This window comes from Gordonia malaquae NBRC 108250 (assembly GCF_000344135.1).
GTDB classification, from domain to species: domain Bacteria; phylum Actinomycetota; class Actinomycetes; order Mycobacteriales; family Mycobacteriaceae; genus Gordonia; species Gordonia malaquae.
The window spans coordinates 115,344-156,770 of record NZ_BAOP01000012.1 but is presented as its reverse complement, the minus strand read 5'-3'; the positions used below and the strand labels follow the sequence as shown (position 1 = coordinate 156,770).

Annotated in this window: 41 protein-coding genes and 1 pseudogene (1 of these 42 cut by a window edge); 12 read left to right on the top strand and 30 right to left on the bottom strand. The window is 66.6% G+C overall.

Going from position 1 to position 41,427, the window contains the following annotated elements; genetic code table 11:
* Window positions 1–190 precede the first annotated feature (190 nt).
* Entirely contained in the window at window positions 191–2,092 is a 1,902-nt protein-coding gene (locus GM1_RS10045) for a VWA domain-containing protein (RefSeq protein ID WP_008378469.1), read from the bottom strand.
* A gap of 3 nt (window positions 2,093–2,095) precedes the next feature.
* Window positions 2,096–3,580 carry a malate dehydrogenase (quinone) gene (gene mqo / locus GM1_RS10040; protein ID WP_008378467.1) on the bottom strand — a complete coding sequence of 495 codons (1,485 nt, stop codon included), beginning with the start codon at window positions 3,578–3,580 and terminating at the stop codon, window positions 2,096–2,098.
* Between the two features lie 151 nt (window positions 3,581–3,731).
* Between mqo and GM1_RS10035 the strand changes: the two genes are divergently transcribed.
* From GM1_RS10035 to GM1_RS10020, 4 genes are read left to right on the top strand one after another with little or no spacing between them, the layout of a single operon-like run.
* A complete protein-coding gene (locus GM1_RS10035) occupies window positions 3,732–4,739 on the top strand; it encodes an alpha/beta hydrolase (RefSeq protein WP_008378465.1) in 1,008 nt (335 codons plus the stop codon).
* On the top strand, window positions 4,736–6,130 hold the full coding sequence (mtr, locus tag GM1_RS10030) for a mycothione reductase (RefSeq protein ID WP_008378463.1): 1,395 nt from the start codon (window positions 4,736–4,738) through the stop codon (window positions 6,128–6,130). The genes GM1_RS10035 and mtr overlap by 4 nt, the downstream gene beginning before the upstream one ends.
* On the top strand, window positions 6,127–6,780 hold the full coding sequence (locus GM1_RS10025) for a DinB family protein (RefSeq protein WP_008378461.1): 654 nt from the start codon (window positions 6,127–6,129) through the stop codon (window positions 6,778–6,780). Before mtr ends, GM1_RS10025 begins: the two co-directional genes overlap by 4 nt.
* 26 nt (window positions 6,781–6,806) lie before the next feature.
* Complete coding sequence (locus GM1_RS10020; protein ID WP_008378459.1) at window positions 6,807–7,109, top strand: hypothetical protein; 303 nt, start codon at window positions 6,807–6,809, stop codon at window positions 7,107–7,109.
* Here GM1_RS10020 and GM1_RS10015 read toward each other — a convergent pair.
* A complete protein-coding gene (locus GM1_RS10015) occupies window positions 7,095–7,922 on the bottom strand; it encodes an alpha/beta fold hydrolase (RefSeq protein ID WP_008378458.1) in 828 nt (275 codons plus the stop codon). The two genes, GM1_RS10020 and GM1_RS10015, sit on opposite strands and share 15 nt — an antisense overlap.
* Window positions 7,891–9,447, bottom strand: coding sequence for a cobyric acid synthase (locus GM1_RS10010; RefSeq protein ID WP_008378456.1), 1,557 nt, complete (start codon window positions 9,445–9,447; stop codon window positions 7,891–7,893). The genes GM1_RS10015 and GM1_RS10010 overlap by 32 nt, the downstream gene beginning before the upstream one ends.
* Window positions 9,448–9,572: 125 nt before the next feature.
* Here GM1_RS10010 and GM1_RS10005 point away from each other — a divergent pair, with 125 nt between their 5' ends.
* Window positions 9,573–10,523: a sulfite exporter TauE/SafE family protein gene (locus GM1_RS10005; protein ID WP_008378455.1), complete on the top strand. Its 951-nt coding sequence runs from the start codon at window positions 9,573–9,575 to the stop codon at window positions 10,521–10,523.
* A 70-nt stretch (window positions 10,524–10,593) separates the two neighbouring features.
* Here GM1_RS10005 and map read toward each other — a convergent pair whose 3' ends face one another.
* On the bottom strand, window positions 10,594–11,457 hold the full coding sequence (gene map / locus GM1_RS10000; RefSeq protein WP_008378453.1) for a type I methionyl aminopeptidase: 864 nt from the start codon (window positions 11,455–11,457) through the stop codon (window positions 10,594–10,596).
* Window positions 11,458–11,567: 110 nt separating this feature from the next.
* On the opposite strand from map, the gene GM1_RS09995 reads away from it, so the two are divergent.
* Genes GM1_RS09995 through GM1_RS09985 form a run of 3 tightly spaced genes read left to right on the top strand, consistent with a single transcriptional unit; the run spans window position 11,568 to window position 14,351 of the window.
* A complete protein-coding gene (locus GM1_RS09995; RefSeq protein ID WP_008378451.1) occupies window positions 11,568–12,554 on the top strand; it encodes a heme/hemin ABC transporter substrate-binding protein in 987 nt (328 codons plus the stop codon).
* A complete protein-coding gene (locus GM1_RS09990; protein WP_008378449.1) occupies window positions 12,547–13,587 on the top strand; it encodes a FecCD family ABC transporter permease in 1,041 nt (346 codons plus the stop codon). The genes GM1_RS09995 and GM1_RS09990 overlap by 8 nt, the downstream gene beginning before the upstream one ends.
* Window positions 13,584–14,351: a heme ABC transporter ATP-binding protein gene (locus GM1_RS09985; RefSeq protein ID WP_008378447.1), complete on the top strand. Its 768-nt coding sequence runs from the start codon at window positions 13,584–13,586 to the stop codon at window positions 14,349–14,351. The genes GM1_RS09990 and GM1_RS09985 overlap by 4 nt, the downstream gene beginning before the upstream one ends.
* A gap of 51 nt (window positions 14,352–14,402) precedes the next feature.
* On the opposite strand, the gene GM1_RS22680 is transcribed toward GM1_RS09985, so the two are convergent.
* From GM1_RS22680 to dxr, 6 genes are all read right to left on the bottom strand, one after another.
* Window positions 14,403–15,233: a hypothetical protein gene (locus GM1_RS22680; protein WP_008378445.1), complete on the bottom strand. Its 831-nt coding sequence runs from the start codon at window positions 15,231–15,233 to the stop codon at window positions 14,403–14,405.
* A 190-nt stretch (window positions 15,234–15,423) separates the two neighbouring features.
* Entirely contained in the window at window positions 15,424–17,229 is a 1,806-nt protein-coding gene (locus tag GM1_RS09970; RefSeq protein WP_008378443.1) for a penicillin-binding transpeptidase domain-containing protein, read from the bottom strand.
* A 22-nt stretch (window positions 17,230–17,251) separates the two neighbouring features.
* On the bottom strand, window positions 17,252–18,088 hold the full coding sequence (locus GM1_RS09965) for a GNAT family N-acetyltransferase (protein ID WP_008378442.1): 837 nt from the start codon (window positions 18,086–18,088) through the stop codon (window positions 17,252–17,254).
* 58 nt (window positions 18,089–18,146) lie between these two features.
* Window positions 18,147–19,301: a flavodoxin-dependent (E)-4-hydroxy-3-methylbut-2-enyl-diphosphate synthase gene (ispG, locus tag GM1_RS09960; RefSeq protein ID WP_008378440.1), complete on the bottom strand. Its 1,155-nt coding sequence runs from the start codon at window positions 19,299–19,301 to the stop codon at window positions 18,147–18,149.
* Window positions 19,302–19,337: 36 nt separating this feature from the next.
* Window positions 19,338–20,546 carry a M50 family metallopeptidase gene (locus GM1_RS09955; RefSeq protein WP_008378439.1) on the bottom strand — a complete coding sequence of 403 codons (1,209 nt, stop codon included), beginning with the start codon at window positions 20,544–20,546 and terminating at the stop codon, window positions 19,338–19,340.
* 26 nt (window positions 20,547–20,572) lie between these two features.
* Window positions 20,573–21,742 (bottom strand): 1-deoxy-D-xylulose-5-phosphate reductoisomerase, encoded by a 1,170-nt coding sequence (dxr, locus tag GM1_RS09950; RefSeq protein WP_040519799.1) that lies wholly within the window; start codon window positions 21,740–21,742, stop codon window positions 20,573–20,575.
* An 82-nt stretch (window positions 21,743–21,824) separates the two neighbouring features.
* On the opposite strand from dxr, the gene GM1_RS09945 reads away from it, so the two are divergent.
* Complete coding sequence (locus tag GM1_RS09945) at window positions 21,825–22,088, top strand: DUF2631 domain-containing protein (RefSeq protein WP_008378436.1); 264 nt, start codon at window positions 21,825–21,827, stop codon at window positions 22,086–22,088.
* A gap of 79 nt (window positions 22,089–22,167) precedes the next feature.
* Here GM1_RS09945 and rlmN read toward each other — a convergent pair whose 3' ends face one another.
* From rlmN to rpsB, 8 genes and pseudogenes are all read right to left on the bottom strand, one after another.
* Window positions 22,168–23,274, bottom strand: coding sequence for a dual-specificity RNA methyltransferase RlmN (gene rlmN / locus GM1_RS09940; protein WP_040519816.1), 1,107 nt, complete (start codon window positions 23,272–23,274; stop codon window positions 22,168–22,170).
* Window positions 23,275–23,310: 36 nt separating this feature from the next.
* Window positions 23,311–24,560, bottom strand: a pseudogene (locus tag GM1_RS09935) (arginine deiminase).
* A gap of 16 nt (window positions 24,561–24,576) precedes the next feature.
* A complete protein-coding gene (locus GM1_RS09930) occupies window positions 24,577–26,076 on the bottom strand; it encodes a basic amino acid/polyamine antiporter (RefSeq protein ID WP_008378431.1) in 1,500 nt (499 codons plus the stop codon).
* Between the two features lie 68 nt (window positions 26,077–26,144).
* Window positions 26,145–26,978, bottom strand: a complete 834-nt coding sequence (locus tag GM1_RS09925) for a phosphatidate cytidylyltransferase (protein WP_008378430.1) — start codon at window positions 26,976–26,978, stop codon at window positions 26,145–26,147.
* Window positions 26,975–27,532: a ribosome recycling factor gene (gene frr, locus GM1_RS09920; RefSeq protein WP_008378429.1), complete on the bottom strand. Its 558-nt coding sequence runs from the start codon at window positions 27,530–27,532 to the stop codon at window positions 26,975–26,977. Before frr ends, GM1_RS09925 begins: the two co-directional genes overlap by 4 nt.
* Before the next feature lie 51 nt (window positions 27,533–27,583).
* Window positions 27,584–28,324 carry a UMP kinase gene (gene pyrH, locus GM1_RS09915; RefSeq protein ID WP_008378428.1) on the bottom strand — a complete coding sequence of 247 codons (741 nt, stop codon included), beginning with the start codon at window positions 28,322–28,324 and terminating at the stop codon, window positions 27,584–27,586.
* 121 nt (window positions 28,325–28,445) lie between these two features.
* A complete protein-coding gene (gene tsf / locus GM1_RS09910; RefSeq protein ID WP_008378427.1) occupies window positions 28,446–29,270 on the bottom strand; it encodes a translation elongation factor Ts in 825 nt (274 codons plus the stop codon).
* A gap of 93 nt (window positions 29,271–29,363) precedes the next feature.
* Window positions 29,364–30,203, bottom strand: a complete 840-nt coding sequence (rpsB, locus tag GM1_RS09905; RefSeq protein ID WP_008378425.1) for a 30S ribosomal protein S2 — start codon at window positions 30,201–30,203, stop codon at window positions 29,364–29,366.
* 287 nt (window positions 30,204–30,490) lie between these two features.
* Between rpsB and GM1_RS09900 the strand changes: the two genes are divergently transcribed.
* Complete coding sequence (locus tag GM1_RS09900) at window positions 30,491–31,045, top strand: M23 family metallopeptidase (RefSeq protein WP_052005367.1); 555 nt, start codon at window positions 30,491–30,493, stop codon at window positions 31,043–31,045.
* Here GM1_RS09900 and GM1_RS09895 read toward each other — a convergent pair.
* The 4 genes from GM1_RS09895 to GM1_RS09880 all read right to left on the bottom strand — a co-directional run bounded on the left by GM1_RS09895 (window position 30,993) and on the right by GM1_RS09880 (window position 34,537).
* The gene (locus tag GM1_RS09895; protein WP_008378421.1) at window positions 30,993–31,877 is read right to left on the bottom strand and encodes a tyrosine recombinase XerC; all 885 of its coding nucleotides are present in this window, start codon (window positions 31,875–31,877) and stop codon (window positions 30,993–30,995) included. The genes GM1_RS09900 and GM1_RS09895 overlap by 53 nt on opposite strands.
* A gap of 5 nt (window positions 31,878–31,882) precedes the next feature.
* On the bottom strand, window positions 31,883–32,443 hold the full coding sequence (locus GM1_RS09890) for a TetR/AcrR family transcriptional regulator (protein ID WP_008378418.1): 561 nt from the start codon (window positions 32,441–32,443) through the stop codon (window positions 31,883–31,885).
* Between the two features lie 28 nt (window positions 32,444–32,471).
* Complete coding sequence (locus GM1_RS09885) at window positions 32,472–33,674, bottom strand: MFS transporter (protein WP_008378416.1); 1,203 nt, start codon at window positions 33,672–33,674, stop codon at window positions 32,472–32,474.
* 77 nt (window positions 33,675–33,751) lie between these two features.
* A complete protein-coding gene (locus GM1_RS09880; protein WP_008378415.1) occupies window positions 33,752–34,537 on the bottom strand; it encodes a siderophore-interacting protein in 786 nt (261 codons plus the stop codon).
* Window positions 34,538–34,639: 102 nt separating this feature from the next.
* On the opposite strand from GM1_RS09880, the gene GM1_RS09875 reads away from it, so the two are divergent.
* Together GM1_RS09875 and GM1_RS09870 are read left to right on the top strand one after the other, a co-directional pair.
* The gene (locus tag GM1_RS09875) at window positions 34,640–35,317 is read left to right on the top strand and encodes a DUF6891 domain-containing protein (protein ID WP_008378412.1); all 678 of its coding nucleotides are present in this window, start codon (window positions 34,640–34,642) and stop codon (window positions 35,315–35,317) included.
* Between the two features lie 6 nt (window positions 35,318–35,323).
* The gene (locus GM1_RS09870) at window positions 35,324–35,884 is read left to right on the top strand and encodes a hypothetical protein (protein ID WP_008378410.1); all 561 of its coding nucleotides are present in this window, start codon (window positions 35,324–35,326) and stop codon (window positions 35,882–35,884) included.
* Window positions 35,885–35,899: 15 nt separating this feature from the next.
* Here the strand turns inward: GM1_RS09870 and dprA are convergent, their stop codons facing one another.
* From dprA to GM1_RS21565, 7 genes are all read right to left on the bottom strand, one after another.
* Window positions 35,900–37,033, bottom strand: coding sequence for a DNA-processing protein DprA (gene dprA / locus GM1_RS09865; protein ID WP_008378407.1), 1,134 nt, complete (start codon window positions 37,031–37,033; stop codon window positions 35,900–35,902).
* On the bottom strand, window positions 37,030–38,559 hold the full coding sequence (locus GM1_RS09860; RefSeq protein ID WP_008378406.1) for a YifB family Mg chelatase-like AAA ATPase: 1,530 nt from the start codon (window positions 38,557–38,559) through the stop codon (window positions 37,030–37,032). The genes dprA and GM1_RS09860 overlap by 4 nt, the downstream gene beginning before the upstream one ends.
* Window positions 38,556–38,951, bottom strand: a complete 396-nt coding sequence (locus tag GM1_RS09855) for a YraN family protein (protein ID WP_008378405.1) — start codon at window positions 38,949–38,951, stop codon at window positions 38,556–38,558. Before GM1_RS09855 ends, GM1_RS09860 begins: the two co-directional genes overlap by 4 nt.
* Window positions 38,952–39,066: 115 nt before the next feature.
* Window positions 39,067–39,378, bottom strand: a complete 312-nt coding sequence (locus tag GM1_RS09850; RefSeq protein WP_040519813.1) for a DUF2469 domain-containing protein — start codon at window positions 39,376–39,378, stop codon at window positions 39,067–39,069.
* The gene (locus GM1_RS09845; RefSeq protein WP_008378403.1) at window positions 39,378–40,037 is read right to left on the bottom strand and encodes a ribonuclease HII; all 660 of its coding nucleotides are present in this window, start codon (window positions 40,035–40,037) and stop codon (window positions 39,378–39,380) included. Before GM1_RS09845 ends, GM1_RS09850 begins: the two co-directional genes overlap by 1 nt.
* Window positions 40,037–40,861, bottom strand: coding sequence for a signal peptidase I (gene lepB / locus GM1_RS09840; RefSeq protein WP_008378402.1), 825 nt, complete (start codon window positions 40,859–40,861; stop codon window positions 40,037–40,039). Before lepB ends, GM1_RS09845 begins: the two co-directional genes overlap by 1 nt.
* 152 nt (window positions 40,862–41,013) lie before the next feature.
* Window positions 41,014–41,427, bottom strand: partial view of a hypothetical protein gene (locus tag GM1_RS21565; RefSeq protein WP_052005366.1) — the 3' portion only. The gene runs 174 nt beyond the window's last position; the window shows 414 of its 588 coding nt (coding positions 175–588); its start codon lies off the right edge, out of view; it ends in the stop codon at window positions 41,014–41,016.

Genomic DNA, 41,427 nt, shown 5'->3' with positions numbered 1-41,427 from the left:
GCCCCAGGTCGACCACCCCAAATACTCACAGCGCAGCGAGTCGAAGCGCCGCAACGGGCCCAGCTCAATGTGCAGACGCTTCGACTCGCTTCGCTCGCTCAACGAGCAGGAAGGGCGTCACTGACCGGGGACGAACCTCGCTCAACGAGCAGTGGGACGAGGAAGGTCGCCGTACAGGAGCGGGAGGGACCTAAGCTACGCCGCGGATGCCCGCGGCGAGGCCGGTGTCGGCGAGGTCGTCGAGAGGCACGTACTCGGCTCGGAGCCGCTGGGCCAGTGCCACCGCGGAACCGAGACGGACAAAACCCTGCTCGCAGTCGACGACGACAGAACTGATGCCGCGGCGTGCGACATCGTCGGCCGCTTCGTCTGCCCGACGCCCCGCGTCGCGCCCACCTGTCGCCCGGCCGTCGGTGAGCAGCACAAGCAACGGCCGACGATGAGGATCCACGCGGGCCGACCGGTCGATCACCTCGACACTGCGCTGCAATCCCTCGGCGAGGGGCGTCCGACCTCCGGTGCGGACCTGAGCCAGACGACCGACGGCGATGTCGACGGAGCGAGTCGGCGGGACAGCGACATAGGCGTCCGCGCCTGCGGCGACGACCACCGCGACCCGATCGCGGCGGGTGTACGAATCACGCAGCATCTCGACGCATGCGTCCCGGACCGCGGTCAGACGCGAGCGTGCAGTCATCGACCCGGACAGGTCGACGAGGAACACCACGAGGTTCGACTCGGTGCCGATCCGCTCCGCTCCACGCAGGTCGCCGGGCTGCAGACTCGGCATCCCGTCGCCGGAGGCCCGTCGGGCCGCCGCGAGCACAGTGCCGAACAGGTGGACGCCGGTTCCGGAGCCGAAGTCGACGTCACGAACCGTCGAACCGCGTGTGCTGCGGGCACGAGACCGCCGACCGGGGTCGCCGTCCCCCACTCCGTCGGCGCGGAAGGTACGCACACGTGGAGACCCACCTGTCGGTCGCGTGCCGAACTGCGGTCCTCGAGAGCCGCCGCCGCTCGGTGGCGGGTCGTCGTCGGGGTCCTCTGACGTCTCGACTGCGCTCGACGAGCCAGAAGAATCGCTCGACGAGTTGGAAGGACTGTCGTCAGGCGAATCGGGAGGAGTGCCGTCGGGCGAACCGGGAGGAGCGCCGTCCGGGTCACGCGACGCGGCGTCGTCACCTGCGCCGAGAGCGTCGTCGAGCTGTTCCTCCGACATCGACGATTCGTCGAACGGATTGCGTCGACGACGGTGTGGGAGTGCCAGTTCGGCGGCCACGCGGACATCGTCCTCGGTCACCTCTGACGCGCCGCGCCACGCGGCATGAGCGGTCGCGGTGCGGGCCATCACGATGTCGCCGCGGAGGCCGTCCACGTCGAGGTGCGCACAGATGCCCGCGATGCGACGCAGTTCCGAGACAGGCAGCACCACGTCGGGCAGCGCCGTGCGCGCGTGCGAGATCCGTGCCGCGAGTTCGGACTCGGCGGCATCGTGCCGACCGGAGAAGCCGGCCGGATCGGCGTCGAACGCCATGCGGGCGGTCACGATCGCCACTCGTTCGTCGACGTCGCGCGGGCCCGCCACGTCGACGACCAGACCGAAACGGTCGAGGAGCTGCGGCCGCAACTCCCCTTCCTCCGGGTTCATCGTGCCGACGAGAACGAACCGGGCGGACTGGGTGTGGGACACACCGTCGCGTTCGACGGTCACCCGACCACTCGCCGCGGCGTCCAACAGGACGTCGACGAGATGGTCGGACAGCAGGTTCACTTCGTCGATGTACAGGACACCGTCGTCCGCCTTGGCGAGCAGGCCGGGCGTGAAGTGTGCCTGGCCGTCACGGAGCACGCGGGTCAGATCGAGCGACCCGACAACCCTGTCCTCGGTCGCGCCGATCGGCAGTTCGACCACCCGCGACTGCGATCCGAGCAGCGGTCCGAGGCCACGCACGACGGTCGACTTCGCGGTGCCCTTCTCGCCCCGGATCAGCACCCCGCCGATCCCCGGCGACACCGCCGACAGGATCAGTGCGAGTTTGAGCCGCTCCTGACCGACAACCGCGCTGAACGGGTACCGAACCGCGTCGGACATCGGTCAGTCGTTGTCGCCGGTGAGCTGCAGGCTGCGGTTGGTCCAGTCCCAGACCTGGTTGTACAGGGCGGGATTGTCGTTGAGCTTCTGGCCGAACGACGGGATCATCTCGGTCAGCTTGTCGCGCCACCCGTCGAAGTGGGCGGTGAAGCACTTCTCCAGGACCGAGATCATGGCGGGGACGGCAGTCGACGCGCCCGGCGACGCACCGAGCAGTCCGGCCATCGAACCGTCTTCCGAGGTGACGACGGCGGTGCCGAATTCGAGGCTTCCGCCCATGCCGTTCTTGCGGATCACCTGGACGCGCTGACCTGCGGTGATCAGCTCCCAGTCCTCGCCGACGGCGAGCGGTGCGAAGTCCTGCAGGGTGGTGACACGATCGTTCCGGCTCGCCGCGAGCTCGGAGATCAGGTACTTGAGGAGACCGAACTCCTTGGGGGCGATCGACATCATCGGCACCAGGTTGCCCGGCTTCACCGACTTCGGCAGGTCGAGGACGCCGCCGGTCTTCAGGAACTTGGGCGACCAACCCGCGTACGGGCCGAAGAGCAGACCCTTTTCGTGGTTGATGACGCGGGTGTCGAGATGCGGCACCGACATCGGCGGCGCACCGACAGCGGCCTGACCGTAGACCTTCGCCGAGTGCTCGGCGATGATGTCGGGGTTGGTGCAGCGGAAGAACTCACCGCTGACCGGGAAACCGCCGAAGCCCTTGGCTTCCTTGATGCCCGACTTCTGCAGCAGGCCGAGGGCGCCGCCGCCTGCACCGACGAACACGAACCGGGCCTCGACGCGGAGCTTCTCGCCGCTGCGCGTATTGCGGAGCTTGATCACCCAGCTGCCGTCCGACTGCTTGCTCAGGTTGCGGACCTCGTGCCCGAAGTACAGGTCGGCGTCGCGGCCGACGTAGTTCAGGAGCTGCTGCGTGAGCGCGCCGAAGTCGACGTCCGTGCCTTCAGTGAACCAGTTCAGACCGACCGGGTCGGAATAGTCGCGGCCTGCGCCCATCAGCGGGAGACGCTCGGCGAAGGTGTCGGCGTCGTCGATGAACTCCATGCCCTCGAACAGCGTCTGGCTCGACAGCGCCGCGTGGCGCTTGCGGAGGAACTCGACGCCGTCGGCGCCGTGGCAGTAGGCCACGTGCGGGATCGGGTTGATGAACTCGTCCGGGGCACCGAGCACCCCGTTGTCGACGCCGTGGGCCCAGAACTGACGCGACATCTGGAACTGCTCATTGATGGTGAGTGCCTTGGTGATGTCGATCTCGCCGTCGGCGCCCGCAGGCGTGTAGTTCAGTTCGCACAGCGCCGAGTGTCCGGTGCCTGCGTTGTTCCAGGGATCCGAGCTCTCGGCCGCTGCCGCGTCGAGACGTTCGAACAAGCTGATCGACCAGCTCGGCTCCAGCTGACGAATGAGGGCGCCGAGCGTCGCGCTCATGATGCCTGCGCCGATCAACGCCACGTCCGTCTTGATGACCTTCTGCGACACGATGCTGCTCTCCTCCGAGGTCGGGGTGAATCCTTGCCGACCCACTCCAGGGGCCGCTCTAGGAGACTCATTGTTCACCATCGAACGTTGACAGGTAGCACCGGTGCTTCCAAATGTGTCGCGTCCGACACGCGGATGAAGCAGCACTAGAGTGGTCGGCGTGACCACCGACTGGCGCCCTGACGAGTTTCTCGACGGCTATGAAGTCCGAACCATCCCCCTCGCAACGGATCCCGACGGCGAGGATCCGATCTTCGCGAGTCTCGTTCGCCGCCCGCTCGACGGCATCACGCCGCGTGGCGCGGTGTTGTACGTGCACGGCTTCACCGACTACTTCTTCCAGACCGAACTCGCCGACTTCTTCCACGAGCGTGGATACGCGTTCTACGCGCTCGACCTCCGTAAGTGCGGTCGGTCCCTGAAGGCTCACCATCAGCCGCACTACACCAGCGATCTCGCGTTCTACGACGAGGAGTTGAACGCCTCACTGGACATCGTCACCGATGAGGTGAGCGCCGCGGGCGGGACACCGCAGGTGATCGTCGCGGGCCATTCGACGGGCGGCCTGGTGACGCCACTGTGGTTGAACCGACTGCGGACCGGCGATCCCGAACGCCACGGGCACGTCGTCGGCCTTCTGCTCAACAGCCCCTGGCTCGATCTGCAAGGCGAGGCCGTGTTGCGGTCGACGCCTGCGTCCAAGCTGATCTCCGCCGTCGGGTCGGTCCGCGGCATGCAGTCGCTCCCCCGCGAACTGTCGTCGGCGTACGGCGACAGCTTGCACGCCGACGTCCACGGCGAATGGACGTACGACCTCGTCCGCAAGCCCCTCTCCGGATTCCCGGTGACGTTCGGTTGGTTGTCCGCCGTCCGCGCCGGACACCGACAGGTGCATGCCGGCCTCGACGTAGGTGTCCCGGCGTTGGTCCTGCGGTCCGACAAGTCGTCGTTCCGCGGGAAGTACGACGCGTCGGTCGACACGGCGGACTGCGTGCTGGACGTGAAGCAGATCGCGCAATGGTCCGGATGCATCGGCGGCCGAGTCCTGGCCGTCGCCGTGACCGACGCGCGGCACGACGTGTTCTTGTCGATCGAGAGTGTGCGCAAACGGGCGTACGCCGAGGTCGACGCCTGGATGGAGAGCGAGTTCGACAAGTGAGCACACCACAGATCGTCGACCTGGCGGTCATCGGCACCGGCAGCGGCAATTCGATCTCTGACGAGCGGTTCGACGACATTTCGATCGCGATCTTCGAGGAGAACCTGTTCGGTGGGACATGCCTCAACGTCGGCTGCATCCCGACGAAGATGTTCGTGTACGCGGCCGACGTGGCGGAGGCCGCTCGGAGCGCCGGTCGGTACGGCGTCCACGCGAGTGTCGACAGCGTCGACTGGCCGTCGATCGTCGATCGAGTCTTCGGCCGCATCGACCCGATCACCGCCGGCGGCCGCGAGTACCGCGTGGATCGCTGCCCCAACATCACCGTGTACGAGAGTCACGTCCGATTCGACGGCGTCGACGACGACCGGTACCGCCTGGTCACGGCGGCCGGCGATGTGGTTCTCGCATCACAGGTCGTCATCGCCGCGGGCGCCCGGTCCGCGGTCCCGGACGCCATCGCCGAGTCCGGTGTCCGCTACTACACGAACAACGACGTGATGAGGCTCCCGGAACTGCCCAAGCGACTGGTCATCGTCGGCAGCGGTTACATCGCCTCCGAGTTCGCCCATGTGTTCTCGGGCCTCGGCGTCGAGGTGTCGGTGATCGCCCGCGGTCCCCGACTGCTGCGTCCCATGGACGACGACATCAGCGCCCGATTCACCGAGGTCGCCGCGGAGCAGTGGGACGTCCACTTGAACACCCAGGTCAAGGGCGCGACGATGCTCGACGGTGGCGGCGTTCGACTGACGTTCGACTCGGGCGACACCCTCGACGCCGACGCACTGCTCGTCGCCACCGGCCGCATCCCGAACGGCGACCTGCTGTCGTTGGACACGATCGGTGTGGAACTCACCGACGACGGCCGGGTCCCGGTCGACTCCCACGGCCGCACGCCGGCTCGCGGCGTGTGGGCGCTTGGCGATGTGAGTTCGCCGTACCAGCTCAAGCATGTCGCGAACCACGAGCAGCGTGTGGTGCAGGGCAATCTCCTGCGCGGCTGGGATTCGGCCGAGCTCGCTTCCTTCGACCACCGGTTCGTGCCCGCTGCGGTGTTCACGCACCCGCAGATCGCGAGTGTCGGGCTCACTGAGGAGCAGGCCCGCGAACGTGGCCTCGACATCACCGTCAAGGTCCAGAAGTACGGCGACGTCGCATACGGCTGGGCGATGGAGGACACGGTCGGAATCTGCAAGGTGATCGCCGAACGCGGGTCCGGCACACTCCTCGGCGCCCACCTTCTCGGTGCACAGGCGTCGTCGATCATCCAGCCCGTCATCCAGGCGATGAGCTTCGGGCTGTCGGCGCACGAGATGGCACGCGGCCAGTACTGGATCCACCCTGCGCTGCCGGAGGTTCTCGAGAACGCACTGCTGGGGTTGGAGTTGTGAGCCTGCACGATCCGGTGTCGGTGCGAGAGTGGTACGCCGACTCGTCCGCCGCGTTCGTGGACGTCGTCGACCGGGTCCCCGCATCGACACTGGATCGTCCCGCGCTCGGCGAGTGGACCATGCGTTCGCTGGTGGGCCACACGTGCAGATCTGGCTTCACCACGATCGAGGTCTACGTCGCGGCGGCCCGCGATCGAATCGATGCCGTAGAGGGCCTCGGTGACCTTCTCGACGGCCCGGCGGCGTACTTTCACGCCGCCCTGGACTGGGTGACCGACCAGGCGGTGATCACCGAGGCGGGCGTGCGCGCCGGTGTCGGGCTAGGCGACGATCCGTTCGATCACGCCCACGACCTCGCCGCACGCGGTGTGGCTCTCGTCGACACACTCGCCGACGACGACCTGCTGCTCACTCCGGTCGGCGCGATCTCCGCAGTGGACTACCTCGCCACCCGAGCTTTCGAGTTGAGTGTGCACACGCTCGACATCGTTGACGCCGCCGGAATCGAACCGCCTGTGCAACTGCCCGGGTGCGCACGCCGGGCGGCGGCACTGGCCGCGTCGTTGACCCGCGACTACGACGTCTACACGCTTCTTCGCGGCATCCTCGGACGAGGCGAGATGCCGGATGGCTTCACCTGCCTGCGCTAGGAGGTGCGTGGGTTTATGCTGCTTCGATGACAACCCCCTCCCAGGCCGGTCTCGAGGTTCTCGGCGCGAACGGAGAGTCGTTGGTGTTCGACGGCGTCACCGTGGCGAAGTTCAAGCATCACGGCAAGGAGGAGACGGCTCGCAACCCGGTCTCCACATACCGCGAGGTGTCGATCAAGGAGAGGACTTCCCTGTTCGGCAAGCCCAAGAACCCGCGTCAGTTCGACGTGCTGCTCGCAATGTCGTCGTTCATGGCATTGACCGTCGACGAGCACGGCCGAGCTCAGGTCGACGAGCTCGTCGCGCGCCTCGAGTCAGTACAGCGCTGACCGCAGCGAGATCTCGCTCGCGACGGCCTTCGCCGCCTTCTGCGGCACCCAGTGATCGATGCCTTCGATGACGGAGAACCGGTAGTCGCCGTACACGTGGCGACCGCTGAACTCGGCCTGTTCGCGACCCAGTGCGGTGTCACCGTCGCTCCACACCATGGTTGTCGGGATCTCGACCGGCGGGCACGCCAGAGTGGCGGCGATGTCGCCGGTGAAGTTGGCGCGATACCAGTTCAGCGGGCCGGTGAGAGCGCCCGGTTCCAGCAGCGGCGCGACTTCTTCGGGTGTGACCCCGTGACGGGTCAGTCGCACACCGTTGTCTTCGGTGAGCAGCTGCTCCGCCTTGGGTTTGACGAAGGTCGAGATGTACGACGAGCGTTCCCGCTGGTCGGAACCCGCCTCCAGCGCCTCCTTCATGGCAGACGGATGGCCGGTGCTGACGGCGACGAGACCGGTGAAGCGTTCCGGGTGCTTCGCGGCGAGATGCCACGCGACGATGCCGCCCCAATCGTGTCCGACGATCATCGAGTACGCGATGTTCAGGTGACCGAGCACCCCGAGGACGTCGCCGACCAACTTCTCCAATCGGTAGTCCTCGACGTGCTCCGGTCGCGCACCTGGGCTGTATCCGCGCTGGTCGAACGTGACGGTGCGCAGGCCCGCTTCGTGCAGCCGCGGGACCACATCGTCCCAGCAGCGGGAGTCGACGGGGAAGCCGTGCAACAGCACCACCCATGGCCCGCGGGCCGGTCCGCTGAGCTTCACATCGAAGGTCAGACCGTCATGCTCGACTTTCAGGTGCTCGGTTTCCACTCAGCCAGGATAGGACGGACGGCAGCGGCCCGGTGCCCGCCTCGAGCAATCTGTGCACAGCTCTCATGTCGAGGTGTTCTGTGACCAGATCGGCAATGGTGTCCAGCTGGTCTTCGCGGACCTTCGCCACGGACAGTCCCGCCGCAGGTGTGAACCCTGCACGTCCGGCCTGGACGGCGACCGTCCGCAGAAACGATCGCCGCATGTCGTCGCCGTCGAGCAGTCCGTGACAGTGGGTGCCGACGACCGGACCGCGGCGTGCGCCTTCGGGGCCGGTCTCGGAATCCACCAGCCATGTCTCTTCAGCACTTCGCGTCACGACGCCGTGATGGATCTCGTATCCGGCGACTGGTGCACCTGCACCGTCGTGTCCGGAGAACGTTCGGAGGGTCTTGTCGGATCGGAACTCGATGTCGACGTCGAGCAGGCCGAGTCCGTCGACGGTTCCGGCGGTCGACTCCACTCGATCGGTGATCCGCCGCGCGAGCATCTGGAATCCCCCGCACACGCCGAGCACCGGACGCCCCGCGCGCGCTCGGTCAACCACGGCGTCGGCGAGGCCGGTGGATCGCAGCCAGGCGAGATCGGAGACTGTGGCACGGCTGCCCGGAAGGACGACGAGATCGGCTGCCCGAACGGCGGCGGGGTCGTCCACCCAGGTCACGTCTACGTCGGGTTCGCACGCGAGTGCCTCGACGTCGGTCGTGTTGGAGGTCCGCGGCAGTCGGATGGCGGCGACTGTGAGACGCTGTCCGCCGGTGTGGGCGACCGGCCCTCCGACTCGCCGGCCGACGGGCGACGCAAGCGAGTCTTCGGCGTCGATCCACAGGTTGTCGGCGAACGGCAGGACGCCGAGTGTGCGTCTGCCTGTGCGTTCACGGAGAGTGACGAGACCGGGATCGAGCAGAGACGGGTCACCGCGGAACTTGTTGATGACAAAACCTGCAACGAGTGCTTGGTCGTCGGGTTCGAGGAGCGCGAGCGTCCCGAACAGATGCGCGAGCGAACCGCCGCGGTCGATGTCGGTGACGAGCAGTACGGGCAGGTCGGCGGCCCTCGCCAGACCCATGTTCGCGATGTCCGTCGCGCGGAGGTTCACCTCCGCGATCGACCCGGCTCCCTCGCAGATCACGGCGTCGAAGTCGCGACGCAATGACGCGAGCTCGTCCGCGACCACGTGGGACAACTCGCTGCGGCGAACGTGATAGTCGGCCGCACCGACGTCACCGTACGGCCGACCGCGCACGACGACGTGCGAGCGCCGATCACTTCCGGGTTTGAGCAGGACCGGATTGAAGCGCGTGTCCGGTTGAAGCCCACACGCCACAGCCTGAAACGCCTGCGCTCGACCGATCTCTCCACCGTCCAGCGTCACCGCGGAGTTGTTCGACATGTTCTGCGCCTTGAACGGCGCCACTCGCACACCGTCCCGTGCAAGCGCACGGCACAGTCCCGCGACGATGAGGCTCTTGCCCGCGTCACTGGTCGTGCCACCGACCAGCAGTGCGCCATGGTTGTCAGACACACAGATGACCCTACCGACCGCCCTTTCGCTCACCACGATCGAAACCCTGTGCGTCGTCGGCGAAACAGAGCACTGTCAGAGGCCACGCACCACTCGAAGTCCCGGTGCACGCCCTAGGAGTTCCCATGCCCACCCTGCTCATCATCGGTTTTGTCGGCCTGCTCGGCCAATTGGTCGACGGAAGCCTCGGAATGGCGTTCGGTGTCACGGCGACGACATTCCTCATCGCGCTGACGACGTTGTCGCCCGCAGCGATCAGCGCCACCGTCCACCTCGCCGAGATCGGTACGAGTCTCGTGTCCGGGGTCTCGCACTGGAAGTTCGGCAACGTCGATTGGCGGGTCGTGGCCCGGATCGGCATCCCCGGCGGCATCGGTGCATTCGTCGGCGCGACGGTTCTGTCGAATCTGTCCACCGAGGACGCGAAACCCGTCATGGCCACGATCCTGCTGGTCCTCGGCCTCTACGTGCTGCTGCGGTTCACCTTCAGAGGCATCAGCACCAAGAACCTCGGCAAACCCCTGAAGTCGCGTTTCCTCACCCCGCTAGGTCTGTTTGGCGGCTTCATCGACGCCACCGGCGGTGGCGGCTGGGGCCCGGTCGGCACACCCGCCCTCCTCGCATCGGGCCGTCTTGAACCCCGCAAAGTGGTGGGCACAATCGACACCAGCGAGTTCATCGTCGCCGTCGCCGCATCTCTCGGCTTCCTGGCGAATCTCGGCGGTGAAGGCGTCGACTTCGGCGCGGCCGGCGCTATCCTGATCGGCGGCGTGATCGCCGCACCGATCGCAGCGTTTGTGGTCCGCCACTTCCCTCCGCGCCTGCTCGGAGCGACCGTCGGCGGCTTGATCATCCTCACCAACGCTCGCACCCTCGTGGGCAAGAGCGGCTTCGGACTCGACCCGCTGCAGCAACGGTTCGTGTACATCGCGATCGTCGCGCTGTGGGCGGCGGCGTTCGTGTACTCGTTCGTCCAGTACCGACGTGACAAGGCCCTCGAGTCGGTCGATGCGCTCTCGGAGATCGTGGAGCTCCGGTCGGCAGAATCGGGTCAAGAGCTCGCCACTTCGAAGTGACGTCATACGCGTGAGGTGAGACCGCACCGGGACGAGGTCGTGATACGGCCTAGCCCCGGTCCGGTCTCGCTCACGCGTCGGGAAGAGTCAGGATCTCGGCGCCGGTTTCGGTGACGACGAGCGTGTGCTCGAACTGGGCCGTCCATTTCCGGTCCGCGGTGACGACGGTCCAGTCGTCGTCCCACATCTCCCAGTCTTTGCCGCCGAGGTTGATCATCGGCTCGATCGTGAAGACCATGCCCGGCTCCAGGACGGTGCTCACACTCGGCTCGTCGTAGTGGAGGACGACGAGCCCGTTGTGGAAGGTCTCACCGATGCCGTGCCCGGTGAAGTCACGGACCACCGAGTAGCCGAAGCGGCTCGCGTACGCCTCGATGACACGTCCCACGACATTCAGCGCGCGGCCCGGCTTCACCGCTTTGATCGCTCGGTCGGTTGCGATCCGGGTACGTTCCACGAGGTCACGCACTTCCTGCGAGACGTCGCCCGCAAGGAACGTGGCATTCGTGTCGCCGTGGACACCGTCTTTGAACGCCGTCACGTCGATGTTGACGATGTCGCCGTCCTGGATCACGGTCGAGTCCGGAATGCCGTGGCAGATCACTTCGTTCAGCGACGTGCAGCACGACTTCGGGAAGCCCTTGTAGCCGAGGGTGGACGGGTACGCGCCGTGATCGAGCATGTACTCGTGGGCGATCCGGTCGAGTTCGGCCGTGGTGACTCCCGGCGCGACGGCACGTCCCGCCTCGGCGAGAGCGTTTGCGGCGATCTTCGACGCCACGCGCATCTTCGCGATGGTCTCCGGAGTCTGCACCCACGGCTCACTCCCCTCCGCGACAGTGTCCTTCCACACGTACTCGGGGCGCTCGATGGCGTCTGGCACGGACAGGACCGGCGCGACGACGCCGGGAGTGAGCGGGGCACGAACAGTCATGCCGTCGATTGTTTCATGCCAACCGAACTCCCGAGGCTGTCGCCTGCTCCAGGACAGGTAAGGTATTCCTAATAGTCTACTTTCACTCATTTCGAGACAGGCAGGTTCTGGTGATCGGTCGCCCACGTGTGCTGGTCGTCGCTGTGGCGGTCCTCGTTGCACTGACGTCGGCGTGCACCACCGAACCGATCGAGACCGATGCAGCACGGTCGGCGAAGCTCTCGGCATCCCTCCGACCGGGGCCGACCACGGCGGTGCTCCCCACGCCGGACATCGTCCCGGTGTCGACCACCGTGACTGTGCCTGCGAGAGCCGAGCGCATCGTGGCCATCGACCGCAACGGAACGCTCGGCGCAATCGTCTACTCCCTCGGCCTCGGGTCGCACGTTGTGGGCCGTGACAAGTCCACGACGTTCCCGTCGGCGCGCGCAGTTCCCGTCATTACCGATACCGGGCACGCCATCAACACCGAGCGTGTCCTCAACGTGTCTCCGACCATCGTGCTGACCGGTACCGACAGCAACCCTGCGGGCGCCGTCGACGCGCTCCGGCGGGCGGGCCTGCACGTGGTTCAGTTCCCGGCCGAACGATCAGTGGCGTCCACCCCGGAACTGATCCGGGCTGTTGCGACAGCACTCGGTGTGCCTGCAGAAGGCGAGAAGCTCGTCGCCCGGACGCAGTCTCAGATCAACGACGCCGGGCGATCGATCCCCGACCTGCCGACCAAGCCGTCGATCGCGTTCCTCTACGTCCGCGGCGAGTACCTGCTCCTCCTGGCGGGACCGAAGTCCGGCGCCGACGACCTGATCGAGCACCTCGGCGGAGTGGACGCGGGCACCGCATCCGGTCTGACGGCGCCGTTCACCACCGTCAGCGCCGAGAATCTGATGGCCGCCGACCCCGACGTGATTCTGGTGATGACGCAGGGTGCGGATTCAGTAGGCGGAATGGACCGATTGCTCGAACTGCCGGCCATCGCGCAGACGAAGGCGGGGCGGTCCAGGCGGATCGTGGAGATGGACGAGACGCAGATTCTGATGTTCGGGCCCGACACCGGTCTGGTGATGGGTGCTTTGGCGAAGGCGATTTATGCGTGAACTGATCCGCGGCCGCACCCTCGTGGTGTTCGTCGCCCTGCTCATCGTGCTCGCGGTGATCGTCGTCCTCTCGGCGGGCACCGGCGCGGTACACGTCTCTCCGGCTGAAGTCCTCGGTTCGATCGCGCACCATTGGCACCTCGACATCGGGCCGCTTCCGAGTCACCCGAACGGTGAGACCGCATTGTGGGTGACACGATTCCCCCGCATCGTCCTCGGGCTGCTGGTCGGCATCGCGCTCGGCGCGGCAGGCTGTCTCCTCCAGGGAATGCTCGCCAATCCGTTGGCCGAACCCGGAATCGTCGGCATCTCCTCCGGCGCGGCGATCGGAGCCTGCCTGATGATCGTGATCGGCGGCACCGGAACCAACGGGTGGGCCGTCGCGGGCGCCGCGGCCGTGTTCGGTCTCGCGACCACGTTCGCTGTGTACACCCTCTCCATGCGCGACGGGGCATCGTCGACCATCATGCTGGTTCTCACCGGCATCGCTGTGAACGCGTTCGCCCTCGGCGTCATCGCGTACCTGACCTACGTCGCCAGCACCGCGGCCCGGGAGCAGATCGTCTTCTGGCAACTCGGCTCACTCGCGGGCAATGCTTCGTGGGCACAGATCCGTGTGGTCGCACCCCTGGTGATCGCGGGCGTCGCGGGCGGCATGGTGCTCGTCCGCAAACTCGATCTGCTCGCGCTCGGTGAGGTCCAGGCCGCATCCCTCGGCGTCAATGTCGAGGTCGTTCGACGCCAGGTGATCGTGTTGGTCGCGATCCTGACTGCCGCGGCCGTCGCCTTCACCGGGATCCTGATGTTCGTCGGCCTGATCGTGCCGCACGTGATGCGCTTGGTCGTGGGACCCCGACATGCGGTGCTCCTGCCTGCCAGCGCGTTGGGCGGTGCACTCGTGGTGGCCGCCGCCGATCTCGCGGCACGGACGCTCACCGCGGGGGAACTGCCGCTGGGTATGTTGACCTCGTTGATCGGCGGCCCGGTGTTCTTCCTCCTTTTGCGCCGTAAGAGTGCAGGAGCGGCCCTGTGACCGGCATCGATGCGCGCGGCGTCACCGTGACTCTCGGCGGACGGACAGTCGTGTCCGACGTGGATCTCGTTGTGAAGCCAGGTGAACTCGTCGCTCTCGTCGGTCCGAACGGCTGTGGCAAGTCGACATTGCTGTCTGCAGTGTCCGGGCTCCGATCCCCCGACTCCGGGCGGGTCCTCATCGGCGAGGCGGACATCGCGACACTCGATTCCCGAGCGCTCGCTCGTCGACGTGCCCTCGTCACCCAGACGAACCGGACCGACACGCCTTTCACCGTTCGCGAAGTGGTCGAGATGGGCCGCTACCCGTGGACTCGCACTCCGGAGGCCGCGCAGTCGGAGGCGTTGATCACCGCTGCAGTCGAGGCTTGTGAACTCGGCGACCTGCTGGAACGCCATTTCTCTCAACTGTCTGGTGGGCAGCAGGCCCGCGTGAGCCTGGCCCGCGCCCTCGCACAGGACACGCCGGTCCTGCTGCTCGACGAACCGACCGCCGCTCTCGACATCGGCCACAGTGAACAGGTGCTTCAGATCCTCGCCGAACGCGCGAAGGGCGGTGCCACAGTTCTCCTCGTGGTGCACGACCTGTCGCTCGCCGCTGCGTATGCCGACCGGGTAGCGGTGATGAAGGACGGCCGCATTCAGGCCTGCGGCCCCGTCCGCGACGTGATGACCGCCGATCTGCTCTCGACGACCTACGATCATCCGGTGCTAGTCGTCGACCATCCCGACACCGGCGAGTTGCTCATCGTCCCGCGCCGCTGACGACAAACGCGCCGCCCCTCGACGGGACGGCGCGTTCGGCATTCGAACTCGTCAGGCGTTCTTCTTCCGCAGGATGATCACTGCGACACCGGTCGCAACGAGCGCGAGTGCTGCCACCAAGGTCAGCCAGAGACCGAAGCCGACATGAGCCTCGATGTCGAACGACGTTCCGAACGGACTCGTCGAACCTGAATTGATGTCGTTCGCGGCGTCACTGACGTCGGCGATGTCGACGATCGCGACGAGCACCGAGATGACGCCTGCCAACACTGCGGTGACACCTGCGGCGAGCGGCAGCGCCGCTTGCTTCGCCGTCAAGAACACCGCGGCTCCGGCAACTCCTGCCGCAATCAGACCGAGGATCAGGGTGATCACCCCGTCCTTGCCGTCTCCGACGCCCGACGCAGAGTCGTTGACGAAGCCGCTGATGGTCACCCACGGCAGGAATGCCGCGATGATGACCACAACGGCCGCCCCGACGACACCCCACAACGCGGTGACCACCTTCTGGCTCAGCCCGACGCCCATCCCTGCGTTCTGGGGCGCGTACTGCTGTCCATACTGGGCCGCACCGTAAGGCTGTTGCGCGTAGGGCTGCTGCCCGTACTGCGCCTGCTGGTCATACTGAGGCTGTCCGTACTGCCCCGCTTGAGCCTGACCGGATTGCCCCTGTCCGTACTGAGGATCGCCGTACTGCTGCTGCCCGTACTGTTGTGGCTGCTGGGGAGCGCCGTACTGAGGCTGTTGGGGAGCGCCGTACTGGGGCTGCTGGCCCTGCTGGGGAGCGCCGTATTGGGGAGCACCGTACTGGGGCGCGCCGTATTGGGGAGCGCCACCGTGCTCGGGATTCTGCCCGGGGTATCCGGGTGTGGGACCAGTCATGGTTCGCCTCGACTTTCACTACAGGGTCTCCCGTGAGACTTCCATAACCTATGCCCTCATTAGACCGAATGCACGACGGGGGTTCATCCGAATGGTGCACACGCCTGGCACGGAATTGACGAAACACCCAGATCCGGCGTCGGCGTCCGCCGATTCCTGAACTGAATCGGCGGCGGAGCGACAGGGCCGGTCAGGGGCGGTAGTCGGTGGGCAGGGCCGCGAGAAAGTCTCGGGTGACGGCCACTGCGGCTTCCGATCCCCCGCCCATCACGATGAGAGTGGCGAAAGCGATGTCGCCGCGAAAACCCGCGAACCACGCGTGCGATCCGCCCGCGACCTCGGCCTCACCTGTCTTGCCGTACACCTCGCCTTGATCAGCGATCGCCGACGCCGTCCCCGACGTCACGACGGCGCGCATCATCGTCCGCAAGCGCGCGTAGACGTCGCCGTCGAAGTCGACGGTCGGCCCGACGACTTTGGTCGGGCGGTCGTTGATGAGTTGCGGGACGGGCCGACGACCGGTGGCCGCTGTCGCCGACACCAACGCCATTCCGAGCGGGCTCGCGAGTACAGTGCCCTGCCCGAAGCCGTCCTCGCTGCGTCGCACGAGTTCGGGTTCGATACGCACCGATCCGGCTTCGGACTCGATTCCCGCGATCGTGTAGTCCGAGCCGAGGCCCATGGCGGCGCTCGCGTGGGCGAGGTCGGACGGCCCCATCTCGCTGGCGAGTTTTGCGAACGTGGTGTTGCACGACGCCGCGAAGGCCTGTCGCAGCGTGACCTGGCCGAGCGAGAATCCGTCGTAGTTGGGAATGGTGCGTTCACCGATGGTGATCTCGCCGGGGCACTGCACCTGCGCGTCCGGCTCGCTCAGACGCCCGTACATGGCTGCTGCCGAGGTGACCATCTTGAAGGTCGAACCCGGTGGGAACTGGCCCGCGGCGGCCGGGAATCCCGCGCGGTCGGCGTCACCGTTCTGCGCGATCGCGAGGATCTTGCCGGTGGACGCCTGGATCGCGACGGTCATCGCCTGTTTGCCTGCGACGGCGTTCACCGCCCGCTGTGCCGCGTCCTGGACGGTCCGGGACAGCGTCAGGGACACGGCGGGCGCCGGGACACTGGGATGGTCGAAGACGACATCTGCGACCAGCCCGTTGGCGTTCACCACCGACACCCGCCATCCAGGAGTGCCGATGATGTCGGCGCCGACGGCGTTCTTGACACGTGCGACGACGGCGGAGGCGAAGCCGGGATTCCGCGGCTGGAGCACCGACTCGTCTCGCAGCACGATGCCCGGCAGTGCCAATTGATCACGCTGTCTGGCCGCATCCGCTTCCGACAGGGTCCCGATCGGCATCGGGTCGCTGGACGCGGTGGCCTGCTCGGCGATCCGCTGCGCAGACAGGCCGGGCACGAAGGGGCCCATGACCTGCACGAGTCGAGTCGCGGGTCCGATCACGTCCCCGGCCTGCGCCGCAGCGCGGCCGTCGAACAACACCCCAGTGACCACGCCGTTCACCATCACCTCGGTGCCGTCGGACTCGTTGACACTCGCTCTCGGCGGGCTGAGGTCGCCGACGGCGAGATGCTGGTCGGTGCCGAGCTTCGGGTGAATGGCGGTGGACGTCCATCGCACCGACCATCCGGTGTCGCTGCGGCCCATCGACAGCGTGGCCTGGTACTGCCACGTTCGCCCACCCGGCAGCGACCACGTGTACGTCACGTCGACGTCGGCGACATCGTGATCCACGCGCACGCGTCCGGTGCGCGCAGACATCGACTCCGCGCCGAGGCCTTCCCACGTCTCGGACATCGCGCGAGACGCGCCGTCCGGGTTCGTCGTGACGGCGGCCGCGGACTGCACGTCGCGGGCGGCGAACGCGGATATGAAACGGTCCGCCGCATCGCGGGGTTCATCGTCGTCCGACGAGCACGCCGCGGCCGTCACCGCCAACACGAAGACACAGAACAGTGCTATGGCGCGACGCAGGATCATCGTGTGCGGAGGACTTTCTTTGTCAGTCGACGAGAACGGTCGCGAACGTGCCGACCTGGGTGAAGCCGACACGCTGGTAGGTGGCACGGGCAGGCGCGTTGAAGCTGTTGACGTACAGACTCGCGATACGTCCCTGCCGTGCGATGGCTGCGGCGACCGCTGCCGTTCCGGACGCACCGAGTCCGTGGCCGCGCGACTCCTGATCCACCCACACGCCCTGGATCTGTCCGACCCGACGCGACATCGATCCGATCTCCGCCTTGTAGACCACCCGATCACCGTCGAACCGGGCGAACACGCGGCGTGCCGAGATCAACGCGGCCAACCGACGCCGGTACGACGCACCACCGTCGACTTCGCACGGGTCCACACCCACTTCGGTGCGGAACATCGCGACGGCTGCCGGGAAGTAGTTGTCGAGGTCGGCAGGAGTCACGAGCCGGACCAGCGGGTCGGGTATCACGGCGGGCATTCCGCTCAACGCCAGCAGCGGTTGATCGGGACGAATCTCTCGCGGGTCGCCCCACATGGGCGCCAACCGCTCCCACAGGCCGAGGGCGAGCGGCGCGTATCCGACGACCGACGTGCAACCGCGCGGCGATGCCAGAGCGCGTCCCGCGAAATCGTCGAGATCGGCGTCGCCACCGAGGAGCGGCATCAGATTGGCGCCCGAGAAGCACAACGACTGGGCGGGCGTGGAGGCACTCCACATCTCGCCACCGAGAAAGCGCGGCGACATGCCGTACGCCTCGACGCGTGCGGCGACCATGCACGACCCGACGGGGTCTTGATCGAGGGCGCGGCTCACCGCTTCGGTGTCACGGGCTCCCAACGGGCGTCCGCCCAACAATCGCAGCACGTCCCACCTCCGTGTTCGAAGTCCTAGTCGTCAATGCTCCGCGGTCGGCCGAGGGGTCTCAGCTCACCGAGACGACTGGTGATCCGCTCTCAGTGTCCCCCGACTCCTCGGCGATACGCAGCGCTTCGGCGATCAACGTCTCAACGATCTGAGCCTCGGGAACGGTCTTGACCACCTCACCCTTGATGAAGATCTGGCCCTTGCCGTTGCCGGACGCGACACCGAGGTCCGCCTCGCGCGCCTCACCGGGTCCGTTGACCACACATCCCATGACCGCGACGCGCAACGGCACTTCCAGACCCTCCAGCCCGGCGGACACCTCATTCGCGAGCTTGTACACGTCGACCTGCGCGCGGCCGCACGACGGGCACGACACGATCTCCAACTTGCGGGGACGCAGGTTGAGCGACTGCAGGATCGCGTCGCCCACCTTGATCTCTTCGGCAGGCGGTGCCGAGAGGGAAACACGAATCGTGTCACCGATTCCCTCCGACAGCAGCGACCCGAACGCGACGGCCGACTTGATCGTGCCCTGGAACGCCGGACCGGCCTCGGTGACGCCGAGGTGCAGGGGGTAGTCGGACTGCGCCGCGAGTTGGCGGTACGCCTCCACCATGATCACCGGGTCGTTGTGCTTCACCGAGATCTTGATGTCGCCGAAGCCGTGCTCCTCGAACAGGCTCGCCTCCCACAGCGCCGACTCGACGAGTGCTTCAGGTGTCGCCTTGCCGTACTTCTTCAGCAGTCGCGGATCGAGCGATCCGGCGTTGACGCCGATGCGGATCGGGATGCCCGCGTCGCCCGCCGCTTTTGCGACCTCTTTGACGCGGCCGTCGAACTCCTTGATGTTGCCCGGGTTGACGCGCACTGCGGCACAGCCTGCGTCGATCGCGGCGAAGATGTACTTCGGCTGGAAGTGGATGTCGGCGATCACCGGGATCTTCGACTTCTTGGCGATCGTGGCGAGTGCGTCCGCGTCCTCCTGGCGGGGGCAGGCCACGCGCACGATGTCGCAGCCCGAAGCGGTGAGCTCGGCGATCTGCTGCAGTGTCGCGTTCACATCGTGCGTCTTCGTGGTGCACATCGACTGCACGGAGATCTGGTGGTCGCTTCCGACTCCGACGGACCCGACCTGGATCTGGCGGGTCTTTCGGCGAGGTGCAAGAACAGGCGGAGGTCCAGCAGGCATTCCCAGCCCGATCAGATCAGTCATGCCCCGAGTCTACCGACTCACGCCGTACCGCGAACGTCAGCCGAGTCGGATCGGATTGATGATGTCCGCCGTCACAGTCAGCACCATGAAGGCACCCATCACCGCCACGACCGCATAGGTCAGCGGGAGCAGTTTCACGTAGTCGACGGGCGGCCCGGCCGTCATGCCCATGGCACGGCGAATGAGGTTGCGGAACTTCTCGTACAGAGCGATCAGCATGTGCCCGCCGTCCAACGGCAACAGCGGCACCAGGTTGAACGCGCCGAGGAAGAAGTTGATGCTCAGCAGCAGCCCGATGAACAGGTCCCAGTAGCCGCGTTCGACGGCCTCGCCGCCCAGGCGTGACGCTCCGACCACACTGACCGGCGAGTCGACGGCGCGTTCACCGCCGGTCACCGCCGTCCAGAGGTCACCGATCTTCGTCGGCAGCGACGCCAACGACTTCGCGGTCTCGACGAATATGTCGCCGGTGAACGACACCGCCCCACCCCAGACCGAGCCCCAGTCGTACTGCTGGACCAACGTGTTCGACAGTGTCACGCCGATCGCACCGACGGTCACCGGCGTCAACGTGCCGTCCGGGTTCTGCGCCATCCGCTGGACCTGCGACACCGGGATCGTCACGTCGGTGCGTTCACCGTCGCGTTCGACGGTCAGCACCGTCGAGCCCTGCACGTCGCGGACCTTCTCGATCATGTCCGTGGAGTCGGAGATCGACGAGCCGTCGACGGCGACGATCAGGTCACCGGTCCGCAGTCCCGCGTCGACCGCGGGTGCGGCTCCGGTGCACGGGACGGGCTTGCCTTCCGCGTCGGTCGTCGGAGCGACGCACGAGATCTCGGCGACGTGCACCGGCTTGTCACCGAGGACGGGCAGTCCCCACCCGAGCGCGAGCACGATGATCAGAATGAAGCCGAGGATGAAGTTCTGGACCGGTCCTGCGATGAGGACGACAAGACGCTTCCACGTGGCCTGCTTGTACATGGCCCGAGGCTGATCGATGATCGACATCTCGTCGTGCGGCGTCATGCCTGCGATGTCGCAGAAGCCGCCGAGCGGGATCGCTTTCAGGCCGTACTCGGTCTCCCCTACACGCGTCGACCACACAGTGGGACCGAAGCCGACGAAGAAGCGGCGGACCTTCATGCCGGTGGCCTTGGCCGCGAGGTGGTGTCCCAACTCGTGCCAACCGATCGAGATCAGCAGCGCGAGCGCGAACGCCACCACGCCGAGCACGTAACTCACCCGTAAGACTCCAGTCGTCGACGAACCTAGGTGGCAGCAGCGACCAGCACGGCAGCGCGTTCGCGTGCCCACCGGTCCGCTGCCAGGACCTCGTCCAGAGTACCCGGCCTGCCGGTCCACTGATCAGCGTCGGCGAGCACGTCGGCGATGACGCCCACGATCCGCGGGAAGGTGATCCGCCCGGCGAAGAAGCCGTCGGCGGCGACTTCGTTGGCCGCGTTGAAGATCGCGGTGAGGCTTCCGCCCGTGGTCCCGGCTTCGCGGGCGAGGTTGATCGCCGGGAACACGACGTTGTCGACCGGCTCGAACGTCCAGGTCGACGCTTGACTCCAGTCGCAGGCGGCCGAACTGCCCGGCACCCGGTCCGGCCAGCCGAGCGCCAGAGCGATCGGGAGTTTCATGCTCGGCGGCGACGCCTTCGCGATGGTCGCGCCGTCGACGAACGTCACCATCGAGTGCACGATCGACTGCGGATGCACTGTGACGTCGATCCGGTCGTACGGCACATCGAACAGCAGATGCGCCTCGATCACCTCGAGCGCTTTGTTGACCAGGGTCGCCGAATTCAACGTGATCATCGGCCCCATAGACCACGTCGGGTGCTTGCCCGCCTGCTCGGGAGTCACATTCGCCACCTGCTCCGCGGTCCAACCGCGGAACGGACCACCCGAGGCGGTGAGCACCAGCCGGTCGACCTCCGATGCCGATCCACCACGCAGGCACTGGGCGATCGCCGAGTGCTCGGAGTCCACGGGCACGATCTGGCCGGGGGCCGCGGCATCGAGGACGAGCGCGCCTCCCGCGACCAACGATTCCTTGTTCGCCAGCGCCAACCGCGCCCCGGACTCGAGCGCCGCAAGACTCGGGCGCAGCCCGATCGCTCCGACGACGCCGTTCAGCACCACGTCGGCCTCGACCGACTCGATGAGACGGACCATCGCGTCGTCTCCGGCGAGGACGCCCGCACCGATCCGATCGGCGAGTACACCGGCCGCGGCCGGGTCGGCGACCGCGATGCGGGAAGCGGTGAGCCCGGTCGCCGCCACCTGGCGTTCCAGAAGGTCCAGATTGCCGCCGCCCGCACCGAGTCCGACGACCTCGAACAGTTCTGGATGCTCGTCGATCACCTCCAGCGCCTGGGTACCGATGGAGCCTGTCGATCCGAGGATCAGCACACGTGTCGTCACATCTGACATTGTCGCGCACCGGGTGCCGGTTCCGTCACTGGCACGGGTTATGCTTACCCCGAACTACTACCGGCTGTCATAAGGAGTGGACGTGGCAAGTACTGAGGTCCAGGCGATCGATACCGGCTGGGTCCGTGAGCCCGCCGATGCACCGTCGGCCCGCTTCGGCTGGCACGGCACCGCACCGCGCACGTACGCGATCGCCGCGTTCGTCTCGGGACTGATCTGCCTCGCGATGCTGAAGGGCAACCACATCGGCCACGTCGAGGACATCTTCCTCATCGGATTCGCCGTAGTCCTGATCGGCTATGCAGGCTTCAAGATGATCCCGAAGAAGGGCGCCTGGCGACGCTAGCGCGTCCTGCACACGACCAACGGTCGTCCGCCTCATCGAGGTGGACGACCGTTTTTCGTTCGTCCCCGCCGGTCTGCTGTCAGCGTTCGTCGGCGGCGAGCTGGCCGCAGGCGGCGGCGATCTCCTGGCCGCGGGTGTCGCGGACGGTGCAGGAGATCCCCTGTTCGCGAACCCGACGGACGAACTCGTCCTGGACGTGCCGCGGACTCGCATCCCACTCCGACCCCGGAGTCGGATTGAGCGGGATCAAGTTGACGTGCGCCAGAGAGCCTAGCGTGCGACGAAGCTTCTCCCCCAGCATGTCCGCGCGCCACGGCTGATCGTTCACGTCGCGGATCAACGCGTACTCGATCGACACACGGCGGCCCGTCTTGTCGGCGTAGTAGCGCGCCGCCGACAGCACTTCGGCAACCGACCAGCGGGTGTTCACCGGGACGAGCGTGTCGCGGAGCTCGTCGTCCGGCGTGTGCAGTGAGACTGCGAGAGTCACCGACAGCCCCTCGTCCGCCAGGCGACGGATCGCGGGTGCCAGTCCGACAGTCGAGACGGTGACGTGCCGCTGGGAGATGCCGAAGCCCTCCGGCGAGGGCGACGTGATCTTGCGGACCGCGTCGACAACGCGCTTGTAGTTGGCGAGCGGCTCGCCCATGCCCATGAAGACGATGTTCGACAGTCGCCCCGGGTCCCCGAGGTCGCCGTCGCGGGTGGCCCGTGCCGCGGCACGGACCTGGTCGACGATCTCCGCCGTCGACAGGTTCCGGTCCAGACCACCCTGACCCGTGGCACAGAATGGGCAGGCCATACCGCAGCCGGCCTGTGAGGAGATGCACAGCGTGGTGCGGTCGCTGTAGCGCATCAGGACCGATTCGAGAAGCGTGCCGTCGTGCAGTCGCCACAGGGTCTTTCGGGTCGACTCGTCGTCGCACGCCACGTGTCGGACAGGCGTCATCAGCGTCGGGAAGAGGGCTTCGCCGACCGCGTCACGCTTGTCTGCGGGCAGATCCGTCATCTCCGTGACGTCGCCCGTCAGCCGGCCGTAATACTGCTTGGCCAGCTGATTCGCGCGGAACTTCGGCAGCCCGAGCTCGGCGACCGCTGCGATGCGTCCGGCCTCGTCGAGGTCGGCGAAGTGCGTGGGCGGAAGCCCACGCTTGGGCGCGTCGAACACGAGCGGCAGAGACGTCATGCCGTCCATTCTCGCACGATCCGAGCTGCCGTCCGCCTACGCGGGAAGCGGGTCACGGATGATCGGGCAAGTCATGCAATGGCCGCCCCCACGCCCGCGGCCCAGTTCGGCGCCGACGATCGTGATCACCTCGATGCCCTCCTTCCGCAGGAGTGCGTTCGTGTAGGTGTTGCGGTCGTACGCGAACACGACTCCCGGTTCGACGGCGACGAGGTTGTTCCCGCTGTCCCACTGCTGCCGCTCGGACGCGTACTCGCTGCCACCGGCTTCCACACGCGCAGCACCTCGAGGCCGAGCGCCTTGCGGACCACGTCGACGAAGTGCTCGGACTCCTCGATCACGTCGAGACCGACCTCGTTGTCCGCCGGCACGATCGTGAAGGGGACGATCGCGTCGACGATCTTCGGGTAGACGGTGACCAGATCGCGGTCGGCGAACGTGAACACCGTGTCCAGATGCATCGCCGACCTCAATTTCGGCATACCGGCGACGATCACCTTCGTCACGTCCCCGGCCGCGAACAACTGTTGCGCCACCTGAGTAATCGCCTGTCGAGAGGTCCGTTCGCTCATGCCGATCAGCACCACACCGTCGCCCGGCACGAGGACGTCACCTCCCTCGATTGTCGCGCCGCCCCAGTGCTTCTCCGGATCGCCCCAGCGGACAGGCGAACCGATGAAGTCGGGGTGGAACTCGTACACGGCCTTCATCAGCAACGTCTCGTCGTGACGCGCAGGCCAGTACAGAGGGTTCAACGTGACACCGCCGTAGATCCAGCACGTGGTGTCGCGGGTGTACAGCGTGTTCGGCAGCGGCGGCATCAAGTACTCGTTGACGCCGCCGGACTCACGGGCCAGAGACAGGTAACCCGTCCGCAGCTCGGCAGGGAGATCCCGCGTCGACATGCCGCCGATCAACTGCTCCGTGAGTTCGCGCGCGTCGAGTCCGTCCAGGTACGACCGGGTCTCGGCGACGAGTCCGACACCGACTTCGTTCGGCACGATCTTCCGGTCGAGCAGCCACGCGCGCGCGGCCGGATCGGCGACGGTCTCGGCAAGAACGTTGTGCAGTTCCACCACGTCGACTCCACGATCACGCATCTTCGTCATGAAGTCGAAGTGGTCGCGCTTCGCGTTCTGCACCCAGAGGACGTCGTCGAACAGCAGATCGTCGGAGTTCGTCGGTGTGAGGCGTTCGTGCGCGAGCCCCGGCGCGCAGACCAGTACCTTGCGCAGCGTCCCGACCTCGGAGTGCACACCGTACGCGCTGGACGGACTGTCATTCATGTGGGAAGCCTCTCGTTCAGTCGGATTCGTGGACGACCGAGTAGCGGTCTGGTTCTGGATGATTGTCGATCTCTTCGACACCGGTCGCGAGCAGCACCACACCCACGACGCCGCCGACCACGATCGCGCCGAACAATGCGGCCTCGAAGGGCCGGAACACTGTCAGACCTCGCTCCCGCCTGGCGATCACGAACAGGATCGTGCCGATCGCGTAAAGGCTGAAGGCGAGGAGGAGTTTGTCGAGTCCGGCCGCGACCACGAGAAACCCGGTGTACACGACTGCGAGTGACGCGATGACCAGATCCTTTGTCCGATCGCGCCCGTCGGAATAGGTCTCCCGCCTGACCACCAGACGCAGACCGTAAAGCGCGACGAGCAGGTATGGCACGAGTGCAAGAGCCGCCGTCAGGTCGAGCATGAAGTCGAGCGCGTCATCGACGAACAGGAGCCAGATCAGGAGCAGCTGAACGAAGCCGGTCGCCATCATCAGCGCGGCGATCGGCGCGCCCTTCGAGTTGGTCCGCTTCAAGAAGGCAGGCATGTCGTCGGCCTGCGCCGGGATGTAGAGGATCTCCGCCGCCATCAGCGTCCACGCGAGGTAAGCGCCGAGGACCGACACGATGACGCCGATCCGGATGAACACCGATCCCCAGTCGCCGACGAGGTGGGCGAGCACCGAAGCCACGGACGGCTGATCGACGGCGGCGAGGTCGCCCTGGCTCATCGAGCCGTACGACACCAGCGTGACAAGAGCGAAGACACCGAGGACGCCGACGAAACCGAGCACCGTGGCGCGCCCGACGTCCTCCCGCCGACGTGCATAGCGCGAGTACATGCTCGCGCCCTCGATGCCCATGAAGACGAACACGGTGATCAGCATCGTGCCGGTCACCTGATCCCACAGGCTCCCGACCTCGATGCCGTTGCCGCCCAAGAAGTTGTCGGCGAAGTAGCCCGCGTCGAACATCACGATCGCGAGGATGATGAAGACGATCAGCGGGACCACTTTGGCTACAGTCGCGATCCGGTTGATGATCGCCGCCTGCTGGACTCCGCGGCTGATCAGCAGGAAGAAGAGCCACACCCCGACCGACGAGAGTCCTACCGACAGCACCGTCGCGCCGTCACCCAATTCTGGGAACAACGCACTGGTGGTCGCCATGATCAGCACCCAGTACGACGTGTTGCCCGCGCACGCCGACGCCCAGAAGCCGAACGCCGAGTTGAAGCCGATGTAGTCGCCGAATCCGTCCTTCGCATAGGCGTAGACGCCGGCGTCAAGCTCAGGCTTTCGCGTCGCCAACCGTTGGAAGACCAGCGCCAGCATCAACATTCCGCCGCCGGCGATCGTCCACGCGATGATCGCGCCCAGCACCCCGGTCTCGGCGCCGAAGCGACGCGGGAGCAGGAAGACGCCGGACCCGATCATGGATCCGACGACCATCGCCGTCAGAGTGGGAAGACTGACCTTGGCCGGACCCGCGTCCGTGTTTGTTGACGGTTCCGCCTGTGCCACTTGCCAATCCCCGATCGTCAGGTCTGCTATGGCTAGGGCGAGTTACGAGACACGTCCTGATTCTGACGCTACATCAGCAGTGTGAGCACCGCCCACGTAACGAACGCGGAGGACAGAAGTGAATCGAGTCGATCCATGATGCCGCCGTGACCGGGCAGCAGGGTGCCCATGTCCTTGATGCCGAGGTCTCGCTTGACCTGGGATTCGACGAGGTCACCGGTGGTCGCGACGATCACCATCAACGGACCGAGTGCGAGGCCGACCCACCAGTGCGTGTCGAGCAGCCACAGTGCGCAACAGACTGCACCTGCGGTGGCGAACACCATCGAACCGCCGAGTCCCTCCCACGACTTCTTCGGGCTGATCGCGGGCGCCATCGGATGCTTGCCGAGAAGCACTCCGGCGGCGTAACCGCCAACGTCAGAGCAGACCACGACGATGATCAGTGTGAACACCCGGTTCGCGCCGTGATCCTGCTGGATCATCGCCGTCGCGAACGTCGCGAGCATCGGCAGCCAGGCGAGGACGAGCACCGACAGCGACAGGTCGCGCAGATAGTTCTGCGGTGCGGCCGTGAGCCCTTGAGCGAAGAGCTTCCAGACCATCATCACCAACACGGTGATGACAAAGGCGACGAACGCGCCCTCGATGCCCCACGGCCACGTCGCCCAGATCACGCCCTGCCCGCCGACGAGCAGCGGGATCAGGGCGATGTCATAACCGCCGTCTCGGAGGCGTTTGCCCACCTCCCAGGTGGCGATCGCCAAGGCGACGCCGACGACGCCGTAGAAGGCCAGCGGGACGAGCGCCAGGACCGCGATCAGCATCGCGCCGAGACCGACGCCGACTCCGATTGCGGCTGGCAGGTTGCGTCCGGCCTTGGACGTCGTCGGTGTTGTCATACTTCGAGCAGCTCGGCTTCCTTGTTCTTGACGAGGACGTCGACCGAATCGGTGTACGTGTGCGTCGTCTTGTCGAGCTCCTTCTCGGCACGGACCACTTCGTCCTCGCCGGCTTCGCCGTCCTTCTGGATGCGCTTGAGCTCGTCCGCGGCCTTACGGCGCACGTTGCGGATGGCGACCTTGGCGTCCTCGCCCTTGTTGCGAGCCTGCTTCACGAGATCCTTGCGGCGTTCCTCGGTGAGCTGCGGGATCGCGACGCGGATGACGTTGCCGTCGTTGGTCGGGTTCACGCCGAGATCCGAGTTGCGGATCGCGGTCTCGATGTCGTTCATCGTCGACGCCTCGTACGGCTTGATGACGACGAGCCGGGGCTCCGGCGTGTTGATGCTCGCCACCTGCGTGATCGGTGTGCGGGCGCCGTAGTACTCGATGGCGACCTTGTTGAACATCGCGGGGTTGGCGCGGCCGGTGCGGATGGAGGCCATGTCGTCACGCACGTGGGCGACGGCCTTCTCCATCTTCTCTTCGGCGTCGAGCAGAGCTTCGTCGATCATTGTCGAATCGTTCCTTCGTTGTGTCTTGCGACAGTGGTGGTCTGTGGTCGGCTAGCTGCTGACCAGCGTGCCGATCTTCTCGCCCGCGACCGCACGTGCGATATTGCCTCGTTCGAGCAGGTTGAACACGAGAATCGGCATGTTGTTGTCCATGCAGAGGCTGAAAGCGGTCGCGTCGGCCACCTTGAGCTCTTTCTCGATGGCCTCACGATGGGTGATGTGGTCGTACATCGTCGCGTCGGGATTGGTGCGAGGATCATCCGAGTAGACGCCGTCCACCGCTTTCGCCATCAGGACCGCTTCGGCCTTGATCTCGAGGGCGCGCTGCGCGGCCGTCGTGTCGGTGGAGAAGTACGGCATGCCCATGCCCGCACCGAAGATCACAACGCGACCCTTCTCCAGGTGGCGGACTGCACGCAACGGCAGGTACGGCTCAGCGACCTGCCCCATCGTGATGGCTGTCTGGACACGGGTGGTGACGCCGCGCTTCTCCAGGAAGTCCTGCAGTGCAAGGCAGTTCATCACGGTGCCGAGCATGCCCATGTAATCCGACCTGGACCGGTCCAGGCCACGCTGCTGCAGTTCCGCACCGCGGAAGAAGTTGCCGCCACCGATCACGATGCCCACCTGGACACCCGATTCGACGACCTCGGCGATCTGGTCGGCGATCATGGCGACCACGTCGGGATCGAGGCCCACTCCGCCGCCGCCGCCGAACATCTCGCCGCCCAGCTTCAGCAGCACCCGGCTGAAACCCTCGCGTCCGTCTTCGTTGACACCGGCGTCGCTCATCTTTTCCTTCGCTGAAGAAGTGGACACAATCTTCTCTATCTTAGGGCACGCAAGAACCCGGCCCCGGGCCCGCTGAGATTCAGCGGATCCGGGGCCGGATCGTCAAACGTGGGTCAGTCGACTAGGACTGGCCGACCTCGAAGCGCGAGAACGCGACGACAGCCGCACCGGCCTCGTCGAGGACGGCCTTGACCGTCTTCTTCGAGTCGGTGACCGATGCCTGGTCCACGAGGACGACGTCCTTGTAGTAACCGTTGACGCGGCCTTCGACGATCTTCGGCAGCGCCTGCTCCGGCTTGCCTTCGGCCTTGGCGGTCTCCTCGGCGACGTGGCGCTCCTGCGCGACGATCTCCGCGGGAACCTCGTCGCGGCTGGCGTACTTGGCCTTCAGCGCGGCAACCTGCATGGCTGCACCACGGGCAGCTTCGGCTGCGGCGTCGCCCTCACCGGTGAACTGGACGAGGACGCCGACGCTCGGCGGCAGGTCCGACGCACGCTTGTGCAGGTAAACGGCAACCTGGCCGTCGTATGCGGCGACACGGCGGAGGACCAGCTTCTCGCCGATCTTGGCCGAGAGAGCCTCGACGGCTTCAGCGACGGTGCCCGAACCGAGCGGTGCGGCGAGCAGCGCGTCGACGTCGTTGGTGCGCAGTTCTGCAGCGGCGCCGAGGACGTCGTCGGCCAGCTTCTGGAACTCGTCGTTCTTGGCGACGAAGTCGGTCTCGCTGTTGATCTCGATCATGACGCCGTCACGAGCGGCGACCAGGCCCTCGGCCGTCGAGCGCTCAGCGCGCTTGCCGACGTCCTTGGCGCCCTTGATGCGGAGCTCTTCGACAGCCTTGTCGAAGTCACCGTCGTTGTTGGCAAGAGCGTTCTTGCAGTCGAGCATGCCCGAACCGGTCAGTTCGCGCAGACGCTTCACGTCCGCAGCGGTGTAGTTCGCCATTGAGGCGAGCCCCTTTCGTAAAGTTTTGTGTCGGTGTGAGGCGAGTGGCCCCGCCGCGGACTCATGTCCGTGGCGGGTCACTGCGCCACAGACTTATTCTGCAGCCGGAGCGGCGGCAGCGTCGGCCGAAGCCTCCGCGGGCGCAGCGGCCTCAGCCGGTGCGGTCGCCTCGGCGAGCAGATCCTGCTCCCACTCGGCGAGCGGCTCTGCGCCTGCCTCGGGCTTGGCGTCTGCCGCACCCTGGCCTGCACGTGCCTGCACACCCTCGGCCACGGCCGAAGCGATGACGCGCGTGAGGAGAGCAGCGCTGCGGATCGCATCGTCGTTGGCCGGGATCGGGTAATCGACGACGTCGGGATCGCAGTTGGTGTCCAGGATCGCGATGACCGGGATGTTCAGCTTGCGAGCCTCACCGACGGCGATGTGCTCCTTGTTGGTGTCGACGACCCACATGGCCGAGGGAACCTTGGCCATGTCGCGGATGCCGCCGAGGGTACGAGCGAGCTTGTTCTTCTCACGCGTGAGCATGAGGATTTCCTTCTTGGTGCGACCTTCGAAGCCACCGGTCTGCTCCATGGCCTCGAGCTCCTTCATACGCTGAAGGCGCTTGTGCACGGTCTGGAAGTTGGTGAGCATGCCACCGAGCCAGCGCTGGTTCACGTACGGCATGCCGACGCGCGTCGCCTCTGCGGCGATCGACTCCTGCGCCTGCTTCTTGGTGCCGACGAAGAGGATGGTGCCGCCGTGGGCGACGGTCTCCTTGACGAACTCGTAGGCGCGGTCGATGAACGACAGCGTCTGCTGCAGGTCGATGATGTAGATACCGTTGCGGTCGGTGAAGATGAAACGCTTCATCTTCGGGTTCCAGCGACGGGTCTGATGTCCGAAGTGTGCGCCGCTGTCAAGCAGCTGCTTCATGGTCACGACAGCCATGAATGGGTCCTCTCTCGCAGTTTGACGTCGGGCCCACGTTTTGGGTCCGACCCTGGCGCCCGCCGCCGTCAGAGCACCCGGACTTCTCTGTAGTCCGGGACCGCGCTCTGCGGCACTTCTTCATTCCCCTTGCGGAGACGTCACGCGGGCGCGCGAAGTCACCCGGGCATACCCGAGTGCGTCGGCCAGACTACTCTGATCCGCTTCGACCAGGCAAATCCCGGCCTATCGACGCTCACTGCGGCGCGTTGTGGAACCTGCCTCCGGCGCGGCGCGTCTGACCTTGTATGAGAGGACGCCGAGTCGTTGCCGGTCTGACCGCCGCTGTCGTGGTCGGCGCAACAGTGGCCGGGCCGGTCGGCTCCCGCGGGCAGTCGCAGTACGACTGGCCGTTGGCGCCGCGCCCGCCGGTGACTCGGGGGTTCGACCCACCCGAACAGCACTGGGAGTCCGGCCACCGCGGAGTGGACCTCGCCTCAACGGCGGATTCGGCGGTGCTGGCGGCGCGGGCCGGAACAGTCCAGTTCGCGGGCCCGGTCGGAGGCAGGCCGGTGATCTCGATCCTGCACGCCGACGGCGTCACCACCACCTATGAGCCCGTCACACCGCGGGTGCGGCGGGGCGACCCAGTGGGTCGCGGAGAGGTGATCGGTGTTCTTCTCGCGGGCCATCCCGACTGTTCCGCGCCGGCATGCCTGCATTGGGGTGCTCGGCGCGGCGTCGGCCACGACGCCGACTATCTGAATCCCCTCGGACTGCTGGGCGTGCTCCGTGTGCGGCTGAAACCGCTCACGCCCGCGGATGCGCCTGATCGTGCACCGCGCGGAGCCGCTCGACGCTGACGTGGGTGTACAGCTGAGTGGTCGCGAGCGACGAGTGCCCGAGCAGTTCCTGGACCACGCGGAGGTCCGCTCCCCCCTCCAACAAGTGGGTGGCGGCACTGTGGCGCAGTCCGTGCGGTCCGATCGAGCCGCCGTCGCCGTCGTCCGTCGCCTTGTGGACAACGCTGCGCGCCATCCGCTGGTCCAGCCGTCCGCCCTTCACTCCGAGCAGCAGTGCGTTGTTCGACGCCGTCGTCGCCAGCGCCGGACGTCCAGTCCTCAGCCACGCACGGAGGGCCTTCTCCGCGGGCGCGCCGTACGGCACGGTGCGCTGTTTGTCGCCCTTGCCGATCACGCGGAGCACCCTGCGGTCGGCGTCTACGTCGGCGAGGTCGAGTCCGCAGAGCTCTCCGACGCGGATACCGCTCGAGTAGAGAAGCTCCACGATCAGCCGATCGCGCAGCGCGACCGGGTCGGTCGGATCGGGATCGACGCCGACGGCCGCAGCCGCCTCCTCCGGTGCGAGGACGTGCGGGAGAATCCGATGCGCCTTCGGCGCCTGGAGTCGTTGGGCCGGATTCGACGCGAGCACACCTTCGCGGACGGCCCAGGCGCAGAAGGTCTTCGCCGACGACACCTGCCGGGCGATGCTCGACCGGGCCGCGCCTCGTCGGGTGTGTTCGGCGAGCCAGGCGCGCAACAGCGGCAGGTCGAGGTCGGCCACTTCCACTCCGCGGGCGCCCGCGAAGGTGATCAGGCCACGGATGTCGCCGACATACGCGCGAATCGTGTGCTCGCTGCGCGCCATCTCGTAGCGCAGATGACCTGCGAACTTCCCGAGGACATCGGCCATGGTTCTCAGTATCGCAGGAATGCGGACGCCGACGCCGATATCGTGTCGGCGTCGCCGCGCCAGTCGTGAGCGAGTACTCGGTACACCACTGGCCCGACGAGCTCGGCGGTCACCTGGCCGTCGACCGTGCGGTGGAACTCTCCACGGTCGCGCAGTCTGGTCAGCACCGCCGCCGCCGCGTCACCGAGAACGTCGACGGAGCGAAGCAGTTCGGCGACGGTCTTGTCGTGCTGAGCCTCGCCCAAGAGCGCTCGATACGCGAGGCCCGCGTCCGATGTGGTGAGAAACGTGACGAGCGCGGTCAAGAACACGACGACGTCGTCATGCGGCGTCGCCTGAGGCTCTGTCCGGAGTTCACGCTCGGCGTCCGAGCGGCTCGCCTCCAGGAGGATCTCCGCCTTCGACTGCCACCATCGATAGATCGTCTGGCGGCCGACGCCGGCACGCTCCGCGATGCCTTTCATGGTCAGCTTCGCGTAGCCGCCCTCGACGAGAAGATCGTCGGCGGCGTGCAGAACCGCCAGGCGCGCCTCTTCGCTTCGAGGGCGCCCGGCGGTTCTGGTCATAATCGCCACCGTAGCAGCAGCACTCAGGTCAGCCGACTGCCTCGAACACCGGCGATGACCGCTTGACGCTCACCGCTTCGACGAGCCCGACGACGGCCGAGACGAGTGCGACGACACAAGCGAACACGAGTCCGGACGTCTGGAGTCCAACGCCGGCCGACAGCGCACCGACACCGATCGCGGGGACTGCGAGCATCAGGTAGAGGCCTGCGAAGTATGAGGACGAGACCTCACCGCGGCGAGCGGGTTCAACTGCTTCGACTGTGGTGGCGAGGCCTGCGTTGACGCACAGTCCGCCGGAGACTCCGGACACGACTGCCGCGAGGATCAGTGCAGTGAGCGAGACGGCGCCCAACGCGACACCGAGAATCGCCGCACCGACGGCCAGTCCCCCACATCCGACTGCCATCGCCGGCCGCGGAGCGAACCTGCGCGCGGCGATCTGCCCCACGGCCATGCCTGCGAAGACGAGGCAGACGACGAACCCGGCGAGTGCATGGCTCGACAGTCCGATGTGCTGGGCGAGGAAGAGCGCCGAGACTGCGGTCAGTACGCCTGCGACGGCGAAGGCAGATCCACCTGCAAGCACCGCGCGGACGAACGCACCGCGGATCGACGACGGGACGCGCAGTTTTCGGGGCCGGATGCGCAATGGACCTGCGTCGACCGGTGCCGGCGCGAATCGCCAGACGGCGCAGAACGCGAGGATCGAGAAGCCGAGGTGAACGGCGAACGGAACAACCAGCGGCGCCGACGAGAGGTCGGCTGCAATTCCGGCGATCAGGGTGCCCGCTGCGAGGCCACCCGTGTTCACTCCGACGGCGAGCGCACCTCCGACGGCTCGACGTTCCGCCGGGAAGAGATCGACGATCGCCGCGGTGGCGGCGCCGCTCATCAGGCCGGCGCTGAGTCCGGAGACGATTCGCGCCGCGAACAGCATCGGCAACGACTGCGGGAGAAGAAACAGAACTGCACTGACACCGGCGCACGCGAGCGCGGCCAACAGCACCGGTTTGCGACCGATTTCGTCGGACAGCCGCCCGAACGCGGTGAGAGCGGCCACGACGCCGATCGCGTAGACCGCGAACAAGAGCGTCACCGTGAGACCGGTGAAACCCAGCCGACCGGCGTAGATCGAGTAGAGCGGGGTGGGGACGGTGGTGCCCGCCATGGTGACGAGCAGTGCGGACGCCGTCGCGACGACGGCTCCGCGGGATTGTGAGGTAATCATGCCAACTCCAATATCGAGACAATGTGACTCGATATTGAAGCTAGCATCATTTCAAGACAACGTGTTCCGAAATGTGATCAGTTAGACGCTTCGGCCTGACGCTGCTCAGCCTTCCACTGGCGGAAGCCCTCCTCGGTGCGACCGCGTCGCCAGTAGCCGGAGATCGAGGCCGCACGCTTTGCGCTGACGCCTCGCTCTTTCCGCACGTACGGGCGCAGGTTCTTCATCACGGCCTGAGCTTCGCCGTGAATGAACACCTGAGGCTCGCCGTCGAGCCACTCGGCAGCCTTGACCGCGGCGATGATCGGGGCGTTGTCGCCTGCAAGCTCTTCCGGCGCCTCGTTCGACCCCGAACCGCGGTGCACCCAGGTGATGTCGGCGCCTGCGGGCGCAATGAGCTCCATCTCGTCTCCCGGCCCAGCCACCTCGATGAACACCTTCGCCACAGCGTCGGACGGGAGCGCTTCGAGTGCCGCGGCGAGTGCGGGCAGCCCTGCCTCGTCGGACACCAGCAGGTGCCACGGCGCTTCGGCGTCCGGTGCATATCCGCTGCCAGGACCGAGGAACGTAACCGTCTCCCCCGGTTGCGCGGACGCCGCCCACGGTCCGGCGATGCCCTCGTCGCCGTGAACCACGAAGTCGATGGCGATCTCTCGCGTCTGCTCGTTGTTGTGACGGACGGTGTACGTGCGGAGCACCGGGTCGTCCTGACCGTCGACGGCGAACATGATCTTGACGTACATGTCCGTGTCGCCGGTGGCCAAGAAGTCGTCGTAGCCGTCGCCGCCGAGCCACACGCGGCGCATGTGCGGGGTCAGATCCTCCGACCGCAGGACCGTCATCGTGTTCTGTCGCTTCGCCATGAAGCACCTCCGAATATCAATGAGAACTAATTTAGGACAGCCTAACAAACAGATCTGGCAGCCGGCCGACGGTCGTCGGCCGCCTCGTGTAGAACGAGGTCTATGAGCGTCGACTTCTACAGTGCCCCGCCAACGTACTCCGTGCCAGCCGACTGGAAGCTGTCCGACGAAGACCGTGAGTACCTCACGGATCAGACCTGGCAGTTGGTCCTCCGCGGCACCGACGACGTCGAGGAGTACCTCGAACTCTTCGAAGAAGAGTTGGACACCGCGGGCGTATCGGAGGAGACGGCCACCGACTTCTTCGAATCGGTGATCGACCAGCGTCGCAAGCAGCAGGCGTCGTGGGGCGACGTCCCGAAATCCCGCCTCACCGAGGCCTTCGCCGAACTCGCGACCATCGGAGTCGTCGCCCGCGAGGACTTCACGTGCTGTGGAACATGTGGCAGCTCCGAGATCTTCGACGAACGCGACGACTCCCGCGAGTGGCGTGGCTACGTCTTCTATCACTCGCAGGACACCGACGGCATCTTCGACAGCAGGCAGACGTACCTCGGCTACGGCGCGTTCCTGCCCGCGTACTTCACCGAGGAGCAGTGGGTCGCGTTCTCCGACGCCCAGAAGGACGCCGAGTACGAACGGATCGTTCGGGACCTCATGGCCGAGGTCCGCACCGTGCTCGAGCGCCACGACATCGCGGTGGAATGGTCCGGCGACCTCGCTGTCCGGATCCGGCTCGACAACGTCGACTACGTCGCGATGATGCCGGCCGCGAGCTGAGCCGGCGTGGGCCGACGTCTACAAGCAGCGACCGTCCTACTGCTGGCGGTCGGCGCCGGAGCATGCTCCGCTGACGACTCACCAGGCGCAGTCACCGTCGAGCTGCGGTCGGCCCGCGACAGCTACCCGGCAGGGACCGCTCCGACGTTGACGTTGGCCGTCCACAACAATTCCGACGCGGCGTGCGCGGTCCCCAAACACGGGATCGGCAGTCTGCGAGTGGTGTCCGTCCATCGTGACGGGGTCGACGTGCCGAGCACGTCCCGAGCGATTCTGACAATTGTCCCCGCAGTGGACGCCGTCCGTGCGGCGCTCGGCGACCTCGCCCCTGAGGAGTCGCAGGCGCTCGACGTCGAAGTGGGCGGTGGCACAGGCTCCCCCGCTGCGATTCGTAGTCACACTGTCGCGGCGTCCGGCGGTATGACGGCAACCATCTGGCCGGTCACCGAGCGCGGCCGCTACCGCGTGACCGCCGCCCTGGAGATTCCGCCGCGCGCTGCACGCCCCGACCGAGCACCGCTCTGTGCACCGGCGGACTCGGCGTCGGTCGAGTTCACCGTCGAGTGAACAAAAGCGATCCGGTCACCTCCGCAGCCGCCAGAGGCCGCGGTCCTCGTCTACCAGACCAGCGACGTCCAGGCCGGCGAGCGCACGACGCACCGCGTCGACCTGCAGTCCTGAACTGAAGGCGATCTCGTCGATCGAGACGCCGTCGTGTGCGGGGATCGCGTCAATCACTCGGAACTGATCTCGCGGCAGGCCGTCGGTTGATCGCGTCGGGGCGGGCCCACGAGGGTCCTCACCGTCGGGTGTCACCAGCGTGGCGACCGCGTCGACGTCCGCCACGAGCGTCGCTTGGCCGTCGGCGATCATGGCGTGCGTCCCGACCGACGTCGCGCTGGTGATCGACCCGGGCACCGCGCCGAGCGGACGGCCCAACCGGGTCGCCCACGCCGCGGTGTTCGTCGCACCCGAACGCCGCCCCGCCTCCACCACGACTGTCGCGCCGGACAGCGCGGCGACCAGCCGATTCCGTGTCAGGAATCGATGCTTGGCCGCGGTGGTTCCGGGCGGGTACTCCGAGACGACGAGGCCCCGCGCTCCGATCTCCTCCAGCAGTCGAGCGTGTCCGCTCGGATACGTCCGGTCGATCCCGCAGGCGAGAACAGCTGCTGTGACGCCGCCTGCGGCGAGTGAACCTCGGTGTGCCGCTCCGTCGATGCCGTACGCGCCGCCGGACACGACCGCTCTCCCCTGGGCCGCCAGCCCGGACGCGAACTGCCCGGCGACGTATTCGCCGTACGACGTCGCGGCGCGGGATCCGACCAGAGCCACCGCCGTGTCGCCCAGCACGTCCAGTGGCGCCCGGCCACGAACCCACAGGGCGAGCGGCGCGCCGCCGCGCGCAGCGGTCGACGCTCGATCGAGCGCAGACAGCGACCAGGCCGGCCACTCGGCGTCGTCCGGTGTGAGCAACCGTGCCCCCATCTTGTCGCAAGCCGCCAGGTCGTCGTCGACCGTGGTGATCATGTGTCGCGCCTCCGTCACCTCGATCACGCCGGCGTGCCCGGGTGGGACCGAGCGCTCTCGGATCGCGGCCGCCGCGTCGACCGGTCCGATCGCTGCGACCAGCCGGATGACGGACGCCGCCGGCGGTTCGGCGACACTCGCGAGATACGCCCAGGCGCGCCGTTCGGAATCATCGTGTGTGGTCATCTGCCGTTCCCCCGGTCGCGGTACATGAGTGCTTGAGCGACGTCGTCCGCTTCCGGGGACGTCCCTCCACGAAGATCAGTCAGCGTCCACGCCAACCGCAATGCGCGATCCGCACCGCGTGCGGTGATCCGACCCTCACGCAGAAACGCCTCGATCGGGCGCATCGTGTCAGGCGGCAACCGGTACTCCCGCCGCAGTGCACTGCCCGGCACTTCGGCGTTGGTGAGCCATCCGTGATCGCGCCACCGATCCCTGGCGGCAGCGCGGGCTGTCGCCACTCGTGCACTCACCAGTGCACTCGACTCTCCCTGCTCGGTCATCAGCGCGGTATTGCCCGGCGGTTCCATCTGGACCCGGATGTCGATCCGATCCATCAGCGGACCGGACAGTTTGCCCAGGTAACGTCGGCGCACGATGGACGTGCACACGCAGTCGACGTCGTTCACGGGAGCACACGGACACGGGTTGGCCGCGAGGATCAGTTGGAAACGCGCGGGGTAGACCGCCGTCCCGTCGCGCCGCGCGACGCGCACGATGCCCTCTTCCAACGGTTGCCGCAGCGAGTCGAGCACCTTGGTGCCCATCTCCGCGCACTCGTCCAGAAACAGCACTCCCCGGTGCGCCCGAGACACCGCACCCGGCCGGGCCATCCCGGTGCCGCCGCCGAGCAGTGACGTGATGCTCGCACTGTGATGCGGTGCCACGAACGGTGGCACCACGACAAGCGGCCGATGCGCGGGCAGGATCCCTGCGACCGAGTGAATCGCGGTGACCTCCAACGATTCCGCGTGATCGAGCTCGGGAAGAATCCCCGGCAGCCTGCATGCGAGCATCGTCTTCCCGATACCCGGCGGCCCGGTCATCAAGATGTGATGAGCGCCTGCCGCCGCCACCTCGAGCGCATGCCGAGCGGCCGGCTGGCCGACGACGTCCGTCATGTCGGGGACGGCGGGAGCCGCTGACGGGCCGGGCCCGTCCGCCACGGTGTCGAGCACGAGGTTTCCGGCCATCCAGGCGACCACGTCGGACAGCGAGTACGCCCCGCCGATCTCGATTCCTTCGACGAGAGTCGCCTCGGCGACGTTGTCGATCGGCACGACTGCCCTGGTGAATCCGGCGTCCCGCGCACCGAGCAGCAACGGCAACACGCCGCGCGTCGAGCGCAGACGCCCGTCCAACGCCAGTTCGCCGATCATCACCGTGCCCGGCAGCAGCGTCGTCGGCGCCTGTCCCGTGGCGACGAGCACAGCGACGGCCATGGCTAGATCGAACCCGGCGCCCGACTTCGGGAGGTTGGCCGGTGCGAGCGCGACCGTCAGTCGCTTCTCCGGAAACTTGAGATCACTGTTGTTGACGGCGGCCCGAACGCGCTCCTTCGCCTCCCGCAGCGACGTGTCGGTGCTGCCGCTGATGTAGAAGCCCGGAAGTCCACTGCTGATGTTGGCCTGGACCTCCACCACGTCGGCCGCGAACGCGTTCAACCCGACCGAGTGGACTCGGCCGAGGTCGGTCGCGACGCCGGTCATTCGACGATTCCCCGGTGATGGGCGATCGTCGCGCGTTCCAGATCCTCGGGATCGCCGATGTCCAATCGAATCGAGACTATGTCGAACCGGATCACCGGCCAGAACTCGGACTGCTCCGCCAACCATTGTCGAGTGACGAGCCGCATCGTCCGGAGCTTCTGCGGTGTCACCGCGGCCACCGGATCGACGAACGTCCGACTCGCCCTCGTCTTGACTTCGACGATGATCAGCGTGCGACCGTCCGCCGCGATGAGATCGAGTTCGCCGTAGCGTGTCCGCCAGTTGCGAGCCAGCACCTGCCACCCGAGCCCGCTGATGTACTCGGCGGCCACGTCTTCGCCCAGTCGACCTATTTGTCCACGCCGGTCCCGGCGCCCTGCGTTCTCCCCCATGCGCAGAGAATGGCCCCGCCCGCCGACAACGACCAGCGGGTTTCGGTCGAACCGAAGGATTTGTGGACAGCCGGGTCGGTGTCCACAGATTCACCTGCGCAGATGCACGCTCAGATCACGGCTCGTCGGGAAGACGAAGCTCCGACCGTTCGAGTTCTTCGATGTTCACGTCCTTGAACGTGACGACGCGGACCTGCTTGACGAAGCGCGCCGGGCGGTACATGTCCCACACCCAGGCATCGGTCATGTGGATCTCGAAGTACACTTCGCCGTCGTTGCTCCGCGGAATGAGATCAACGCCGTTCGCAAGGTAGAAACGACGCTCGGTCTCCACCACGTAGGTGAACTGGCCGACGATGTCCTTGTACTCCTTGTACAGAGACAGCTCCATCTCGGCTTCGTACTTCTCGAGGTCCTCCGTGCTCATCATGCAAGCCTATCGCGGACGTTCCGGTACGAGAGCCGGTGCTCCGCGGAGGGGCCGAGGGCATCGAGTCGCGACATGTGGTGGGCGGTGCTGTAGCCCTTGTGAACCGCGAAATCGTAGCCGGGCACGCTCGCGTCGAGGTCCGTCATGATCCGATCGCGAGTGACCTTGGCTAGGATCGACGCCGCCGCGATGCATGCCGCGTTCGCGTCCCCGCCGATCACCGGAAGGGACGGCATCGGCAGCCCCGGCACACCGAATCCGTCGGAGAGGACGTATCCAGGCCGCACGTCGAGTCCGGCGACCGCACGCCGCATCCCTTCGATGTTCGCGACGTGCACGCCGATACGGTCGACTTCAGGTGCATCGACGATCACGACGCAGCTCGCCACCGCGTGACGTCGGACGGCGTCGAACAGTCGGTCACGCGTGGACTCGCTGAGTCGTTTGGAGTCGTCGAGATCGGCGAGTGACTTGAGCTGCGCCGGTCCGAGGACACAGGCGGCCACGACGAGCGGCCCCGCACAGGCCCCGCGGCCGGCCTCGTCGACACCCGCGACCGGACCGAGCCGGTGACGCGCCAGGGTGAACTCCAGAGTGCGCAGCGACGCCGCCTTGCGGACCGGCGAACGAGGCGGCCAACGATCCGTTCGAGACATCAGCCCTGCGGGTTCACCGAGCCGACTCCGCCGAAGCGCGAGAACGGGTACAGGATGAACCGCACCTTGCCCCGGATGTCCGAGACCGGGATGGTGCCCTGCAGTTCGTCATCCACGTGAGCACGCGAATCCGCCGAGCTGGACCGGTTGTCGCCCATCACCCACACGTTGCCGTCCGGCACCTTGACAGGACCGAAATCCGAGCCGTAGCAGCTTCCGCCGCCGAGGGCCCCGTCGGTCTCGGTGTTGGTGTTCACCTGCATGCTCTTGTCGATGTACGGCTCGTCGAGCGGCTTGCCGTTCACGGTCACGCCCTTGCCGTCCGCGTTGGTGCACTGCACAGTCTGCCCGCCGACCGCGATCACACGCTTGACCAGGTTGTTCTCATCGGGCGGCGAGAGGGAGAACCACGACAGGACGTCCTGGATCTTGTGAACGACGGGGTTGGACGACCGGGGCGACACCCACGTACCGTCCCACGAGCTGGTCGGCGCCTTGAACACGACGACGTCACCGGGCTCGGGGTCGCTGAACCGGTACACCATCTTGTCGACGACGATCCGGTCGTTGCTGCAGCCCGTGCACCCCATCAGAGTCGGCTCCATCGATTCCGACGGCACCACGTACTGCCGGAAGAAGAACTGGGTGAACACGAACATCAGACCGAGAACGATGGCGACGATGATCGCGATCTCGCGGAGAAACCTCCCCGACTTCTTCGGCTCGTCGTCCTCCGACTCGTCTTTGATGACGAACTTCGGTTCGTCTGCAGCATCAGCGTCGACGGGACTGGTCTCGTCGCCGTTCGTCTTGTCGTCGTCCACCCCGACAGCCTAATGCAGAGCGTCTTGTTGATCAGCCCGCGGTCGGCCGCGGTTTGTCGGGTCGTCTCGTCGCCCCATCGACGAAGCGGGGGAACCGCCGAGCCATTTCGACGCAGAAAGACCGGGCCGTCGAAGCGCTACCCGGTCCACCATCAGCCGGGCATCAGGGCGTTCATGAGTCCACTGACGAGTGATGGCCCCATCAATTGCGCCCCAGTTCCGAACGCCCCCGCAAGTAGGTAGCCCAAAGCGCACTCTTCGGCCATCGGCGGCGGCGCGTCAACCACCACTCGGCTCCCGATCCGCACTTCCTTCGACCACTCGGCGGTGACAACTCCCTCGACCTCGCGAAACATGCCGAGCTCGTTGCCACCTCGATACGTGGCTCCGCGGACGAGGCGATGCTCCTGCGAAGTCGCCGCAGTGAAGAGCCAGATACTTCCCGGGCGTTCAACGACAACTCTGTACGACCTCCGCGACCAACTTCCCTGTGAAGGCACAATCGACCACCTAGTGCCATCCACTGCCAACGAAAGCCTGTCCGTCCGCCGCGTGCCGATCGGGAC

Excerpts from the sequence above, each read along its gene's own strand:
- GM1_RS10045 (WP_008378469.1), bottom strand. The coding sequence starts at position 2,092 with ATGTCCGACGCGGTTCGGTACCCGTTCAGCGCGGTTGTCGGTCAGGAG.
- GM1_RS10020 (WP_008378459.1), top strand. The coding sequence starts at position 6,807 with ATGACAACCCCCTCCCAGGCCGGTCTCGAGGTTCTCGGCGCGAACGGA.
- GM1_RS10005 (WP_008378455.1), top strand. The coding sequence starts at position 9,573 with ATGCCCACCCTGCTCATCATCGGTTTTGTCGGCCTGCTCGGCCAATTG.
- map (WP_008378453.1), bottom strand. The coding sequence starts at position 11,457 with ATGACTGTTCGTGCCCCGCTCACTCCCGGCGTCGTCGCGCCGGTCCTG.
- GM1_RS09990 (WP_008378449.1), top strand. The coding sequence starts at position 12,547 with ATGCGTGAACTGATCCGCGGCCGCACCCTCGTGGTGTTCGTCGCCCTG.
- GM1_RS22680 (WP_008378445.1), bottom strand. The coding sequence starts at position 15,233 with ATGACTGGTCCCACACCCGGATACCCCGGGCAGAATCCCGAGCACGGT.
- GM1_RS09970 (WP_008378443.1), bottom strand. The coding sequence starts at position 17,229 with ATGATCCTGCGTCGCGCCATAGCACTGTTCTGTGTCTTCGTGTTGGCG.
- ispG (WP_008378440.1), bottom strand. The coding sequence starts at position 19,301 with ATGACTGATCTGATCGGGCTGGGAATGCCTGCTGGACCTCCGCCTGTT.
- dxr (WP_040519799.1), bottom strand. The coding sequence starts at position 21,742 with ATGTCAGATGTGACGACACGTGTGCTGATCCTCGGATCGACAGGCTCC.
- rlmN (WP_040519816.1), bottom strand. The coding sequence starts at position 23,274 with ATGACGTCTCTGCCGCTCGTGTTCGACGCGCCCAAGCGTGGGCTTCCG.
- GM1_RS09925 (WP_008378430.1), bottom strand. The coding sequence starts at position 26,978 with ATGACAACACCGACGACGTCCAAGGCCGGACGCAACCTGCCAGCCGCA.
- frr (WP_008378429.1), bottom strand. The coding sequence starts at position 27,532 with ATGATCGACGAAGCTCTGCTCGACGCCGAAGAGAAGATGGAGAAGGCC.
- pyrH (WP_008378428.1), bottom strand. The coding sequence starts at position 28,324 with ATGAGCGACGCCGGTGTCAACGAAGACGGACGCGAGGGTTTCAGCCGG.
- tsf (WP_008378427.1), bottom strand. The coding sequence starts at position 29,270 with ATGGCGAACTACACCGCTGCGGACGTGAAGCGTCTGCGCGAACTGACC.
- rpsB (WP_008378425.1), bottom strand. The coding sequence starts at position 30,203 with ATGGCTGTCGTGACCATGAAGCAGCTGCTTGACAGCGGCGCACACTTC.
- GM1_RS09900 (WP_052005367.1), top strand. The coding sequence starts at position 30,491 with ATGAGAGGACGCCGAGTCGTTGCCGGTCTGACCGCCGCTGTCGTGGTC.
- GM1_RS09895 (WP_008378421.1), bottom strand. The coding sequence starts at position 31,877 with ATGGCCGATGTCCTCGGGAAGTTCGCAGGTCATCTGCGCTACGAGATG.
- GM1_RS09890 (WP_008378418.1), bottom strand. The coding sequence starts at position 32,443 with ATGACCAGAACCGCCGGGCGCCCTCGAAGCGAAGAGGCGCGCCTGGCG.
- GM1_RS09885 (WP_008378416.1), bottom strand. The coding sequence starts at position 33,674 with ATGATTACCTCACAATCCCGCGGAGCCGTCGTCGCGACGGCGTCCGCA.
- GM1_RS09880 (WP_008378415.1), bottom strand. The coding sequence starts at position 34,537 with ATGGCGAAGCGACAGAACACGATGACGGTCCTGCGGTCGGAGGATCTG.
- GM1_RS09875 (WP_008378412.1), top strand. The coding sequence starts at position 34,640 with ATGAGCGTCGACTTCTACAGTGCCCCGCCAACGTACTCCGTGCCAGCC.
- dprA (WP_008378407.1), bottom strand. The coding sequence starts at position 37,033 with ATGACCACACACGATGATTCCGAACGGCGCGCCTGGGCGTATCTCGCG.
- GM1_RS09860 (WP_008378406.1), bottom strand. The coding sequence starts at position 38,559 with ATGACCGGCGTCGCGACCGACCTCGGCCGAGTCCACTCGGTCGGGTTG.
- GM1_RS09855 (WP_008378405.1), bottom strand. The coding sequence starts at position 38,951 with ATGGGGGAGAACGCAGGGCGCCGGGACCGGCGTGGACAAATAGGTCGA.
- GM1_RS09850 (WP_040519813.1), bottom strand. The coding sequence starts at position 39,378 with ATGAGCACGGAGGACCTCGAGAAGTACGAAGCCGAGATGGAGCTGTCT.
- GM1_RS09845 (WP_008378403.1), bottom strand. The coding sequence starts at position 40,037 with ATGTCTCGAACGGATCGTTGGCCGCCTCGTTCGCCGGTCCGCAAGGCG.